The 46,008-nt window shown below is 47.4% G+C and carries 44 protein-coding genes; 27 read left to right on the forward strand and 17 right to left on the reverse strand.

The window, feature by feature from the left end; genetic code table 11:
• Both NTW12_00580 and NTW12_00585 read left to right on the forward strand, forming a co-directional pair.
• Positions 1-542, forward strand: a 542-nt coding sequence (locus NTW12_00580; GenBank protein MCX5844849.1) for a hypothetical protein, incomplete at its 5' end; no start/stop codon positions are given.
• 465 nt (positions 543-1,007) lie between these two features.
• Positions 1,008-2,723: a glycosyltransferase family 39 protein gene (locus NTW12_00585; GenBank protein MCX5844850.1), complete on the forward strand. Its 1,716-nt coding sequence runs from the start codon at positions 1,008-1,010 to the stop codon at positions 2,721-2,723.
• Between the two features lie 361 nt (positions 2,724-3,084).
• Here the strand turns inward: NTW12_00585 and NTW12_00590 are convergent, their stop codons facing one another.
• From NTW12_00590 to NTW12_00600, 3 genes are all read right to left on the reverse strand, one after another.
• A complete protein-coding gene (locus NTW12_00590) occupies positions 3,085-4,068 on the reverse strand; it encodes an ornithine cyclodeaminase family protein (GenBank protein ID MCX5844851.1) in 984 nt (327 codons plus the stop codon).
• Positions 4,069-4,221: 153 nt separating this feature from the next.
• Positions 4,222-5,592: a sigma-54 dependent transcriptional regulator gene (locus NTW12_00595; GenBank protein MCX5844852.1), complete on the reverse strand. Its 1,371-nt coding sequence runs from the start codon at positions 5,590-5,592 to the stop codon at positions 4,222-4,224.
• A 28-nt stretch (positions 5,593-5,620) separates the two neighbouring features.
• Positions 5,621-6,703, reverse strand: a complete 1,083-nt coding sequence (locus NTW12_00600) for an ATP-binding protein (protein MCX5844853.1) — start codon at positions 6,701-6,703, stop codon at positions 5,621-5,623.
• 713 nt (positions 6,704-7,416) lie between these two features.
• On the opposite strand from NTW12_00600, the gene NTW12_00605 reads away from it, so the two are divergent.
• The 10 genes from NTW12_00605 (at position 7,417) to NTW12_00650 (ending at position 15,117) form a co-directional block, all read left to right on the forward strand.
• The gene (locus NTW12_00605; GenBank protein ID MCX5844854.1) at positions 7,417-7,665 is read left to right on the forward strand and encodes a hypothetical protein; all 249 of its coding nucleotides are present in this window, start codon (positions 7,417-7,419) and stop codon (positions 7,663-7,665) included.
• 444 nt (positions 7,666-8,109) lie between these two features.
• Positions 8,110-9,309, forward strand: a complete 1,200-nt coding sequence (locus tag NTW12_00610) for an acyl-CoA dehydrogenase family protein (GenBank protein ID MCX5844855.1) — start codon at positions 8,110-8,112, stop codon at positions 9,307-9,309.
• Between the two features lie 2 nt (positions 9,310-9,311).
• Complete coding sequence (locus tag NTW12_00615; GenBank protein ID MCX5844856.1) at positions 9,312-10,304, forward strand: ketoacyl-ACP synthase III; 993 nt, start codon at positions 9,312-9,314, stop codon at positions 10,302-10,304.
• Entirely contained in the window at positions 10,301-10,897 is a 597-nt protein-coding gene (gene fabA / locus NTW12_00620; protein ID MCX5844857.1) for a bifunctional 3-hydroxydecanoyl-ACP dehydratase/trans-2-decenoyl-ACP isomerase, read from the forward strand. Before NTW12_00615 ends, fabA begins: the two co-directional genes overlap by 4 nt.
• Positions 10,894-11,622, forward strand: a complete 729-nt coding sequence (locus tag NTW12_00625) for a 3-oxoacyl-ACP reductase FabG (GenBank protein ID MCX5844858.1) — start codon at positions 10,894-10,896, stop codon at positions 11,620-11,622. The genes fabA and NTW12_00625 overlap by 4 nt, the downstream gene beginning before the upstream one ends.
• Positions 11,612-12,088 carry a beta-hydroxyacyl-ACP dehydratase gene (locus NTW12_00630; GenBank protein ID MCX5844859.1) on the forward strand — a complete coding sequence of 159 codons (477 nt, stop codon included), beginning with the start codon at positions 11,612-11,614 and terminating at the stop codon, positions 12,086-12,088. The genes NTW12_00625 and NTW12_00630 overlap by 11 nt, the downstream gene beginning before the upstream one ends.
• A 32-nt stretch (positions 12,089-12,120) precedes the next feature.
• Positions 12,121-13,413 carry a beta-ketoacyl-[acyl-carrier-protein] synthase family protein gene (locus tag NTW12_00635; protein ID MCX5844860.1) on the forward strand — a complete coding sequence of 431 codons (1,293 nt, stop codon included), beginning with the start codon at positions 12,121-12,123 and terminating at the stop codon, positions 13,411-13,413.
• A 3-nt stretch (positions 13,414-13,416) separates the two neighbouring features.
• Positions 13,417-13,665 carry a phosphopantetheine-binding protein gene (locus NTW12_00640; GenBank protein ID MCX5844861.1) on the forward strand — a complete coding sequence of 83 codons (249 nt, stop codon included), beginning with the start codon at positions 13,417-13,419 and terminating at the stop codon, positions 13,663-13,665.
• Between the two features lie 8 nt (positions 13,666-13,673).
• Positions 13,674-14,477, forward strand: coding sequence for a lysophospholipid acyltransferase family protein (locus NTW12_00645; GenBank protein ID MCX5844862.1), 804 nt, complete (start codon positions 13,674-13,676; stop codon positions 14,475-14,477).
• Positions 14,446-15,117, forward strand: coding sequence for a 4'-phosphopantetheinyl transferase superfamily protein (locus tag NTW12_00650; protein ID MCX5844863.1), 672 nt, complete (start codon positions 14,446-14,448; stop codon positions 15,115-15,117). Before NTW12_00645 ends, NTW12_00650 begins: the two co-directional genes overlap by 32 nt.
• On the opposite strand, the gene mobB is transcribed toward NTW12_00650, so the two are convergent.
• Together mobB and NTW12_00660 are read right to left on the reverse strand one after the other, a co-directional pair.
• The gene (gene mobB, locus NTW12_00655) at positions 15,077-15,583 is read right to left on the reverse strand and encodes a molybdopterin-guanine dinucleotide biosynthesis protein B (protein ID MCX5844864.1); all 507 of its coding nucleotides are present in this window, start codon (positions 15,581-15,583) and stop codon (positions 15,077-15,079) included. The genes NTW12_00650 and mobB overlap by 41 nt on opposite strands.
• 5 nt (positions 15,584-15,588) lie before the next feature.
• Positions 15,589-16,089: a GNAT family N-acetyltransferase gene (locus NTW12_00660; protein MCX5844865.1), complete on the reverse strand. Its 501-nt coding sequence runs from the start codon at positions 16,087-16,089 to the stop codon at positions 15,589-15,591.
• 907 nt (positions 16,090-16,996) lie between these two features.
• Here NTW12_00660 and NTW12_00665 point away from each other — a divergent pair.
• The 3 genes from NTW12_00665 (at position 16,997) to NTW12_00675 (ending at position 18,887) form a co-directional block, all read left to right on the forward strand.
• On the forward strand, positions 16,997-17,227 hold the full coding sequence (locus NTW12_00665; protein MCX5844866.1) for a DUF433 domain-containing protein: 231 nt from the start codon (positions 16,997-16,999) through the stop codon (positions 17,225-17,227).
• On the forward strand, positions 17,220-17,591 hold the full coding sequence (locus NTW12_00670; protein MCX5844867.1) for a DUF5615 family PIN-like protein: 372 nt from the start codon (positions 17,220-17,222) through the stop codon (positions 17,589-17,591). The genes NTW12_00665 and NTW12_00670 overlap by 8 nt, the downstream gene beginning before the upstream one ends.
• A 771-nt stretch (positions 17,592-18,362) precedes the next feature.
• Positions 18,363-18,887 carry a ferritin family protein gene (locus NTW12_00675; protein MCX5844868.1) on the forward strand — a complete coding sequence of 175 codons (525 nt, stop codon included), beginning with the start codon at positions 18,363-18,365 and terminating at the stop codon, positions 18,885-18,887.
• A 384-nt stretch (positions 18,888-19,271) separates the two neighbouring features.
• On the opposite strand, the gene NTW12_00680 is transcribed toward NTW12_00675, so the two are convergent.
• Both NTW12_00680 and NTW12_00685 read right to left on the reverse strand, forming a co-directional pair.
• Positions 19,272-20,027 (reverse strand): DUF364 domain-containing protein, encoded by a 756-nt coding sequence (locus tag NTW12_00680; protein ID MCX5844869.1) that lies wholly within the window; start codon positions 20,025-20,027, stop codon positions 19,272-19,274.
• Between the two features lie 149 nt (positions 20,028-20,176).
• Positions 20,177-25,585 (reverse strand): AAA family ATPase, encoded by a 5,409-nt coding sequence (locus NTW12_00685; protein MCX5844870.1) that lies wholly within the window; start codon positions 25,583-25,585, stop codon positions 20,177-20,179.
• Positions 25,586-25,919: 334 nt separating this feature from the next.
• Here NTW12_00685 and NTW12_00690 point away from each other — a divergent pair, with 334 nt between their 5' ends.
• Genes NTW12_00690 through NTW12_00700 form a run of 3 tightly spaced genes read left to right on the forward strand, consistent with a single transcriptional unit; the run spans position 25,920 to position 29,254 of the window.
• Positions 25,920-26,588, forward strand: coding sequence for a succinate dehydrogenase cytochrome b subunit (locus tag NTW12_00690; protein ID MCX5844871.1), 669 nt, complete (start codon positions 25,920-25,922; stop codon positions 26,586-26,588).
• 12 nt (positions 26,589-26,600) lie between these two features.
• Complete coding sequence (locus tag NTW12_00695; protein MCX5844872.1) at positions 26,601-28,514, forward strand: fumarate reductase/succinate dehydrogenase flavoprotein subunit; 1,914 nt, start codon at positions 26,601-26,603, stop codon at positions 28,512-28,514.
• Complete coding sequence (locus tag NTW12_00700; protein MCX5844873.1) at positions 28,514-29,254, forward strand: succinate dehydrogenase/fumarate reductase iron-sulfur subunit; 741 nt, start codon at positions 28,514-28,516, stop codon at positions 29,252-29,254. Before NTW12_00695 ends, NTW12_00700 begins: the two co-directional genes overlap by 1 nt.
• A gap of 171 nt (positions 29,255-29,425) precedes the next feature.
• Here the strand turns inward: NTW12_00700 and NTW12_00705 are convergent, their stop codons facing one another.
• From NTW12_00705 to NTW12_00720, 4 genes are all read right to left on the reverse strand, one after another.
• A complete protein-coding gene (locus NTW12_00705; GenBank protein MCX5844874.1) occupies positions 29,426-29,632 on the reverse strand; it encodes a hypothetical protein in 207 nt (68 codons plus the stop codon).
• A 258-nt stretch (positions 29,633-29,890) separates the two neighbouring features.
• On the reverse strand, positions 29,891-30,985 hold the full coding sequence (locus NTW12_00710; protein ID MCX5844875.1) for a pyridoxal-phosphate dependent enzyme: 1,095 nt from the start codon (positions 30,983-30,985) through the stop codon (positions 29,891-29,893).
• On the reverse strand, positions 30,982-31,833 hold the full coding sequence (locus NTW12_00715; GenBank protein ID MCX5844876.1) for an NAD-dependent deacetylase: 852 nt from the start codon (positions 31,831-31,833) through the stop codon (positions 30,982-30,984). The genes NTW12_00710 and NTW12_00715 overlap by 4 nt, the downstream gene beginning before the upstream one ends.
• 229 nt (positions 31,834-32,062) lie before the next feature.
• Complete coding sequence (locus NTW12_00720; protein ID MCX5844877.1) at positions 32,063-33,700, reverse strand: GspE/PulE family protein; 1,638 nt, start codon at positions 33,698-33,700, stop codon at positions 32,063-32,065.
• Between the two features lie 286 nt (positions 33,701-33,986).
• On the opposite strand from NTW12_00720, the gene NTW12_00725 reads away from it, so the two are divergent.
• The 4 genes from NTW12_00725 (at position 33,987) to NTW12_00740 (ending at position 36,956) form a co-directional block, all read left to right on the forward strand.
• A complete protein-coding gene (locus tag NTW12_00725) occupies positions 33,987-34,304 on the forward strand; it encodes a 4Fe-4S binding protein (protein ID MCX5844878.1) in 318 nt (105 codons plus the stop codon).
• Positions 34,301-35,446, forward strand: coding sequence for a 2-oxoacid:acceptor oxidoreductase subunit alpha (locus tag NTW12_00730; GenBank protein ID MCX5844879.1), 1,146 nt, complete (start codon positions 34,301-34,303; stop codon positions 35,444-35,446). The genes NTW12_00725 and NTW12_00730 overlap by 4 nt, the downstream gene beginning before the upstream one ends.
• Before the next feature lie 10 nt (positions 35,447-35,456).
• The gene (locus tag NTW12_00735) at positions 35,457-36,296 is read left to right on the forward strand and encodes a 2-oxoacid:ferredoxin oxidoreductase subunit beta (GenBank protein ID MCX5844880.1); all 840 of its coding nucleotides are present in this window, start codon (positions 35,457-35,459) and stop codon (positions 36,294-36,296) included.
• A 69-nt stretch (positions 36,297-36,365) separates the two neighbouring features.
• A complete protein-coding gene (locus NTW12_00740; GenBank protein MCX5844881.1) occupies positions 36,366-36,956 on the forward strand; it encodes a 2-oxoacid:acceptor oxidoreductase family protein in 591 nt (196 codons plus the stop codon).
• A 109-nt stretch (positions 36,957-37,065) separates the two neighbouring features.
• Here the strand turns inward: NTW12_00740 and NTW12_00745 are convergent, their stop codons facing one another.
• The 4 genes from NTW12_00745 to NTW12_00760 all read right to left on the reverse strand — a co-directional run bounded on the left by NTW12_00745 (position 37,066) and on the right by NTW12_00760 (position 38,729).
• Entirely contained in the window at positions 37,066-37,299 is a 234-nt protein-coding gene (locus tag NTW12_00745; GenBank protein ID MCX5844882.1) for a hypothetical protein, read from the reverse strand.
• A gap of 189 nt (positions 37,300-37,488) precedes the next feature.
• Complete coding sequence (locus NTW12_00750; GenBank protein MCX5844883.1) at positions 37,489-37,992, reverse strand: nitroreductase family protein; 504 nt, start codon at positions 37,990-37,992, stop codon at positions 37,489-37,491.
• A gap of 41 nt (positions 37,993-38,033) precedes the next feature.
• On the reverse strand, positions 38,034-38,420 hold the full coding sequence (locus NTW12_00755) for a DUF2845 domain-containing protein (protein MCX5844884.1): 387 nt from the start codon (positions 38,418-38,420) through the stop codon (positions 38,034-38,036).
• A gap of 144 nt (positions 38,421-38,564) precedes the next feature.
• Positions 38,565-38,729 carry a zinc ribbon domain-containing protein gene (locus NTW12_00760; protein MCX5844885.1) on the reverse strand — a complete coding sequence of 55 codons (165 nt, stop codon included), beginning with the start codon at positions 38,727-38,729 and terminating at the stop codon, positions 38,565-38,567.
• 153 nt (positions 38,730-38,882) lie between these two features.
• Between NTW12_00760 and NTW12_00765 the strand changes: the two genes are divergently transcribed.
• Complete coding sequence (locus NTW12_00765) at positions 38,883-39,338, forward strand: NAD(P)H-dependent oxidoreductase (protein ID MCX5844886.1); 456 nt, start codon at positions 38,883-38,885, stop codon at positions 39,336-39,338.
• A gap of 9 nt (positions 39,339-39,347) precedes the next feature.
• Here NTW12_00765 and NTW12_00770 read toward each other — a convergent pair whose 3' ends face one another.
• Positions 39,348-40,379, reverse strand: coding sequence for a zinc-dependent dehydrogenase (locus NTW12_00770; GenBank protein ID MCX5844887.1), 1,032 nt, complete (start codon positions 40,377-40,379; stop codon positions 39,348-39,350).
• Positions 40,380-40,554: 175 nt separating this feature from the next.
• A complete protein-coding gene (locus NTW12_00775; GenBank protein ID MCX5844888.1) occupies positions 40,555-41,265 on the reverse strand; it encodes a 3-hydroxy-5-phosphonooxypentane-2,4-dione thiolase LsrF in 711 nt (236 codons plus the stop codon).
• Between the two features lie 269 nt (positions 41,266-41,534).
• Here NTW12_00775 and NTW12_00780 point away from each other — a divergent pair, with 269 nt between their 5' ends.
• The 4 genes from NTW12_00780 to NTW12_00795 form a co-directional block, all read left to right on the forward strand.
• Positions 41,535-42,584 (forward strand): tetratricopeptide repeat protein, encoded by a 1,050-nt coding sequence (locus NTW12_00780; GenBank protein MCX5844889.1) that lies wholly within the window; start codon positions 41,535-41,537, stop codon positions 42,582-42,584.
• Between the two features lie 24 nt (positions 42,585-42,608).
• Positions 42,609-43,763 (forward strand): metallophosphoesterase, encoded by a 1,155-nt coding sequence (locus NTW12_00785; protein ID MCX5844890.1) that lies wholly within the window; start codon positions 42,609-42,611, stop codon positions 43,761-43,763.
• The gene (locus tag NTW12_00790) at positions 43,760-43,939 is read left to right on the forward strand and encodes a hypothetical protein (protein ID MCX5844891.1); all 180 of its coding nucleotides are present in this window, start codon (positions 43,760-43,762) and stop codon (positions 43,937-43,939) included. Before NTW12_00785 ends, NTW12_00790 begins: the two co-directional genes overlap by 4 nt.
• A 416-nt stretch (positions 43,940-44,355) precedes the next feature.
• The coding region (locus NTW12_00795) for a PAS domain S-box protein (protein MCX5844892.1) at positions 44,356-46,008 on the forward strand (1,653 nt) is incomplete at its 3' end.

Genomic DNA, 46,008 nt, shown 5'->3' on the forward strand with positions numbered 1-46,008 from the left:
GCCTGTCCGCCACCTGGCATTTGGATAACCGCTGGCTTTTCTCAGTGAATTCAAATGTCATTGAAACATCCCGGAGCATCGACTCCTTTGCGGTATTGGCAGGAATCGGATATCAGCTTGAAGCCCCCCGCTCGCCGGATCAGACTTCCGCATCATCCCCCGGAACCGAAAGCAATGTCAAGAATGAGGTCACGGTTTTTGGAGGCGTGACGATTGTCAACAGCTGTGATTCGGAAAATACAACATCCTGGATGCTGGAGTACCGGCGCAGTCTCGGACGCTATTTCGACTGGACCATCGGATGGCTCAGTGAGGGTCATCCAGGGCCCTTAGACCGGGATGGGTTGATCACCCAACTGTGGCTCGTCCGGTCTTTTTTCGAGGATCGGCTGACCCTCGGGGTCGGTGCCGGACCCTACGTCGCCCTTGACAAACTCCGGAAACAAGAATCTGGAGGCGATGACGAACTGACCGTTGCCGGTCTCGTCACCATGTCGGTGGCCTATCAATTTCGGCCTATCAATTTCGGTCGCCGTGGATAATCCGGATTTCCTGGAACAGGATCGTCACGAACTATGATCGAGACACCGATGTGTTGCTGGGCGGCATCGGGTTTCGCTTCTAAGCGCAGGTGGATCACAAGTTGAATCATCACATGCATGTGACCAACGAGCATCCTCGCGCGTCAAGAAGATTTCGTCTGACGGATCGACAGATTCACAGAAGCATCGGCACTTCATGTTCAGCATCCCGAAGATTCCAAAATAGGTTTTGAAAAGACACATTTCTATTGGCAACATGTCAGTTATGTAGCACAAAAACATAGCCTATTTGATGACCCCAACAATAATAACATTTCCTTGACATACAAGACCCCTCTAGTTATTCTCAGCCTCCACAAAAGCAAGTTCTCAATCTGAATCAATATTGATTCGTTGCAATGATTCTGTTAAGGAATTACTGTTTGATAGGAACCCATATTTCTCGAATCCATGCATGAGATTAAAATGGAAAAGGCTTTATTGAAATTGGCAAACAGCCGGGTTTTGTTTCTTATAATAATGCCTATAGTTCTGTACGTTGTGTTTTCTCCTCTAATGCCCCTGATAGAACCCGATGAAAGCCGTTATTTCGAGATATCAGATAATATGGTGGATTCAGGAGATTATGTAATACCGCGACTCGCCAATGTCATCTATCTGGAGAAGCCTCCCCTGACCTATTGGGCGTCTGCTATCATCTTCAAGTTTTTTGGTGAAACTGACTTCACTGCGAGGATCTATGTCGGCTTGTGTGCGTGGGCTTGTCTACTGCTGACTTACGGAATAGGCTCCTTTCTTCGGGATCGGACAACGGGGCTTTATGCCGCCGGTGTGCTTTGTACTTCTCTGTTTTTTTTCATCTTCGGAAACTTTAACATCCTCGACATTCCCCTAGCTTTATATACATGCTTGGCCACCTGGGCGGGATATCGCCATTTGGTCGGCACTTCCAAAAAAAAATGGCTTTATCTGCTTTATCTGTCCTCTGCTTTGGCTTTTTTGACCAAAGGATTAATTGGGGTGATCTTCCCCCTCGCCATTCTCGGGGTATGGCTGGTTTTTAGTGGACAGTGGAAACGTACCATGGGTCTCATCTCGCCGATCGGAATCGTTCTGTTTCTGGCAATCACTGCCCCTTGGTTCATCCTTGTGCAGCGAGCGCACCAGAATTTTCTGTGGTTTTTTTTCATTCAAGAACATCTTCTGAGATATACGACCACGATGCATGGGCGTGATAATACGTTTTTGTTATATGTGCCGGTTGTAATCCTCGGCATTCTTCCATGGGCTGCTTTTCTCGGCAAAGCCGCTTGGGAGATGCACAAAGGAAAAATTGTATCCTCGACTCTTCAGGGGAGCAAATTTCTTTGGACGTGGGTCATTCTTATTTTTGTTTTTTTTTCGTTGTCCCATTCTAAGCTTATTCCTTACATTGCCCCGATATTCATACCGTTGTCAGTCCTGATCGGCCATAAACTGAGAAATTACGATGATCTGACCCTGCATCCACGAAAACAATTCCAGTCTTTTCTTTTGCAGATTCCCATTCTACTGCAATCTCTCTTGCTCATGACTGTGTTTTTGCTCCCGATTTTCCTTCAGGTCGGCTCCAAGTTCGGTGGTGATTTGTCAATCGTTTATTCGCGGGAATTATCGTGGCTGATTATCTTGCCCATATTCAGCCAGCTGTTGCTTGCATTCCTTCCGGAATTGGTCAAAACGAGATATCAATGCGGATGGTTTGTCACTATTTATTTTCTGTCTGGACTGTTTCTGCTCTCGATGACCCCTTCCGTTTCTTCATTCCTGATCCCTTACAAATCCGCATATCCCGCTTCGCAGGCTATCAAGAGGATACTTCCTGCCGGCCACGAATTATATCAATACAAAATTATCCTTTATGGTATCGCCACATATAATGAGATACGAACGCCTCTAGTAGGCGACTTCGGTGAATTGAGCTACGGCATGAAGTTTCTTCCAAAGGAAGAGCGGGACCATTATTTCCTGACGGAGGAACAATTCAAGGCGCGGTGTGATCAGGAAGGCACGATTTATTGCTTAACAGAATATAGAGAGCATTTTGACGAGTTGACAAGAATGTTTCCAAACCATGAAGTGCTATGGTCAAATGGTGTGTATTACCTGATGAAACTTAAGTGTCAGATTAATGATTGCTGATAACAGTGCCTTTTCCGGCTATGCCTCTATGGTGATCCTGATTACTCATGGAAACTCTGCATGGCCTTATAAAGTCAGATAAAATCATTACACCCGATGAACCTCATATGAATCTCCTGCAAAAACTTTAAGAAGTACCGTGCACCATTTCCATCAGTAATACTCAATTTTTAAACTCTTTGACTCTATTTGTTTGTAGGTGAACGAGAGAGTTATCCTGTAGGTATAATACCTTTGCAAATCAGAAAGTACGCAGGAACCGGATGAACCACAAAATCCCCTTCGACCTTCGCAGGGTCAAATCGGCCAAGTCCTCTTTCCCGCCGCTGTTTCTTAAAAAAAGGGCACGCCTTGTGTGGAATTAAAACAATTCGATCTTCTTAATCCCCGGTCTATCTTTGAGCGCTTTATATACGGTGTATGCACAGGATATATCCTGAATTGCAAGGCCCGTGGAGTCGAAGAGGGTAATTTCCTCGTCCGATACCCTTCCTTTTTCCTTTCCTGCGACAATGTCTCCGAGCCCCGCATAGATATCTTTTTTCGTAAGTTGTTTATTGCGGACGGGCACATTGATCTCTCCACTATGTGACGCCTGCGCCCAATCGTCAATGACCACTTTAGCCTGCTTTACTATCTTCGGGTTGATTTCCTGTTTTCCTTCGGCATCGGCGCCGACGGCATTGATGTGAGTTCCGGGTGAAACCCTATTTACTAACGGCCTGCGGGACGGCGTCGTAGTGATGAGGATATCGACGTTGGTTGTTACTTCATCAATAGCGGGAGAGATGATCGTCTCCAGTTTGTATGTTTTCTCTACCCACTCTTTAAATCTCGGCGCCGTCTCATCTTCCGGGGTGAATTGCCATATTTTGACAGTTTTTAATTTCCTCACTTCCAGAATACATGCCAATTGTGTGCGCGCCTGAACGCCGCAACCGACAAATCCGGCAATTTTAGCGGTTTTCCTGCTCAAGAACTTAGCAGCCAATGCCCCCGCGGCGCCGGTACGGATGCTGGTCAAGTATGTGCCATCCAGTATCGCCAGCGGAAATCCGTTCTTTGGATCGGCAAGGATGATTACCGCCATGACCGTGGGAAGGTTGTACATGGCGTTTTCGGGGTGCACATTTACACTTTTTATACCGGCAATATCAAAACCCTGGCCGTGAATGTACGCCGGCATAGACCGTAAATCTCCCTTTTTGAAAGTGAGATAACTCTTTGCCGGCATATCGGCCTGGCCCAGGCCATACGCCTTGAATGCCTTCTCGATGGTTTTATTGGCTACTGATGGCGTTAATACTTTTTGTACGTCCTTCCTCGTGAATATCAGTGTTTTCATCTACACACCCCCGGCAAATATTCATTAATATTGCACTTTTCCTATTTCCAAAAACAGTATTCAGAATACAGAAGGCAGAAGAAAGAATAAAAAAGCAAGCCCCCTGTTCTGTCTCCTGTATTCTGTATTCTGAATTCTGAATTCTGTTTCCTGCTATTGTTTACGGAGACTATATTTTATCATCTTCAATTGCAGACCTTTCCTGCTGAGACCGAGCCGCTGAGCAGCTTTGGTGACATTACCGCCGCACTCCTCCAAACACTGCGTTATCGTTTGTTTTTCCACCTCTTCCATATAGCTCTTCACGAAACTTTTAAGGGGTTTTTTCTGTCCCGCAGGCTGGGAAAGGGAAAGCGCCTCGGCGGCTGATTTCCATTCCGGTGGAATATCTTCAAAGGTAATCGTATCCCCACCGGCCATGAGAACAATACGTTCCATAAAATTTTCCAACTCCCGGATATTGCCCGGCCAGTCATATTGAATAAGGAGCTCTTTCACCCGGGAATCGATATTTCGAACCGACCTTTCTAGCTTCCTGTTAAACTTCTCGATAAAGTAGTCGGTAAGGGGAAGTACATCTTCTCTTCTTTCCCGGAGGGGAGGCAGGTGTGTGGGAAAAACATTGAGCCGGTAATAAAGATCTTCTCTAAACCTGCCTTCTTTCACATCCTGAAGAAGATTCCTGTTTGTCGCCGCAATTAATCTTACATCCACTTTAATCGTGCGCAGGCCGCCGACCCGCTCGAATTCGTGATCTTGGATTGCCCTGAGGAGCTTCACCTGCATATCCCTTGGAATATCCCCCACCTCGTCTAAAAAGAGGGTCCCCTTATCCGCCAGTTCAAACCTCCCCGGTTTTGTAGACACAGCGCCGGTGAAAGCCCCCCTTTCATAACCGAACAGTTCGCTTTCTATGAGATTCTCCGCAATGGCGGCACAGTTGATCTTAACGAATGGATTATTCCTGCGAGGGCTGTTTCTATGAATGGCACAGGCTATGAGATCTTTGCCGGTACCCGTCTCACCCGTAATCAGTACGCTTGTCGACGTCGGGGCAACTTTTTTGATGGTTTCATATATCTTTAACATGGGTTCACTGGATCCCACAATCCCTTGCCGATCCACATCATCGGGACTGATGAAGAGCTCTTCTTCATTCAACCGCCTTGTTTTTATGGCCTTATGGATTATGTGTTGCAATTCATCTCGTTCAAACGGTTTGGTGATATAATCGAAGGCCCCCTTCTTCAAGGCATCCACGGCGGCAGCAATCGTACCATGAGCGGTTATAATAATAACCGGTGTAGAAGGATAATCACGAATCACTCTCTCCAGAAGACCCATTCCATCGAGTTTCGGCATCTTCATATCAGTCACAATGACTTCTACATCACCGCTCTTGAGGATTTTCAATGCTTCCAGGCCATCCGATGCCGTTGCTACGTCATACCCCTCCTTACTCAGCAAGGCCTTCAAGACCAGCCGCATATTGAGTTCATCATCAACGACAAGTATCTTCTCCATCATAGTTCACCCAAATAATAAGTTTTTCTCACTGCGTACCACCCAGCCTTATATAAAATATGCTCCCCTGCATCGGGATTGACTTAACCCTTACATGACCGCCATGATTTTTAATAATTTTCTGACAAATGGCAAGGCCGAGACCAACACCTCTTTCTTTGGTTGTGAAAAATGGTTTGAAAATATTTTTCATTTCTTCTTTTTTAATTCCTGTTCCCGTATCCCTGATGGAAATGCCCACCGCTTCGCCATCACCACTGCTAATCTTTGACGTTCTGAAAATCAAAGTTCCTCCTGCCGGCATTGCCTCTACAGCGTTAAATGCAATATTCAGCATAACCTGAATCAGTTGTTCTGCATCCACATTTATGAAGGGCAAATCAGGACGCAACTCTTTCTCAATGACAATATTATCTAACCGGGGACTCGCTTGGATGACTGACAGAGCCTTCTCAATAATTTGATTAACGTCCTGCATCTTCAAGTTGAGGGTGTACGGTTTGGCATAATTGAGAAATTGAGATACGACGCTGTTCAACCGGTCTGCTTCTTCTATTATGACGTCTAACAACCTTTGATTCTCACCATTACCTAACTCTGATCTAAGATACTGGGCAGCGCCTTTGATAGAGCCGAGGGGATTCCGTATTTCATGAGCTAAAACGGGCGCCATTTCCTCCAGCAGGAGTGATTTTTCTCTCTCGAGCTTTTCATCAAAGGCATACAGGGAGGTAAATACATCCTTGCCTTCCGGGTATATATAACTGAATATCATCTTCAAGACGAGCTTGAAAGGTTCTATAGCGATAACGATTATAATAGACGCCAATAATATATGGGTAAAGGGGGGACTTACCCCTTTACCGAATAATCCAATAATGAGGACAATAGTGATCGTCGCAAAGAGGGTGATGATCGAAACGACGAGCGCCCTCGCCATGAGTTCGTGCAATTCGGGAAGATGAGGGTGTGTAATAAGAATCAGAATAAAGTACAGGAGAACGGCAATAAAGAGATTGGAAAGAGGAGGGAATGCATATCCATAATAATACAAAATGTCACAGGAACTCAGGAGCGCCGTTGCCGCGCACGCGACAGATAAATAAACCATTCGCGTTCTTTCAACGCCCTGGGGTCTTGTTCTAACGTAGTGAATAAGAGCTATATAACAGACAATAAGTAGTGAGCATGTATATAATAGAAGGAAATTTTCAAGGTATGCCCACCTGTACAGGGGTGAGAAAAAGGTCATGAAAAGTAAAATGCTGAAAACCGTAGTGGTTATAATATCCCTCTTTGTTAGAAAAGTTTGCTGGTGAAGGAGTGAACGGGTAAACTTTATGGAAGAGGGAGGAATGGCAATCAACCCCAGGTATTCAATAATTTTCCAGAAATCATGAGTAAGGGCTCCGTAGAAAAAGGCGCCCCCTTTATAGAGAAAGAGTGACAGACACAAAGAAGCAAAGGATACATGGACGGGAACCTTTTTTTTATTGATAATCAAAACACTTGAAATTATAAGGCTAACTGTTGCTAATGCAAAAGTTTCCATAAAGCCAAAGCCCTATCGTCCAGGAAACACGTCCAATAGCTGTTTATGTTCTAAGGTGTCGCTCCTGCGAAACTTCTCCTTCCGACAGCGGGGATCGAAAAACAGGATTCGCAAATTACCACGGCCCCCCACTTTCTTAGGAGGTATCTGGATTCCTGATTGCGCAAGATTCATAGCTCATCCCTATTATTCTTCTATAATTAGCTGTGTCTATTTTAAAAGGATGATATAAATTTTGATCATGGAAGTCAAGAAAGCAGAAGAACTGCTTCATGATACGATATAAAAAACAAGCCGAGCATGCTTATAACATGCTCGGCCACTTTTTTATCTTTCAAAATTTTACTAATACTACTTATGCGCAGGAGCCGGTGCTGCCGGTGCTGCCGGTGCCGGGGGCGCGCCTGGAGCCGGTGCCGGGGCTGGTGCTGGTGCAGGAGCTGGTGCCGGTGCTGCTGCCTCTTTCTTGGCAGGCTCAGCCGGTTTCTTTTCTGGCGCCGATGGGCAGCCGACCAACGTAAACGTTAGTGTTACAAAGAAAAGAATTGAAAAAATGATTGCGAACAGTTTTCTCATCGATTTCTACCTCCTTTTTAAATTTTTTCTGATGTTGGAAAATCACATCCATCCCTTGATGTGGGCAAGATACTCTATATTTTTTTACCTTGTCAAGATAAATCTTCACTACATGAAGACCTTTTTTTTCACAACTTGATCGATAAACATGTTTTTTACCTTTACAACACGTTATTCTGCGTAGACAAATACGCACCGCAAAGAAAATTACACGGCGCAAGCACTGTAAATCCCTTTCCAAATGACACTAAAAAAAGCCGCACAAATCGTAAATTAATAAATAATAATAAAATGTTATGGTGCAATAGAGTGTATCAATCATCCAACTGGCACAGATACTGCTAATGACACATACGCTTATCGCAAAATAATATAAAAGGATTCTTGAAATGGATTTTACTCTTACAGATAGTCAGCAGATGTACGTGGATACAGTCAGCAGGTTTGTCAAGAATCAGATAATACCGCATGTTATGGAATTAGAAAGGAAACACACCTTTCCCTGGGACATTGTTCAGAAGGCTTGGGAACTTGGCATTTTGAATTTGAGCGTCCCGGAATCCATCAAAGGATACGAAATAGATCCTGTATCGACGGCCCTGATTATCAAGGAACTGTCCTACGGTGATACGGGAATTTCAACATCGGCAATGTGCAATGACCTTGCGAATACGGTTATAGCACAGCATGGCACGGACGAACAGAAGGCTGCTTTTTTAGGCCCCTTTGTTGAGAAGCCTATACTGGCCTCCTTCTGTCTGACGGAACCGGGCGCCGGATCTGATAACTCTGCAATGACGACATTTATCAAAAAGGGAGCTGATGGAACGTACCTTCTCAATGGCAGTAAGTGTTTTATTACCAATGCCTCATATGCCTCGCAGTTTACCGTTTTTTGTAAAGTTGGGAAACCGACGGGAAATTTCATGGCCTGTGTGATAGTTCCCGCGTTACCGGTGTTGCCTTCAAACTCAGATCATCATTTAAATGAAGGCAGAGAGATACCTCTGCCAACCGGCGGGAAGATCATTATCGGTAAGCCGGAAGACAAACTTGGACAGCGCTTATCAAACACAGCTGCCGTCACCTTCGAAGATGTTGTTATTAGTGACAATCAGATCATTGGCGATCGGCGATTGGGATTTAAGTACGTCATAGACGTTCTCGATTATGCGCGGCCGATGGTGGCAGCAATTGGTGTCGGTCTTGCCAAGAGGGCGCTGGACATCACCCTCGAATATACAAAAGCGCGTAAGCAATTCGGACAAAGGATTTGTGATCTGCCGGTTGCAAGAGAAACCTTGGTGAAAATGTGGAAAAAAGTGGAATTATCAGAGATGGCGCTGATGAAGGCGGCTTTCATGGTTCAAGAAAGGGCGGAAGAGAGAGGCATTTATGCTTCTCTTGCAAAGAATGTCGCCGCAGAGGCGGCAATTTTCTGTGCTAACGAAGGCCTTCACCTTCATGGCGGATATGGTTTCATGTCGGAATATGAAATTTCGAAGCTGGCAAGGGATGCTCACATCATTGATATTTATGAGGGTGTCCGGGAGGTTCAGAACATGATCATCGGAAGGGAAATTGTGTGATTATGCTTTATCTTCACGGTCTTGGCCATTTTTACCCCGATAATATCATCACCAATCCATTTCTAGAAGAACTGGATATCGGAACATCTGAAGAATGGATTCTGGAGAGAGTCGGTATTCGTACCCGTCGTACCGTTCTTCCTTTAGACTACATAAGGACTACAAAAAACAGAGACCCGCGCGAAGCTCTAGACGCCGGCCTCTATAACAATACTTCGACCGGTACCGCAGCTGCGCGGATGGCGCTCGACCGGGCCGGACTCAAACCGGAAGATATCGGTCTTGTCATCTCCGGCAGTTCCGCCCCCGATAGTCTTTCTCCCGCAGAGGCAACAACCATCGCTGCGGCACTGGGAATAGAGGCTCCCTGTTTTGATCTCAACTCTGCCTGCACCAGTTTTGGTATGCAGATCCATTTCCTCAGTCAGATGAAGCCGGAAGCTTTGCCGCCCTTTACTCTCGTGGTCAATCCGGAAAATCTTACCCGTAGTATAGACTATTCCGACAGAAATACCGCCGTACTATTCGGTGATGGGAGTTCCGCTGCCGTCGTTTCAGCAACCGTCCCATCAAGAGCGGCCTTTATGGCATGTTCGTGTGAATCAAAACCTTCGTCCTGTGATAAGGTCAGTATTCCTCGCATGGGCTACTTTCAACAGGACGGAAACGCTGTACAGGGATTTGCCATCCGAAAAACGACAGAGGCCATTCGTATACTCCAGGATAATTTTTCTGTAAACGGCAACCGCTTTATTTTTGTAGGTCATCAGGCCAACCTGGGGATGCTGAAAACCGTCTGTGAGCGTACCGGCATCCTTGAGCAGAATCACTGGCATACAGTGGCGGATTTCGGCAACACCGGTTGTTCGGGAGCGCCTGCCGTTTTAAGCCAGAACTGGGACGAACTGAATCCCGGCGATCATGTGGCCATCGCCATTGTCGGGGCGGGATTTACATGGGTGCGTATGATGTTGAAGGTGGAAGAAGCATCATGAAGTATACGGAATTCATGGAATGCCAGCATTTCGGTCTGGAAGACCTCCTTGCTTTTTCTTATGGAAGCCTGGTGGACGATCCGCCTGCACATTTTGAAGCCCGGTTACCGGCGCCGCCTTTTCTCATGGCGGACCGTATCCTGTCATGCAAAAGCAACGGAAGACAGGGTTCCATTCTAGCGGAACAGGACATCAAGCTGGACGCATGGTATTTTCAATGCCATATGCCGGGAGATCCGGTCCAACCGGGGTGTCTCTGCGTAGATGCTGTATGGCAATTATTGGGTTTTTACTGTGTCTGGCGGGGTGCATTAGGTGCAGGCAGGGCTCTGGGTTGCGGTGAGGTTACTTTTAACGGTCAAATCCGTCCCTATAATAAATGTGTCCGTTATGAGATTCACATTAAGCGATATGCCCAGTTGAAGGAATCGGGGGCAAGTTTGGCAATCGCAGATGCCAATATTTATGTGGACAATGAAATGATAGCCCAGATTAAAGATGCGCGCACCGGTGTTTTTCAGGGAATTATCTATCCCGACTACCCGAAACGATCAGCCAATTCTGTCGGTGGAATCATGAGAGGTGGTTCATGAACAGGAAACCCGTTGCAATTGTAACCGGCGGTGGAAAGGGTATTGGTGCGGCATGCTGTCGAGCATTGTCCGTGGAAGGATTCCAGGTAGGCGTTCATTACCGTAGCAGTGAGGAACAAGCAAAGGCTGTTCTTGCTGAAATCGGCGATGGCTTTCTCCTCCAGGCGGATCTTGCCGACACCGACCAGGTAGAAGCCCTGGTCAATACGGTGAAGCAAACAGCGGGACACGTGGATGTTCTTGTCAATAATGCCGGAGTATCGGTAAATGCCGATATCAACAGTATGAAAATTGAGCAATTCGATGCTCAGCGTGCAGTTACACGCGGAACCTGGTACCTGACCAAACGAATCATCCGCCTCTTTATGCTGCGTCAGGGAGGGGGTCGTATCATTAATATATCCAGTGTCGTAGGGCATACCGGCAACGGCGGCCAGATTCCTTACACCATGGAAAAGGCGGCCATTGATGCCTTCACAAAATCCCTGTCGAAAGAATTAGCGGGGCGTAATATCCTCGTCAATTCAGTAGCTCCGGGATTCATTGAGACAGAGATGACGCAGCAGCTTCCCGAAGAGGTACAAAAGAGAATTCTCGATAATATTTCATTGAACCGTATAGGACGTCCCGAGGAAGTAGCCGAAGTGGTGGCTTTTCTCGCAACGCGCGGTTCATATATATCCGGAAGCGTCGTCCATGTGAACGGGGGACTTTATGGCGGCTGATCGGGAAACGATGGTCCGGATTCTCAATAGCGTTCCCCAGCAACATCCCTTTCGCTTTATCGACGAGATACTGGAACTGGATGATGAACATATTGTGGGCTCTTACCGCTTTCGTGAGGACGAGTATTTTTATCGGGGTCATTTCCCTGACCAACCGATCACTCCGGGAGTCATTCTTATTGAAACTATGGCACAAATGGGCGTTGTTGCTTTTGGTCTTTATCTTTACACAAAGCAGATAAATACGTCCATCGATGCATCAAAAGAGTTGACTACACTTTTTACTCTTGCAGAAGGGGTGGAGTTTACCGGGCTTGTGAGGCCTGGTGAGCGGGTGATTACCCGTGGTCAAAAAATATATTTTCGCATGGGAAATTTAAAATCGAAGGTCACCATGGAAAGGGAAAATGGTGAAATGGTGAGTTCTGGTGTATTGGCCGGAAGGGGAGTATCTTTTCGGATTTAACACTTAATGTTTTTTTGGAGGGTTACTGTAAGTTGAAAAAGAGAGTCGTTATAACGGGAATGGGGGTAGTGGCCCCCAACGCTCACGGTTTAGATAATTTTGAAGAGGCCCTGCGTGAAGGCAGATCAGGCATCCGCTTTATTCCTGAACTGCAGGAATTGAATTTTGCATGCCAGATCGGCGGTGTTCCACAGGATTTTGAGAGTATTCGCAAGCGTTACTTTGATCACGAAAAGCTTCTGTCCCTCAACGATAACATCGGATATGCGTCCGTCTCCGCTGTAGATGCATGGAATGACGCCGGTTTTACCGTGCCTGACGCAGATGATAATCGAGTGGACTGGGACACAGGTGTGATTGTCGGTTCCGGTATCGGCGGCATGGATACCATTGCCAAGACCGTGGTTCCTATGGTCAATGAAGGCAAGGTCCGCCGTATGGGAAGCCGAATCGTCGAGCAGGTTATGAACAGCGGCACCAGCGCCCGTATCGCCGGTCTGATGGCACTGGGAAACCAGGTGACTTCAAATTCGTCCGCCTGCAGCACAGGGAACGAAGCCGTTATTGAAGCATTGTGGAGAATACGCAATGGACTGGCCAAGCGCGTGCTGGCCGGTGGATCTGAAGGGGCATCACCCTACATCTGGGCCGGATTCGATGCCATGCGTGTCATCTGCCGGAAATACAACGATCGCCCGGAAGCGGCGTCACGGCCTTTAAGCGCTTCGGCGAGCGGTTTTGTGCCCGGTTCCGGAGCCGCAGTTCTGGTCATTGAAGATCTGGAATCCGCCCTGGAGCGCGGTGCAAGGATTTACGCGGAAGTTCTCGGAGGCGCCGTGAATTGCGGAGGGCACCGCATGGGTGGCTCTATAACCGCACCGAATCCTGAAGGGGTCAAGCGTTGTATTGAATCTGCCGTATCTGACGCCGGTATCACACCAGGGGAGGTCGATGCAATCAACGGCCACTTAACGGCAACCTTTGCCGATCCCGGTGAAGTGAAAAACTGGTCGGCAGCCCTCAAACGCGGACCCGATACGTTTCCCTACATCAATTCAACAAAATCATTGATCGGCCATTGTTTAGGGGCGGCAGGAGCCATCGAAAGTGTTGCCGTCGTATTGCAATTATATAAGGGGTTCCTCCATCCGTCCGCAAACTGCGAGGATATCCACCCCGATATCGCCGAATTTGAAGATAAAGTGCCCCACAAGTGCATTGACTATCCTGAGTTACGAATCATCGCCAAGGCCGGTTTCGGTTTCGGTGATGTAAACAGCTGTTTGATATTTAAAAAATGGGAAAATAATAAAAGGAGTTATTAGAAGATGGATGAACAAACGATTTTTAGCAAAATGATTGACATTTTAAGACTTTATACAAAGGACGCGAGCTTGTTAGACAAGGCGACACTGGATACCCACATCCTGAATGACCTCAAGGTCAACTCCGCGCGGTTGGTGGATGTTATTATAAAGTGTGAAGACACCTTCGGCGTTACCGTTGAAGACGATGAGGCCGACAAGATCGGGACAATCGGAGATGCCGTTGGCATCATAAAAACTAAATTAGGATAAGATGAGGTATGAAGAAAATGCTTCAGGGCCCTCTGCTCATTCAATATATTCTGGGACGGGTTGCTGTTTTTGTACTCGCCCCGCTCTATTTTGCAGCTATCCGGTTGATGGGATACCGGGTGAGGAATTTACGGAAGATCAGACAGGAATGCTCTCGTCATTTCAGAAATCACGATGGGCCATGGATCATATGCTCGAATCATCTTACCATGGTTGACTCCCCGATTATTATATATGCGACGGTCTCTTTATCCCGTCAGCTGCTTCATTATCGGGAGATTCCCTGGAATTTGCCGGAAAGAAATAATTTTCAGCGGAATATCATCCTGGCAATTCTCTGTTATCTGTCCAAGTGCATCGCCATCAATCGCGGCGGCAATCGTGAAGAGATGAAAAAAACCCTCGACACATGCAACTCTCTTTTAGAAGGGAAGCAGCATTTAATGGTTTTCCCGGAGGGAGGGCGCTCCCGGACCGGTAGAGTGAATACCGAGAGTTTTTCTTATGGTGTTGGCCGCTTTGTTAAAGATTTCGAAAACTGCAAGATTATGTGTATCTATCTCCGCGGGGATGGCCAACATACGTATGGGTTTGTTCCCAGGTTCGGTGAACGTTTTACTGTAAATATTGAAGTATTCCAGCCCCAATTAACAAAAGAAAACGGCCTCAGGGCTCAACGCGATTATGCGGAGCAGATCATCAAACACATGGCACACATGGAGGAAGACTATTTTACTACGAGTCGGCAACGATATAGTGGATTTGAGAGATCCACACAACGTGGGGAAAAGCCGGAATGCGCGATTCATTAACCGCGTTTTCACCCCCGATGAACAAAAGCTAATATTTGATGCCGCCAGTCAGGACGCCATACTATGGGCGCTGTGGGCCGGAAAGGAAACGGCATATAAGGTTATCAGCAAATGTTATCCTTCTGTGACTTCAGTGCCCCGGTTATATAAAGTAAGCCTGCATTCTGTGGAGACACTCACCACATCAGGTGATATTCCTTCTGGAAACAACACCATAACCGGCTTTGTCGACACACCTTGCGGCAATGTTTACATAAAGATTTTCATAACCTCCGACTATGTCCATTGCATCGGAACCACGTCACCATTGGAAGAAATGGATTCACTCGTTTGGCATGTAAACCGTATCAGTCCCGATTCAGAAGCCATGCCGGATTATGAATCAACTTTTGGACGTAACGCTCTTAAACGAGGTCTCTTGGCATACTGTGAACGAGATCAGGAAGACATTGACATCAAGCGTGAGAAAGGTTGTAATGGTCTGGGGCCTCCCTTTGTGTGTTTAAACGGCAAGCCGGTGGAGATTGATATCAGTCTCAGCCATGACGGCTTATTTGCTGCTTACGCTTTTGTTGATAGCGATGCCCGCAAAATGCACGTCAACCCTGAGAATTGCGTTTTAAAAACCGACCTTCAATAAGATTAACGATACTTCCTGCATCATTGATGTCCAGGCAGGGAACGCCTCTTTCAAGCGGCCTGTCGCTCGCAACGGCAATGAGATTATCTTCCCTGGTACATAAAGGTTCGTGCTTCAGTCCTGATCGAACGACCTCAATTTTTGGATGCGGATTTTTTTTAAAACCTTCAGAAAGGATAATATCAACATCCCGAATATAGTGATCCGTCAATTCCGATAATTCATAGTCTCTGTTTACATCTTCAATAACAGCGACCCGGTGGGGTGAGGCTATGACGGTAACCTGTGCACCCGCTTTTTTATGGCGCCAGCTATCTTTCCCCTCATGATCGATGTCAAAACCGTGATTGTTATGTTTGATCGTACCTACTCGATAGCCCCTTCGCCGTAACTCTATTATCAATTTTTCAATCAGGGTCGTTTTCCCCGTATTCGAGCGCCCCACAATAGACACAATCGGTATCACACTTTTCACCTTTTCCTATCGAACCACCGCCGGTCTGCAAGAACCACCGATGTTTCAATCTGACGTTCAGGAATTGACCAGTATTGTTGAAGTAAACGATCCTTTTCTTCCGGAGAAACCAGCCGGAAGCCATGTTTTTCATAGAAATGAACGGCCCATACCGCTGCCGCCCAGGTGCCGATTAAGACCGGGCGTTTCGTCCTCTCCCTGAGTGCAGACAGTAATTTCCCCCCGATGCCCTGGTTTCGTATCACCGTGCGAACATAGGCGTGCCGTATCAATGTTATATCCTGAACATCCTGCATGCCCGTTACACCAAGAAGCTCCCCATTTTCTTCATAGCCCCAGAATACGACTCCCTCATCGATCTCATGCCGGAGTTCCTCCCCGGACATATAGGGTTCTTGCCATCGGTCCGCCGGAATGATCCCCCGGTATGCCTGTGCGGCATCGTTAATGATATCATAAATCGTTTCAATTTCACCTTCGTTGCAGGGACGGATCAAGGGGTCGATCATTATTCAGCATCCTTTTCATTTCCTCCATTGGAGGAATAGGACATTCTATTTAACTCTCCTGTCTCTTTATTTCAAATAAAAATTTCATGAATTGCGGTTTGCGCTGTATGTCGTGGCGTCACTCTTTTGGCATTAAGCCCTGATGCCACATGCTGACCAGGAAACAGGATAATTATTTCCTTTCGTACAACTCCCCCTTAAAAAAATTTAACTGATTATTTCAAAACAACCTTAAAAAATAAATCTGTATTACGTCACCAGATTTTTCCCTGTCATTTCGACTGGAAGGGAGAAATCTTACCCCACCTTCCTAAAGAAACTTCCCTCCCCTGGTGGGAGTGATTGAGGGAGGGCGGTAATTAATCCGCTCATTCTGCAAATAGCGGAGCCACAGCCATCCCCTGTCATCCCGGACTTGATCCGGGATCCATTCCTTTGATCCTCGAAAAATGACTTGACTGATTTCATGTTTAGTTATATTTTCTCTTAAATTTCAAATGGATATTGAGGACAACATTTTAACACCCCTTTAACTCATCAACCAAGAGGTATACATGGACTGATTTCCCGCAACCCCTTTTCTCAAAAGAGAGTGGGGTTTTTTGTTTATAGGGAAAGAACAGGGGGCTCGGCTGCTTTTCCTTGTGGAAACAACTTATAGGAAAAGTTTGGTAAGTGGATTAAAAGATACTACTATCGGCACATGCTTGATAATGCAGTCAATTTATATTGACGTAATAGACTGTTTCCCCTATACTTTTCTTATTAACGAAGTAACTTTGAGTAAATAAATATTATGACCGTGGGAAACTGATCTATAAAGCACGACAGGAAATGCTATTTTTGATGCAGTTAAAAAATCATCTTTCTCAGGGGAAAACAGGAGATAAACATTATGAAATGCATGGATAGAATCGAGCTTAATCCAAGGGTCTGCAACGGTCGACCTGTTATAAGAGGAACAAGAATCCCGATTTCCGTTATTATTGAGCAGATCGCGGAGGGCGCTTCATGGGACGAGTTGCTTGTTAACTACCCTGAATTGAAACGTGAAGATATACAGGCAGCCTTATTTTATGCAAGGGAAACCATCGAGCATACCGATATCAGAATAGCCTATGCCTGAAAATATCAAGCTTTATCTGGACCAGATGCTGCAAGCGCACATTGCCCGTGTCTTGCGTGATGAAGGCTTTGATGTTCTACGAGTCTCGGAAACCGGTCAATCTCGTGCTGACGACGAACAAGTACTGAAGAAAGCAATCGACGATAATAGAATACTCATTACGCTGGATGAACACTTCGGTGATTGGGCAATCCTCCCGCTGAGCAGGCATCCTGGTGTAATTCGTCTGAAGGTTAATCCGACTACCTCCGATAACATATTACGTATTCTCCTGCCCTTTTTGCGTCGCCTTTTCCCCGATAAGATTGAGAACCATCTTGTCATACTTTCATCAAGCCGGGAAAAGTGGATTTCCACAGAATGACGACTAAAGGTCAAATCATACTACTATCTACAACTCTTCCTAAATTACCTGAAGAAACTACCCTCCCTGGGTGGGTGGGAGGGGGTTGAGGGAGGGGGTAATTAATCCGCTCATTCTGCAAATAGCGGAGCCACAGCCATCCCCTGTCATCCCGGACTTGATCCGGGATCCATTCCTTTGATCCTCGAAAAATGACTTGACGGATTTCATGTTTAGTTATATTTTCGCTTAAATTTCAAATGGATATTGAGGACAATATTGTAAACCCCCTTTAACTTATCAACCAAGAGGGATACATGGACTGATTTCCCGCAACCCCGTTTCTCAAAGGAGATCGGGTTTTTGTGTTTATAGGGAAAGAAATGGTGGAAGAAAAGTAGCCTGTCCCCTTTCCCTCCTTTCACCTCCCTTTTCAGCTTTTCAGCCCCCGCTCTTTCGAATACAAGTCGATGGTTATGTCCACCCGACTAGCTCATTAATTACAGATTCAAACATATGAAGCTGAACTGTTTATTTTTCCGTTTAAGAAAAAAGCGAATGTCTTCCTGTACTACACAAATCGGCAACCGAGACGAAAATGCAGGACTTCAATCCGTAATAAACACAATTCACGCCTGACGACAAACATCGACACCACACCTAACATTTTGTGGCCAAAATCCTCTTGACACACAAGATCCTTCTTCATATACTCCCACTGTGAAAAAGCAATGCCTTATTAAAAAATAAAAAAGAGAATTCTTATCAAACAAAGATTGAGGAGGTCAAGCCATGGCTAAAAAACAAGATTTAGACGTGTTTGATTTCGCCATCAAGGCGGAAAAGGATGGCATGGACTTTTACATGAAGGCAGCCAAGAAATTCTCCAGCAGCAACGAGCAACTCAAGAAGCTGTTTGTCGCTCTGGCCAAAGAGGAAGCTGCCCACATGAAGATCTTCATGGATTTCAAGATCAAGGCGGAAAGCAAGGGCATCGATCAATTCCTGAAAAGCCCGGAAATCGACGCCTATCTTGAAGTGATCGTCCAGGAAGGGCTGTTCCCCAAGGGTGAAACGGTCGACAAGCGCCTGGAAAAGGTGGAAACGGTGGGGCAGGCGGCGGCAATCGCCATGGCGGCGGAAAAGAACGCCATCCTGCTGTATACGGAATTAGCCAAATCATCCAGGGACAAGGAGCAGAAGAAGTTCTTCGAAAAGATCGTCAAGGAAGAGAAATTGCACTTGGTCATGGTAAGCGGCCTGCGGGCTGATCATGATCCCCTGTACGCCGCCCTGAGATTTGGACGGTTCATCTGAATCAGACAAATTCGATGGGCAACTCGCGAAATTCTTTCTGAAACTCCTCCGTCAGATCCCGGATGATCATGGAAACGATCAACCGGGTAATGTCGGTGAAGGTGAATCAATTGAAATTAGGGGATACTTCCCTATTTATTATTATTCCAGCGTCAATAAAACAAATATTTCTGTTGATAATCATCAATACTTTCAACTATTTCAGAGCGTTTGTTTGTAGGTGTTACCAAGTTTCAGCACAATTCTAATTTTGCTTGATAATGTTTACGCATTACCGGGTGAAAGGTACTACACGAATGAATTGGGCGTGAATCTCGCTTTCAAATCAATAGTACACCCGTCCCCAATTACGCCCAATTACCCTCCTGACATCCTCGATGAACTTTAAAGAAGTAGGTTTACGAACCGCAGGTAGGGGCGCATGGCGCGGGTGCCGCCGCCTTCGGAGATGATCTGCATGACCTTATTCTCATCCCGGACGATGGCCCCTCCTAAGTGATTGACCGGTGTATCCTGAAAGATTTCCGGGCACAGGGGCGTTGAGGGGCCGAGAACGGCGACATGCCGGGGATTTCCCAGGCCGTTCAGGACTTTCTCAAGCGTGTCATTGAGGAGAGTGGTTGCCGTAATGATTGCTATGGTACACTCCTTTAGTATCCTGTCACTCTCTTTCTTATCAAGAACTGCCATGCGGGTGGGGTCCCGTTCAATAACGGAAAGTTGTGCTCCCGTCGCTTCGATCTTCGGAACCATCGGAGTGAAGAGACCGACCATGGCCACCCGGTCATCGGGCGTCAGTTTCATGATCGAGAGTGAATCTCTTTCATCCTCAATACATGCTGTATGAAGAATGGCATTCGCGGTGGCAAGCCCCAGGGCTTTTTCCAGGGGATTCCGATCTTCTATAAGGTTATTCAGAAGTGAGGGCTCCTTTGCACCGGCTAACTTCCCTGCCTCAGGAAACACTGAACAGTCTGGCGGTAACTCATGCAGTAACAGGGCCGCAAGCCCCATGCGCTGAACATCCAACCGCACCGCCACATAGCTCAGGCCGAACCGAACGTCTTCGACGATAAGGTTTTCACCCTTATGGGAAACAATGCCATGAAGACGTTGTGCTATTTCACCTGGTGGGAGCATTCCCCCTCCCTCAATCCCTCCCACCAGGGGAGGGAAGTCCAAAGAGTTTCTCAAACAGGCAGGACGCCGGTCCTGCCGTTAAGTAGATTGGGAGGACTATTACAGACAGACGGGACGCCTGTCCTACCATTGAGCAGATTGGTTTCCCGTCACGTCGAAAAGTGGGTATATCGCTTGAAGGATGCAAACTCCTTTTGTTCGACTTTTTTTACTTCCTTTTTATCCTCAGGAATTTTTTCATCACGGCCCTTACGTTTTTTACCCTTTGTCTGTTTGCGTGCTCCGGGGGCTGTCGCAGGAGCGTTACTCCAGGTATCTATCAGACCGGCCAGCTCTCCCAGATTGGTTAACTCTTCAACCCAGACCTCGGTAAATCGTGACCTCAGGGCGGGGGAAAGCAGATTTCTTGATTGATGCACAGAAGGCGGATTTATCGCCAGGAATATCCTGAAATTAGGATGGGCATAGCAGATATTTTCCTCTCCATCAATTACATAGCCAAAGTCGAGGAGGCTGTTTACGTATTCGGATAAGGGAGACAGATTCGCTTCATCGATCAATAGCCAGCTCCCCTCCTCCATTGCCGAAAACAGAAGCCCCTTCCTGTAACGCCATTTCCCCTTCTTATCTTGCGTATAACCGCCCAGGAGTTCTTCCATGCCTGTATCGGAGGAGAGGTTGACATAATAGAGGTTGGTCTCCTTTTGCCTGGCTAAATATCTGATAAGGGTAGTCTTTCCGGAGGCGGGATTTCCTACCACAAGAACCGGCTCACTGTGTATGAGGGCTTTCAGGATCAGATAGAGGGTCGTCCTCTGTGTTGGGGTGGGTATAATGTCCGCGTCATGTCGGGGAATAAATTCATCCCCTTTTGAGGATATTACGGTCCCAAGCAGGGATTTCAGGTCTTCAGAAGAAGACATGAGCACCGCTTCCAGATCCAGGCCCTTCGCTCTGAAACCAAAATGAGTATCCAATAAGCTTACCACCGCTTCTCTTTCGGATTCATCCCTCAGCCTGCCTATATAGATGCTGAAGAACTCCAGGAAGAACTTTTTCAGGAACTCATCATCTGCCGGCCCTGTTGCGAGGATCGGTTCTAATCTCTTGCCCAGCCTGATGATATCTCTGAGGGTAAAGGTAAACGGGTCTTTTTCCGCCCTGCCGATAATGCGGCTATCCGCCTGATTCTGTAAGGTGGTGTGGAATCTCGCGATCGGAAGGGCCAAAGAAGAAGAAATTTCGAATAAGGAACTTAATATCTGGGACAGTTCTTCCTCGGAGAGCTCTTTTTGATAGAGGATTTTAAACCGTGATAAAAAAACCTCCGAGAGTTTCTGTCTCTGGCTGTAACTTTCAGGGTTTCCGGTGGCAAAGAGCCTGAAGTCCGGATGGGGATACAATTCCTTTTGCTCCCCGTTTGCCGAATATGATATCTTTCCCGTAATCAGATAGTCATTCAATATCTCAACAACTTCGGAAGACGCCAGGTTTATTTCTTCGAGAGCCAGCCACAAACCCTCTCGCGCCGCATTCAAAAGAATCCCATCCTGCCAGACGAATCTTCCTTCGCTATCCGGTTTAATACCACCGATTATCTCAAACTTGGAGGTATACGGATTGATGGAATACGAGAGGTGCTCGTAGCCCAATACCTTGGCCAGCCATTTAATTAAGAAACTCTTCCCTGTTGAGGTAGGGCCCAGGAGCAGGATAGCGTGTTTCAATAAATAGCCGATACTTAACGTCTCTATAATATGATAGCCGGAGGCCGTCATCACGCAGGCAGGGATCTCAGTGCTCTGTGATGTCCTGTCCAAAAGAAGATTCCCCACGGTTAACAACTTTTCATCAACCTGAACCTGGCTGGAATGTGTACCGGAGAGGGTATTTGCCATCGGTTCGCCCAGCATCGCATTGAAAGAGGATAAAACCTTGCTGAATTCTTTTTCATTGCTCGATATTAAATCCGAAAAGATTTTTATTGAAGCCCGTGCGGCGACCTGACGGACTGACCAGATCTTATCCTTTAATCTCCTTTCCAGTTTGCTTAAATCAGCATCATTCCCCTGTTGGAAAAGCGTATGATGGATCTGCACTAAAGCCAGGGCTGCTGCCTGGTGGACAAACCAGTTTTCATCCTTTAACCGTTCTTCCAATGCCTTAAAGGTTATCTTCCTCCGGTTGTAACTGTGGGGCCATATCCGGCCCAGGGCCTGGGCTGCGGCCTGGCATACGGACCTGTCCACATCCGCGTCCCATAACCTCTCTTCCAGTTTTTTTAAGTTTACACTTTTTCCCCTTTTGATAAGGACAGGGTATATCTGGCCCAACGTCTGGCATGCGGCCTGGCGGACGGACCAGCTTATGTCTTCAAGTTTTTCTTCTATATCTTTTAAGTCCATCTTCCCCTGGTAATAGCGGTGAAACCAGATCCGGCCCAGTGCCTGAGATGCGGCCTGGCGGACAGACCAGTCATCATCGTCCAACCGTTCTTCCAGTACACTTAAGCTTACCTCTTTCCCCCGTTTGATAAGGGGGGGATAGGTTTGACCCAGGGCAAGGGCTGCGGTCTGACGGACGAGTATGTTTTTATCCTTCAATTTATCTTCCAATCTGCTTACATCCACTTCAATCCCCTGCTTGATGAGTGCAGGATAGATCTGGCCCAGGGATTCGGCTTCGGCCTGACGGACAAACCAGTTTTTATTCCACAATCCCTCTTCCAGTTTGCTCAGGTTTACATCTATTCCCTGTTTGACCAGCGCCGGATAGATCTTACCTAAGGCCCGCGCTGCGGCCTGGCGGAGGGCCCAGTTTGTGTCATCCAGTCTATGCTCTAATTCCGCTAGCGATACTTTCCCCTTGCGATAATTTTGATACCATATCCGGCTTAAGGCCTGAGCCGCGGCCCGGCATACCGTGGGATCTTCATCATTCAATCCTTTCTCCAAAGCACCCAGGTCTGCGTCTTTTCCCTGTTTGATAAGTGCGCGGTAGACCCGTCCCAGGGCTAAGGCTGCGGGCTGCCTGACAGCCCAGCTTTTATCCTCTAATTTTTTCTCCAATTCCTCTAAGGTTATTTCTTTTATGAGTTCATCGTGGATGACCCGGAAACACGCCTCCAATCCGGGAATACACACAAACGCAATATCAGAGGAACTGACAAGCTCCTTCAATAATGAGAGGGCTTTCTCAAGCTCCGGATGTGAGTTGTGCTTCATCACAATATCCAGTAAAGGAGCCAGATCATGAGGGATTGATGCCACGGGGACCGCTGCATGGGAAGACGCGGGGAGGAAGTCTTGAGGCACATCCTGAGGGGTAAAGTCAGGGAATATCCTCTGGATATCCGTAAGTTTTTCCAGGATAAGCTCCCTTACCCTGTACGGTTGCTCCTGGGGGTCGATAAAGGCATATTTCAGGCTCCTCCCGAACCCCTCTTTTTCAGGATAACCCCTGCTTAATAAAAACCCCAACAACTCCGAAGCCCTCTTCAAGTGTCTCACATTGAAGGTAGGGATATTCTGCTTTTGATGAAGGTAGATACCCGCCAGGAGTTCAGACAAATCCTGAGGAAGAGCAAGTGTCGGCAATTCCCCGCCGCTTCTGCCTTCATGGTGCGGCGTCAAAAAACTTTGCCAAAATACGTCCTGATGAACCAGTCTTTCCTCCAATATGCCGGAAAGTACGGAGGGCAGTTCTTCTACTTTGTCTATTTGTATACCGCTCTTATAACGTTTTATAACCTCGGTTACTTCTTCGCCTAATCCCACTCCCAGTACCTCAATCTTTTGATCTAAAGCTTCTTTCTGAAGCTGAAAAAAAGTCTTTCCTGTTGTATTCACGTTTCCCTCTCCATCAGTCACCATAATGATCCATCGTGATGAATCCTCCGGCTGATCTTTTAATATATTCGTAGCTAACTGAAGGGTATCCGCATCAGCGGTTGAACCTCCCGGTATGTACATGGACACCTCTTCGAATAACAATCTCCGGTCAGGGGGAGTCAGCTTCCTGCCAAACTCTTTGTGCATGACCGGGCTATCGGAAAATCCGATTACCGCATAATCGATGCCGATATGATCCAACGCCTCCATAAAGACTAAAAGGCCCGCCAGGGCCGATGTTCTCTTGGGTTCTTCCATAGAGGCGGATTCATCCAGAGCCAGGACTATCTTGTGATCTCTCTGGGAGGGAAGCCTTCTCTTCAAGAATACCCGTAAATCCTTCTCCTGGACGGGAATACCCTCGCTCAATTTTCGGGAAAGCTCCATTGCCCTTCGTAAATCCGGCTTCTGGCCTGAGGGGAAATAGCCCTTAAACGTCGGTCTTTTATTTTTTGAGAAGTGATTTTCCAGGACCCCGCTTAATGCCTGGACTAAATTCGAGATGAGCTTATAGACCCTCTCATATTCGCTTATCTTCGCGTCCTGCTCCCGGTTAATGATGCGCTGCTTTTTGATGAGGTCCCGGAGCGTCTCCGCAGGCAGAGGCTCTGATTTCCTCTCCTCGTGAGATTCCCCCCCTTCTACAAGTGTCTCTTTTTCTTCAGAAACGCCCTTTCTGTATCCATCACTTTTTCTCGTAATCTGTTTTTCCGTCTTTGGGGAAAATCTATTCGCCAGCTCCTTTGCGTTCAGTTCCAGGAGCTTCCTGGCCTCTTCCTCCAGCTCACCAGGGCTTAAATCCTCCTGGGCGCATTTTTTCTGTTTTATCTGGATCTGATTATTTTTTATCTCTTCAGCTAATTTTTCTATTGTTATCCTGACTAAATTTTCATACTCGGGGAGAATTGTATCCCTGACCATCAGGGCGGCTTCTTCAGCGAATTTCATTCTCTCTTGTTCCGAGACGCGCCCGGCAGGATAATGATGGAAAATTGCATCAAAATCCTTATACGTCCGCTCCAATGCAACAATTACTTCAGGATTCATTATCTGGGAAGGCAAGCGGCCATATCGCCAGTAATATCGCATGCCCAACAGATATTCTAAATTGAGATACAAGAGAAAGGGATGACACGTGGTATTCGCCTGTTCGGCTATTTCACCCCGCAGGTGCCCTACATACGTTGATGTATTTAAATCCTGGGGGAGCAAATCGTCATAGGTTATATCCAGGTAATGTTTTATCCCCTTGAAGGCGCCGATCAGCCAGTTGTCAACCCGGCTATCCTCAAAGGCATTTAAAAGCAGCCTCGTAGATTCGCTGGAGAAGAAGCGTTTAAACACTGCTTTTCTCAAATTATGGCGGGATATCTGCCTGTGTCCTGCTTCGTGAGCGGAAAATCCTATAATCTCTTCCGGAGAAGAGGTTAAAAGCAATTCGACGGGGAATAGTATTTCGTTTGTCTCTGCATTGTATTTCCACCGATCACCGGGCACGATGTTCAGGTTTACATCATCGCCTAAACCCGTGGAGATAATTGTTATCAGCGTAAGCAGGCGACTGTCGATTACAAGCGCCTCTATCTCGTCTAATCCTCTCTTGCGGACCAACTCCTCTACGCACTTCGCCCGCAAAGCCCCCTGTTTTGTTTCCCTCTTATCCTGCATATCCTCGTTTCCCTCCCCACAACTCCCCCGTTTAAAAAGAGGGATTGAGAGGAATATATCACTTGAACCCTACAAGAATTCTCTCCATGCGGTCTAAGCATAAAAAGGGGGTGCGTGTCAATGGGGAAAACAGGTATACGATGTCGGGGATAATGAACAATACCTTATATTTGGTAGTTGCATACCCTCGATATACAAGAATATTTCTCCCTATACTTCATAGAGCCGGAAGAAATTCCTGTCAAAAATAACTTGACAGACAGGATAACCCCTTCTATATACATCACAAACCGAAAGGTTATTTTATCATATTATCAAGAGAGGAGGTATAAAGATGGGATTTCTAAGTAGTACAGTAGGCAAGAAGATTTTAATGGCAATCACAGGTTTTTTACTCATATTATTCCTGTGCGTTCATCTTCTTGGCAATTCTTTTATTTACTTCAATTTGATCAACGCTTACGGCCAACATCTGCATAGTGTGCCGCCGTTGGTATGGGCAGCCCGTATCGGCATGGTAATTTTGTTTGCTGTTCATATCTTTTTCGGCATTACGCTTACCCTGGAGAACTGGGCTGCGAGGCCACAGGCATACAAGGTGAAAAAGAGCCTCCGTGCGACATTCGCAGGCAAGACAATGATCTGGACAGGGCTCGTGATAGCTGCTTTTCTCATTTATCACATCCTTCATTTTGCCATGAAGGTAACCAATCCGGATATATCACAGTTCGAAGATGACCTTGGGCGCGACGATGTATTCAGGATGATAGTGCTCAGCTTTCAAAATGTTCTTATAGCAGGCGGTTATATCGCCGCATTGATTGCTGTTTTTCTTCATTTGTACCACGGAATACAGAGCTTCGTGCAGACCTTCGGACTGAATAGCGACGCATCGATTCCTGTCGTTGAAAAGACCGGGGGAGGAATCGCATTTATCCTGTTTCTTGGGTATGTGTCAATTCCGGTTGCGGTCGTATTAGGCATATTAAAATATATAGGATAGGGGGGATGAATCGTGATAATTGACGGAAAATGTCCATCGGGTCCACTTCCGGAAAAGTGGGATAAGCATCGCCAGGATATGAAAATGGTGAATCCAAACAATAAACGGAAATATAAAATTCTCGTCGTCGGCACCGGACTTGCCGGCGCCTCCGCTGCTGCTTCCCTTGGAGAGCTCGGGTATAACGTCGAGTCTTTTTGTTATCAGGACAGCCCCCGGCGCGCCCATAGTATCGCAGCCCAGGGTGGAATCAACGCAGCCAAGTGTTACCAGAACGACAATGACAGCATCTATCGCCTCTTCTTAGACACCATCAAGGGCGGCGACTTCAGGGCCCGCGAGGCAAACGTGTATCGTCTCGCCACGGTCAGCAACAATATCATCGATCAGTGCGTAGCCCAGGGCGTTCCTTTTGCGAGGGATTATGCAGGCTACCTCGATAACCGCTCCTTCGGCGGCGCACAGGTCTCCCGTACCTTCTATGCGAGAGGGCAGACGGGCCAGCAGTTGCTCCTCGGCGCTTATTCGGCGCTTATGCGCCAGGTTAAACTCGGGACTGTAAAGATCTTCCCGCGCACCGAAATGCAGGACCTTATCGTTGTTGACGGCGAGGCAAAGGGCATCACGATACGCGATCTCATAACAGGAGAAATCCGCTGCCATGCCGGCGATGCCGTCCTTCTCTGCACCGGCGGCTATATTAGGGTATTCAATCTGTCCACAATGGCCATGGGCGCCAGCGTCACAGCAGCATGGCGTGCACACAAGAAGGGCGCCTTCTTCGCGAACCCCTGTTATACGCAGATTCACCCGACCTGTATCCCCGTAACGGGAACGCACCAGTCGAAGCTTACCCTCATGTCCGAGGCGTTACGCAACGACGGCCGTATCTGGGTCCCCTTGAAAAAGGGCGAGAAGCGTCCGGCTAATGATATACCTGAAGGCGAGAGGGATTATTACCTTGAGCGCAAGTATCCGAGCTACGGCAACCTGGCGCCCCGCGACATTTCCTCCCGCGCCGCCAAAGAGGCGTGCGACGACGGCCGCGGAGTGGGTCCGACAGGCTACGGGGTTAACCTCGATTTTGCCGATTCCATGAAACGCCTTGGAAAACAGGTGATCGTCGAGCGCTATGGCAACCTCTTTGATATGTACCTGAAGATAATGGGTGAAGATGGCTATAAAGTACCGATGCGCATCTATCCGGCGCCCCATTATGCCATGGGCGGTCTGTGGGTGGATTACAACCTCATGAGCAACCTCCCGGGCCTGTTCGTACTCGGCGAGGCAAACTTCTCCGACCATGGCGCAAACCGCCTCGGCGCAAGCGCGCTCATGCAGGGACTGGCGGACGGCTATTTTGTCATACCCTTCACCATATGCGGCTATCTCAATGCGACGAAGCCCGGCAAGGTGAAAGAGGACCATCCCGAATTCAAGAAATCCATAGAGGAAACAGCAGCGACCAACAAGAAGCTTCTCTCCATTAAAGGCAAGAAGACCGTGCACGAGTTACACCGCGAGCTCGGTAATGTCATGTGGGAACAGCTTGGCATGGCCCGGAGCGAGCAAAGCTGCAAGAAGGCTATCGAATTGATACCCAAGATACGGGAAGAATTTTGGAATAACGTAATCGTCCCCGGCAGCGGGAATGAACTGAACCAGCAGCTTGAAGATGCGAACCGCGTTGCCGACTCCATCGAATTCGGAGAACTTCTTGGTTACGACGCCCTGAACCGCGACGAGTCGTGCGGCGCACACTTCCGCGTCGAGCACCAGACTGCGGAAGGCGAAGCAATACGCAATGACAAGGATTACTGCTATGTTGCAGCATGGGAATTCAAAGGTGTTGGCCAGAAGCCCGAATTGCACAAAGAACCACTCTCATTCGAAACGCTGAAGTTGGTGGAAAGGAGTTACAAATAATGAATCTAACACTTTTTGTATGGCGCCAGAAGGGCCCAAAGGATGCAGGAAAGCTTGAACAGCACCTTGCAAAGGACGTCAGCCCCGATATGTCATTCCTCGAGATGCTCGATGAAGTCAACGAACATCTGATCAAAGAGGGCAAGGAGCCGATAGCCTTTGACCATGATTGCCGCGAAGCGATTTGCGGGGTATGTTCACAGGTCATCAACGGTGTCCCTCACGGACCCCAGGAGAAGACCACGGTCTGTCAGCTCCACATGAGGCAGTTCAAGGATGGCGACACCATCTATATAGAACCCTGGAGGGCCAAGGCATTCCCTCTTGTAAAAGACCTGATCGTTGACCGCAGCGCCCTGGATCGCATCATTCAGGCAGGCGGCTATACATCTGCCCATACCGGGGGAGCTGCCGAGGCAAGTGCGATACTCATACCCAAAGGCGATGCCGATGTGGCTATGGACGCAGCAGAATGTATCGGATGCGGAGCCTGCGTCGCAGCGTGTCCCAACGGGTCGGCGATGCTGTTTACCGCCGCGAAGGTCACGCAGCTTGCGATGCTTCCCCAGGGTCGGGCAGAGGCCGCGCGACGTGTATGTCTGATGACGGAACAAATGATCAAGGAAGGTTTCGGCAACTGCACGAACCATTATGAATGCCAGGCCGCATGTCCGAAAGGAATCAAGGTTGCATTCATCGCCAAGCTGAACAGGGAGTTCATCAAGGCCCAAATGCCGTAGTGATAATAATTGCCCGTCCTGCGCTCGCGCGGGACGGGCAACAAATTATGATTCGGGTAGACCGGTTTCTCCCGATACTCCCTGCATAAAAAAGATCGCTTCCGTCACTTCTTATCGTACCGCCGCAATTCGTCACAATTTTATGCTTTCAAGACGAATTTTATTTCAGATTTAAATTTTTTTAGACAGCCTGTAAGTATCTGTGGTTGTGAATAAATGCACAACTTCTTCTTGCTGCGGATCCCAAATTATCTTTATATCATAGCGACTAAATACTTCATTACCGTTAGGCAAATGCATTAACAAAAACCATCCCTGCTTTTCTAACTTTTCTCTGTCTATTTTTTGTCCAACTTTTAAAAGTATATCTTTAACCATATCTCCCTCAAAAGGTTATAAGGTTGGATTTAATATCTTTTAGAATACATAGTATTGGGAAATGATTCCATATCTTTTTTGTATTTTAGTCTGGTTAACAGATGATTTTTTGAATTCGAGGTGTATCTTACTTAATTCTGATATGTTTCAACCGACGGACGGACTCATACGATGAATTGAATAATCTCCCGTATAAAGACTTTGAAACAATGAAAAAACCAAAGATCATGACATTTGCCATTACAATTAAAAATGGCATTACAGTTTTTTATCGAGCGGCTGCACCGGGTCGGTGAAGTAGCGATGGAATGACACAGGCAGGAGGCAGTAGTCTGCCGCGAGCGCCTCAGGCGGGAATGGCAGGGAGTTTTTTGTATTCCAGAAAAGTATGGGTTCGTCGCTGCCGCTGCGCGCATCTGCAACAAAAGCAGCGCATGCCTTCCCCGTATAGGTGCCGTCGAGGATGATTCCATCGCTTTCCCGGAGAAGCAACGCAGTGGCCAAGGCCTCTGCTGTATACAGGCCATATTTTTCGCCGAAGTATTCTTGGTAAATCGTAAGTTCCTCAGGCCCTAGTGTATACAAGGGGAACGATGGGTCCAGTTTCTGAAGGAGCTCGTTGGTTTGGCGAAACAGAATGCGGCACTTATCCATATCTGCCACATAGTCAGGTACAACGCGCACGGCATGTACATGCGTCCTGATCCCGGCGGCCTTTAATCCAAGCAGCAATCCGGCGGCCGTTCCCATGGTCCCCAGGGCAAGGTATATCCGGGAAGGGAGGGGAAGTATACCTGCGTCGATCTGTTCGGCCAGTTCAAAGCCGGCATTGACGTAACCAATCGTTCCTATCGGTGAAGAACCGCCGAGCGGTATGATATAGGGCGCCCTACCGTCAGCCGCCTCGTAGCGCCGTACTGTCTCCTCAAGTGCTTGCAGATGCTCCTGGTAGGTGTCATGGTGAAAGATCTCGGCGCCATTGTAAAGATTCATAAGCAGATTGTCCCGAATTGATTGGGCATTAGGCTGATTATAAAGCAGGAGCACGGCTTTCAACCCTACTTGCTTCCCATAGAGCGCTGTAGCAAGGGCATGATTCGACCCGGCTCCGCCCGATGTAATGACCCTCACTGCACCACGCTTCAGCGCATCCGCCAGCAGAAACTCCAACTTTCTTACCTTATTGCCGCCATAGGTGAGGCTGCTTAGGTCATCGCGCTTGATGTACAGGTTATCTCTGCCTAAACGGCGGCAGAGACCCGAAAGCTTCTCCACCGGCGTCGGGAATTTACCGAAAGTAAGCCGGAGTAATCGAAAAGCAAGGAGTGGATATCGTTTAAACAGGGAGATCATAATTTCCCTTCCATAATCTCAGTAATAGCTTTTACTGCTTCCGCTGCGCCTAACGGTAAGGATATATGCCTTTCATGGGGAACCGCGTAATCACGGGGATTTATTCGTATCAAAGTGGCGTTATGATTTGTCGCCACCTGTTCTGATAAATTACGAACCGTTGCAACGGCGTTCCCTGCGCCGATCTCAACAATCGCAACAGGTAACCTTTGGGCAGAAACTTCCTGGAGCCATCTGCGGAGTCTGTCCCTCTGAATATCTGTTCGCTGTGCATTCCACGACCAGTCACCGAACATCAGGATATTGGGCCGGGCCGTCCCGCCGCAGTTTCTACAGAGGGGAAGAGGTTCCATGGCCTCAAAAACTTCTTCGTCAATGGTAACCGTAAATTCACTCCCCTCCCATATGTCATCGCTGCATTGCTGAACGCACTGAAAATGATGAATGGAGCCATGACACTCTTCGATCCGGCTATCGTCGTATCCGGCCTTCTGAAACTGTCCGTCCACGTTGGATGTAAAGACAAAATATCCCCCCGGTTTCTGTCGCGCAATGTCGAGCAATTGTGCATAACCGGTGTGAGGTAAGGTACTCCGGTAAAGGTTGAGACGGTGTCCGTAAAATGCCCATGCCAGTTTGGGGTTGCGGTAAAACCATTCAGGATTTGCCATCTCCACAAAGGATTTACCTAACTTCGCTAGAGGAGGATAAGCCCTCCAGAATCCTTCATTGCCTCTGAAGTCCGGCAGTCCTGAATCAATACCAATCCCCGCTCCGGCAGAAATCAGAATCGCATAGGCATTATTCAGTATATTTGCAGCATTTTTTAAATTTTTTTTCAGCATCATCTTTCTTATGAAGACAGGTGAGACGCCTGTCCTACTATTGGATTTTCATAGCGTGAGAGCTTTGAAAAACTTCCACTTTGTCATTTCGACTGCAAGGAGAAATCTTATAAGCAATTGATAAATAATAAGATTGCCACGTCGCGTCGCTCCTCGCAATGACATCAGGCGTACATTTTCAAAGGCTTTCCAATCATACAGACGGAGAGTCTGTCTATTATGGTGGGTGTTCTTAACGTATACAAACGCTCAGAACTTCTATAAAATCTGTCTCTCCCCTCAGCACTTTCAGGATACCGCCCTGCAGCAGGGTATGCATCCCCTCGGCCATGGCGCTTTTCCTTATGGCTGCGATAGATTTCCGGGTGATGATCATCTGCTTGATTGAGTCCGTAGCTGTAAGCAGCTCAAAAATACCGGTCCTTCCCCGGTAGCCGGTACCGTTGCATTCCGGACAACCCATAGCCCGATACAGCGTAAAATCATTATTATAGGTGACGTTAATGCCTGAGAAAGGTTTTTCACCATAGTGGCGCACCAACTCATCAAACTCCTCTTTTTCCGGACGGTAAGCTTCCTTGCAGTATGTGCACAGACATCGCACCAGCCGCTGTGCCAGGACACACAGGAGCGAATCGGCAAAGGCGAACGGGTCTATCCCTATATCCAGAAGCCGGACGATCGTCTCCGGAGCGTTATTGGTATGAAGCGTGCTCAACACGAGATGGCCTGTTGTGGAGGCCTCTATACCCATCTTCGCAGTTTCATAGTCCCGCATCTCTCCTACCATAATCACATCCGGGTCGGCCCGCAGGAAGGCCCGCATGGCGCTGCTGAAATCCAGGCCGATTTTATGGTGTACCTGAACCTGGCGTATACCCTGCTGTGTAATTTCTACGGGGTCTTCCGCTGTCCATATCTTCGTGTTGGGTCTGTTGATCAGGTGGAGGGCCGCATGGGCGGTGGTGGTCTTGCCGGAACCCGTTGGACCCACTATCAGGATCAAACCATAGGGCTTTTTTAAGAGGGCTTTGAATCGGTCATGGGTATCCTTTTCCATCTGGAGTTCATCCAGGATCATGATTTTCCCGCGTGTCAGGATCCGAAGAACCACATCTTCCACATACCCATGAGTAGGAAGTGTGGCAACGCGAAGTTCCATCTCCTCCACACCAGGCCGGCTGTACTTGATCTTCCCGTCCTGGGGAAGCCTTCGCTCGGTAATATCCAGGTTCGACATTATTTTGATCCGGGATACAATGGGTGACCGGTAGTCGTAGGGGAGCGTTTTGTAGGGTATACATTCACCATCTATACGGAACCGCACATTGACCACGCGGTCTTTAATATCCGGCTCGATATGGATGTCCGATGCTCGCCGGACATAGGCCTCTTGGATCAGATCATTGACAAGATTGACGATGTTGCTGTCCGACTCGTCGACGGCAAGTTGTTCCTCTTTCGAACCATCGCCATCCCCGGTGGTATCAGTAGTCCTATTGGAAGAAGGGGACTCCCCGGTGTCGTCGATACCATAGAAGTGATCGATGAACCTCAGAATATCTGCCTTTGAGGCCAAACAGTAATCTATTGCCTTTGTTTTTAAAAGGTTTTCGATCATATCCCGTTTCAAAATATTCCCGGGATCATCTACGATTACGGTAATCCTTCCTTCACGATTCTCCAGCGGCATCCAGAGCTCACGACGGAGATATTGGTATTTCAGTGTGTTGAGCAGATTTTTTGGAACTGGATAACTTCCGTCGAAGGTAATTGTGCGATAGCTTTCCGGTGAAGATGGTGTTTTGATGATACCTTGCCGGCCCGAGCCGGGAGGCTTCCCTCGTTCCGTTGGTGCTCGACTGTTCATCTGATTAACCTCACTGCAAAGTTTACTTCATGAGAACTGTTTGGTCTGTTTTCAAAAGTCAAAATGGTGTTTACATAAATGTATATAGATAATTACTAAAATGACAAGTCAATTGTGGTTGGACAAAAACGACCTTGACTGAATACCACTGTCATGCTATTAGCGCGAACATTATTTAAGATTACCTTGGGCTCAAGATTTCTGTTTGTCTTTATTATTGATTCCCGACCTCTATAACGCAGTTTAAATCAAGCCGTACATATCATAGCCACCAATGGAAGGTGCAGTGACCGATATTCAGAAAATAACCGAACCGGAAGTAAGAGATGGAACGGTGACAGCCGAATCCGGGACTCCTGCCAAAGGAAAATCGCAAAACCGCAAAAAACATTATGATCCTGTTATCATCAGCGCTTGGTGCAAGTCGTGCGGCATCTGCAGTGAGTTCTGTCCAAAAAACGTTATCGGCTGCAACGATATGGGTACGCCTGTGGTTGAACGCCCTGATGATTGCACCGGATGCCGCTTTTGCGAATTTCACTGCCCGGATTTTGCAATTGCGATAAAGGAGCGTAAATCCGGCGCCGGGAGTACCAAGCCATGAGCCGAGTGGCGTCTAAAAAGAAAATACGGCTTTTACAGGGTAATGAAGCCATCGTTGAGGGAGCCCTGGCGGCGGGGTGTCGATTCTTTGCCGGTTACCCCATTACCCCTGCTTCAGAAATCAGTGAACGAATGTCCGTCCGTTTGCCGCAGATGGATGGCACGTTTATTCAAATGGAAGACGAGATTGCCAGTATGGGCGCCGTTGTCGGCGCATCATTGGCCGGAGTCAAGAGTATGACGGCAACGAGCGGTCCCGGTTTTTCCCTGATGCAGGAAAACATCGGATTTGCGTGTATGACCGAAGTTCCCTGCGTTGTAGTTAATGTTATGCGCGGCGGTCCCAGTACAGGACTTCCCACGCACCCCGCTCAGGGAGATGTAATGCAGGCTCGCTGGGGAACTCACGGTGATCACCCCATCATTGTTCTGGCTGTTTCAACAGTGCGTGATTCCTTCGAAATTACTGTCCATGCATTTAATTTGTCGGAGAAATATCGTGTTCCCGTTATCATCCTTTCAGATGAAGTAGTTGCTCATACCCGGGAAACCGTCACGTTGCCTTCTCCTGATGAAATTGAAATCATTGACCGAATCAAGCCTGCAATGCCCCCGGAATGGTATATCCCCTATGAGGATAACATAACGGGTGTGCCGCCGATGGCTGTTTTTGGAGAGGGTTATCATTACCATGTGACAGGTCTCGCACATGACGTTCGTGGTTTCCCCACGCAGAGGTCCGATGAGATAGGTGCATTGACAAGGCGCTTATTTCGTAAGATTACCCAAGGATTTCATGATATTCAGAAGGTCAACCTCTTTATGATGGATGATGCAGAATTGGCCATAATTGCTTATGGTTCCGTGGCTCGTTCTTCCCGCCAGGCAGTCATGGAGGCGCGCCAACTGGGCATCCGTGTGGGGCTTTTACAGCTTGTTACCCTGTTTCCATTCCCTCGACATTACGTTGAGGACGTTCTCCGACGGTGCCGAGTGGTACTGGTCCCTGAAATGAACATGGGACAGATCAGCAGGGAAGTAAAGCGGGTTAATCAAACAGATGCACGGGTGGACACATATAACCGTATCGATGGCCAATTGATTACCCCTGAAGAAATTTATGGCCAGCTAATAAAGATGTAACGAGAGACGAATGCCGGAAGAAATAACCAGATTAACGCACAAATATCTTCGCCATGACAAGAAGTTCCCCCACATATGGTGTCCCGGGTGTGGAAATGGCATCGTACTGGGTGCGCTGATTCGGGCCATCGATCGATCAGGTTTGAAGAAGGATGAAATTGTGCTGGTATCGGGTATTGGATGTTCAGGTCGCATGACCGTATATGCGGATTTTGATACCCTTCACACTACCCACGGGCGCGCTCTGACCTTTGCTACCGGTATAAAATTGGCCAATAATGCACTGAAAGTTATTGTCATTATGGGGGATGGTGATGCGACGGCAATCGGAGGCAATCACTTTATCCATGCCGCACGGCGAAATATGGATTTGACGGCAATTATTATAAACAACCATATCTACGGTATGACGGGGGGTCAGCAATCCCCCACAACCCCGCACGGGAGTTTTACAACCACAACACCTTACGGACACATAGAAAATACTTTTTCGATTTCGGAATTAGCGACGACTGCCGGAGCATCGTTCGTCGGTCGCGGAACAACATTTCATGCGCAGCTTCTGGATAAACTGATCGAGAAATCCATCCTCCGAAAAGGTTTCAGTGTTATAGAGGTTCTCTCACATTGTCATGTCCAGTTTGGGAGACGAAATATGATGGGGAGTCCTGTCAAGATGATGAAATGGCTGCGGGATCATGTCGTGCCCGTGAAAAAAGCAAAACAGATGACAGATGAGGCATTGGAAGGTCACTTTACTATTGGTGCCCTTACCGACTCTGCGAAACCATCTTACGTGGAAAAATATCAAACGGTTCGTGAACGGGCTAAGGCATCTTTAAAAAAGTGATTCCCGTAATGCTGGTGAGCACGAATACTATGCCTGTATAAGAATGAAAACATACGAGAGGTTTGAGATATGATGAGTGGGAGAGATTATCGTAACGAGATACGGTTTTGCGGCTCCGGTGGCCAGGGGATAATCATGGCGGCAATTGTCCTTGCTGAGGCGGCAGGGGTTTACGACGGCAGGTACGTCTGCCAGACCCAGAGTTATGGACCGGAAGCCAGAGGAGGAACCTGCAAGGCAGATGTTGTGATAAGCAGTAAAGAAATTGATTATCCGAAATCTTCGCGTCCAGCTCTTCTTCTGGCAATGAATCAGGCATCCTGCGATAAATATTTTCTGGATCTTGAACCAACCGGTTTATTGATCGTGGATACGACCTTTGTAAAAAAAGTACCTACAGGCAGGGTTGCCGCTCTTCCCTTTACACGAATTGCACGACAGAAAATAGGCAACGCGGTGGCATCTAACATGGTGGCGCTGGGAGCTTTTGGTCATTTGTGTCAGACTGTCACTATGAAAAGTATAGAAGATGCGTTGATGGCACGGGTTCCTAGAGGAACAGAGGATTTAAATCTCCAGGCTTTGCGAGCGGGAATGGAAGCCGCGCAGCAACTCGATTTATGTACATTACCGCAGCTTGTCAGGGAATATGAGGAATAGGGGGAAATTGTAAATCGGCATCTTATCTTTTCAGAAAATCAAAAGGGGCTCTTGATTTCTCAGAGCCCCTTTTGAATAATTCCTTATACAGAAATGAAGATGAAGCTGCTTATTTCTTCACGTCTTCCTTCTTCACATCTTCCTTCTTCACGTCTTCCTTTACTTCCTTCTTAGCCTTCTTAGCCTTCTTTACCTTCTTTACCTTTTTCTTCTCGGCCTTCTTCTCAGCCTTCTCTTCAACCTTCTTCTCTTCCTTCGGTGCTGCCGGTGCCTGCGCGAAGCAGAGACCTGTCACAGAAAGTGCAAAGAGAATAGAAATAATAATTGACATCAGTTTCTTCATTCATTTCACCTCCTTTCGTTTTGTTTTCTTTATAATTTAGCAAGATCTGTTCCACAATGAAAAAAATAAAATCGCCTGTAATAATAATAGGTTATCAAAATGCCCCGACAGCATATTCCTTCTCCGTTGAGGAAGTATTCCCCTTCCTTTGGGGAATTATTCCCTAAAGAGGAGATCCGTCGAAGTTCATCATGACCACCTATTGTAGTGAATTCTTGAAGTGTCAAATCGATCTGCCGGAGGTTTATCTTCTGCCGGATGGCCGATGGGAATAACGGCGAGTGGCATTACATGATCAGGAAGTCTGAGGAGTTTTTGCATACCTAAAACACGTTCTGTTCTCGGGTAGATACCGAGCCAGACCGCTCCCAATTCTTTTGCCTGAACGGCAATCAGGATATTTTCTATCGCTGCGGAACAATCCTGTATCCAGAAATCCTTATGTATTTCTAACGTTAAATCTCCACAGACGAGAATTGCTACAGAGGCCATCGTGAGAGGCTGGGAATACGGATGAAATTTTGGAATTGCATCAAGGATTTCCCGATCAGTAATAATAACAAAATGCCACGGCTGTTCGTTACCTGCCGATGGGGCGCTCATGGCAGCTTCCAATATTTCTTTCACTACACTGTCAGGCACCGGTTCTTTTGTGTATCGACGAATGCTTCTTCTTGAAAGAATTGCTTTCATGGCATCCATAGGTTCCACCTCACTTACTTCGAAAAGCTCATCTATTTCCCCTTGCAATCAGACTTGCCCTTGCCGTAACCCCCGGTCTCTTCACTTTTAAGAGTGCCTCCCTCAAAAGTAAGAATGTAAATAAAATCGTTGTCGCCGCAATTATAGTACCACTTTTCAACCGGCTTTGATTTTTCCTTAAATGCAATTCGATTGGCTTCACGACTTGCATCCCTGTCCCTTTCGCCTTTTTTGTAGCGTCTGACCTTTTTAGCGCCTGCTTTTTCCTTTGAGGTTGGCTTACCACACTCCAGTTGTACCTTTGCCTTGGAGTCTCCGACACTGGCAAACCCGTCGCCGCATCGAAAGGCATTACAGTCAATACTGCCTGATACGATGAACAATGCAATGAATACTATGGAAATAATTATTCTTATCATAACGATTGCCTCTCTAAGTCTCTGATTACAGCCATCATGAAAAAAGGCGGCAGACAATTTGAAAACGGGGGATATGGTTCTCGAGACGCATTAATACCCCGCCCTTTGCTCTAAGGTATTTAAGCCATTGCCCGCAATAATGCGTCAGCTTTTCCTGCTGGTCTTGGCCATGAAAAGAGAAATAAGCTGTTTTACCTTCTTGCTTTTGCATTTCGGACAGGTAACGTTGCCCTTTTCATGTTCGCTGAAACTCTGTATCAATGAAAACTCCTTCTTGCAGGCTTTGCAGAGATACTCGTATGTCGGCATGTTGTCTCCTCCTTTACAGGATTATCGATATTGATCTTTTTGATTTATATATTAATTAAATAGGATATATTGTCAAGTATTGTCGCTGATAAAATAAAAAAATTTTGCATGCCTTAGTGTAACAACCTTTAGAAAGGAGATCACATAAATATCATGTCAAGGATATTAATCATCTATCATTCTCAGACGGGAAACACGGAAAAGATGGCCCGGGCTGTTGCGGATGGCGCCCGGATGATTGAAAATACGGAAACAATCCTGAAAAGAGCTCAGGATGCTACTTTGGATGATCTTTTAGGATCGGACGGATTAGCAGTCGGCACACCGGAAAACTTCGGCTACATGTCAGGTATGGTCAAGGATTTTTTTGACAGGACTTTTTATCCTACTCAGGATAAGGTCTTCAGAAAACCCTATGTCGTCTTCATCAGTGCGGGCAATGACGGCACCGGCGCCCTGAGAGCCATCGAGCGGATTGCACAGGGCTATAAGTTTAAAATGGTGTATGATCCTGTAATCTCCAAGGGCAAGTTAACTGAGGACGACCTTGCAAAGTGTCATGAACTGGGGAGTGTTCTTGCAGCCGGGTGTCAGGCGGGGATTTATTAAAAAGTGGTCTTACGATGATCTTTGCGGCTCAATGATCACTTTAAGGGAATCCCCTCCTTCGGAGACAAGCCGGAAACCAAGACCTGACTTATCCAGAGGCAATCTATGTGTAATCATCTTTCCTACAGGCACGCGGCCTGATCTGATGAGTTCTATTGCAACAGTCGCATCCAGGGGGCTGTTGCCGTATGACGGCATCAACTTAATTTCATTGCGCCAGAACTCATTGATAGGGACGGATAGATCCACACCGGGCTCCGTTGTGGCAAAACAAAGGATAGTGCCGCCGCGATCTACGGATTTCAAAGCCTGGGTGAAAGCGGCCGGCGCCCCGGCACAGACAACGACAAGATCGGCAAGCCTTCCCTTATTGATATCGCGAACACGTGCGGGAATATCTTCTTTCGCGTGAATAACAGCATCCGCCCCAAATTCCCTCGCCATTTGCAGCCGGTATTCGCTGATATCCGTCGCTATAATGTTTCCCGCCCCAAGGGTGCGGGCCAGGAGTAGATGCAGAAGTCCTGAGATGCCGCTACCCAGAATGAGTACGGATTGGCCCGGCTGCAAATTTGCCAATCTCTGCCCGCGGACAACGCATGCCAGGGGTTCGATGAAAACGCCGTCTTCATAGGAAAGCTCATCCGGCAGGAGAAATACGCCGCGATCCACGTTGAGCGCAGGAACCCTGATGTATTCAGCAAAACCGCCGGGGTCATAGTTTGTCGTGTGCAATGTTTCACAGGCTGTGTGACACCCCCTGAGGCAGTAGTGACAGGTGTTGCACGGAATATGGTGGGAAACGAAAACCCTATCGGCGATTTTATAATGTTTTACCCCTTCCCCTATCTCGGCAATCTCTCCCGTGATCTCATGGCCCAAAACCAGCGGCGCCTTGCGAATACGATACCATTCCATGACATCAGAGCCACAGATGCCGCTTGCTATTACCTTTACCAGAATCTCACCGGGGCCGATCTTAGGTGCTGGTATCTCTTCCAGCCTCACGTCCCTGTTATTGTAGTACATTGCTACGCGCATCGTTTTACCACCTGATCACTTTACTAATGTTCAGCCATGGCGTCCCTCCCTTGGCAGGATGGCTTGTTTAACCGCATCTTCCCTATTTGCTGGGAGGGATTGTTTAACCACACCTTCCCTCCCCCGGTGGGAGGGATTGAGGGAGGGGGATATCCATGAAACCATGGTCAATTCGTCACTGTTTTTCATGCCTAAGAGTTCTAAACAAATCCCAGGCTTCTTTCGCCGTATAATTTTCATGAATGACGGATCGCAAAGCCCTTATCATGGCCACCGGATGGGGATTCTGCCATACATTTCTTCCCAGATTGATACCGATCGCGCCTTTTTGCAATACGACCTTGTCGAAGTCTTTACACCAGTAGGTTTTGACCACCCGCGCCCCGAGTTCGGCGGCAATGCGACAGCTCAGCGCAAGGTACCTTGCGTCTCGCTTTTCCAATTCTTTGCCGACAGCCGTAACCGCCATCACGGGGATGCCGAAATCCTCGCATTCGTTGACAAGCCCTGATAGGTTTGTCAGGGACTCACGTTCATAGTCGCTTCCCACAAAGATAGAAATGCCCACGGCAGAAGCATTGAGGCGGATAATCTCCTCTATGGACGTTGTAATACTCTCATTTGCCAGGTCTTTGCCGATAACGCTGGTGCCTCCGGATACCCTGAGAATTATTGGTTTACTCTCCGCGGGATTCAATGCCGCGCGTAATACACCCCTGGTTACAAAGAGGGCATCACAATAGGGAAGAAGCGGAGCTATGGTTTCCCCCGGTTTTTCCAAACAGGACGTCGGACCTTGAAAATATCCGTGGTCTATGGGAAGAAAAAAACAATGACCATCCGCCTGAATGAGTTGTGACATACGGTTCTTCATTCCCCAATCCATTTTTTAATTCCTCCTGAAAGTAAAGTAGTATTCCACTTTTCAAAGCAATTTATCTTGACAAATATATTTTAATTATCGAACATTTTCAACACAAAGCTAAAAAATAAAACTTCTTTTGCCGTTAGTGACTTATACCAATTTGATTTCGTTCATTAATATTACAGATAGGCGCGATGCCTGTCCTACCGCTCCGTAGGCTGGTCGTCTCGCCCGACACTCTTTATTGTTTGAAGGCAAATTGGTATTACTTGAAAAAGAGAGGAATAGATATGAAAATAAAACTTATGTTCATTTCCATTGTTTTTATGCTTCTCACCCCGGTTGTATGTTTGTCCGCATCTACGGAGATCCTCTCCGAGGGCATTTATAACATGGGTGATGGGGAAACACCGATTATCGCGGAAGGGAAAGCACTGGAACAAGCGAAGAGGCTTGCTGTTGAACAAGCCGGCACTTATGTAAAGAGTTACTCCAAGGTAAAAAACTTCCAGATTGCGGAAGACGAGGTACAGGTGCTGGCTTCGGGAATAATGGAAGTAACGGTGCTGGATAAAAAAAGGACTGTGGCGGAAGATGCCATAAAATTCTGGGTCAAGATTAAAGCTGTGGTATACCCTGACAGGATGGAGGTCATGGCGGAGAGGATCAGGGATCAGGGTCTTGCTGAAGATTACGGGAAAATGAAGGATGCCTATGAGAAGAGTCAAAAAGAAATCGATGCGCTGAAGAAGCAGCTTGCCGCAGCAAAGGACGAAACAAACAGGCAGCAAATTGTTGCAAAAATTACAGAACAGGAAAAAACCTTTACAACAGGTCAACGATTTGATGAAGGAATGCGTTTCGTTATGACGAACAGACCGGACGAAGCAATAAAATCTTTCTCAAAGACTATCGCTGAGGATCCAAATAATTTCAAGGCATATAGCCAGCGGGCCATACTGTACGCCAAAAAATTGCAGATTGACAAGGCCATCGCTGATTTCAGCAAGGCTATTGAAATCAAACCGGATGATGCCAGGGGATACGCCGGCCGTGGGATAACATACAGCAGAACCGGCCAGCATAAAAAGGCCCTTGCCGATCTGACGAAGGCTCTCGAACTTCAACCGGATGCTCCTGCCTTTGCGCTTGCCAGAGTTTATATATCCCTCGGGCAGTCCTATCGAGCAACCGGGGACAGGTCGAACGCAATCACAAGCTTCAAAAAATCCTGTGAGCTCGGCAATAAAATCGCCTGTAGACAATTAAAATCAATGCAGGGAGATCGCCGCGGCGGCGACAGGCCGCCACGCAACATCGAAAAAGAGAGTACACGGTAAATTGTTTTGTCACTTGAGATAGCTATGACCCTTTTCCTCATTACCTTCTTCCTTGCCTATGGAGGAATGCACCTTTATCTTTTCGCCAAGATACGGGGGGCATTCCATCTCAGTGCAGGCGCCAATTTAGGCATCATCATCTTTGCGGTGATCATGATCCTTGCCCCCATAATCGTGCGGATGGCCGAGCGATACGGCTACGAATCCCTGGCCCGTTTTATGTCGTATACGGCATATATATGGATGGGGGTGTTGTTATTATTCTTTACTTCGTCCCTGCTTCTTGATCTCTACCGCCTCCTGATATACACAGGCGGACGTATCCTCCACAGAAATTTTTCTCATCTGACCCTCTCGCCTTTATACGCATTTGTACTGCCCATGCTTATTGCTCTGGGCATCAACACCTATGGCTATTTTGAGGCAAAGAATATCAGAACTGAGCAGCTGACAATCAAATCTTCCAAAATCCCCGAGGCGGCAGGCAGGATAAGGATCGTGCAGATATCCGATATTCATATCGGACTCATTGTGCGAGATGAGCGCCTGCAGCGGATTGTTGAAGAGATAAAAAAAGCAGAACCCGACATCCTGATATCAACGGGAGACCTCGTGGATGGACAGCTCAATAACCTTGTGGAACCCTTAACGCTTCTGCGGGAGCTGCATCCCCGATACGGCAAATTCGCAATCACCGGCAATCATGAATTCTTTGCGGGTATTGGACAGGCCGTTGCTTTTATGCAGGATGCGGGCTTTGTGGTTCTCAGGGGGGAAGGCCTGAACGTAGCGGGAGTGCTCAATATCGCCGGAGTCGACGATCCTACCGGAGCGCAGTACGGTCTTTCCGGAATGATTTCTGAAAAAACCATGCTGTCGGGACTTCCCGGACAGTATTTCACTCTTCTTCTCAAGCACCAGCCTGTCGTGAATAGTGATGCGACCGGGTCATATGATTTGCAGCTTTCCGGACACACCCATGGGGGGCAGATTTTTCCTTTCAACCTCATTACGAGAAGCGTTTTCCCTTTCCACACCGGGTACTTCAAATTGCCGAATGATTCGCATTTATACGTAAGCAGGGGGGCCGGCACGTGGGGGCCTCCCATCCGTTTTTTATCACCGCCGGAAATTACGGTGATTGATTTAATCTACGACAAAACACGGCAGGAAAAATGAGTGACAAAAAGAAGATATTGTGGAAAGTTTTATGGTTCATGGTTGGTATGGCTGCCATTATAGCCATCCCCATACTGCTCATTGGTCAGTGCTCACAGCCTAAAAAAGCAGAGATCAGGCAATATCAGGGACTAAAAGCGGAAAGACAGGTTCCTGTGTTGCACATGAAAGCCTGAAGCACGTTTACGCCGCCTCCATACCGGATGCCATTCAACCTGTAAGCAGATACTATCTGAACTTATCCCGAGACAGTGTAACCTCTCAGTTTTGACATCGTCTCTTCGTTTTCGACATGTCATCAACGGTTCACTTGTGTTCGTCTCCTTGATTCTTGCCTGGTGGGATCTTGCCCTGGCTTTTTCTGAACGTTCACCAAAATGGCTCTATACCAATGCAGCTTAATGTGGTGTGAAACCCACCCCTGTAAACCGGCTTCGAGGGGCCTACACTCATCTCTCACGCACCTTCGTTGTGCACTTACACCAATCGGTTCGCAAAACCGATAACGACAGAAAATAACGATTGCTAATAGCAGGATTCTTACTTAAAATAGGTTATAAGTTGTCTAACCCTTGTAATAAGGAAAGCACATTTGAAAAATACCACCCGGCCAAAACGACAATCCGAAGATGCCTATCGCGCCGTGGTAGAGTCGACTTCTGATTCCCTGTATTTAGTGGACAAGAATTGCAGATATTTGTTTATCAACAGTCGACACTTGTCACGATTGGGTCTGCCGGCAGCTGATATCATCGGCAGGCCGTATGGAGAATTTCACTCGCCTGAAGAGACAAAAATATTTACCAATACAATAAAAGATGTTGTGACAACCGGCAAATCTGTCCAGTATGAACATCAAAGCCGGAGAGATAACAGGTATTTTCTTCGTACATTTAGCCCTGTTCAGGAGCCTGGTCCTGATGGAAAAATCACAAGTGTGGCTGTAGTTTCAAAAGACATCACTGACCAAAAGCGTGCGGAGGAGGCGCTGATAGAGAGCGAAAGACGTTACCGGCGTATCACGGAGGCCATCACCGATTACATTTATACGGTGCGCGTCGAAGGTGGAAATGCGGTTGAGACCCGGCATGGAGCAGGTTGTCTGGCTGTCACCGGCTACACAGAAGAAGAATTTGCCGCTGATCCTTACCTTTGGTTTCGCATGGTGGCGGTAGAGGATCGCAAGGCAATTGAAGATCATGCCCGGCGAGTGTTGGCTGGAAAAGAAACACCGGCCATCGAGCACCGCATTATCCATAAGAATGGCATAGAGCGGTGGGTAAGAAACACTCTCGTTCGGCGGCGTGATGAGCAGGGCAAGCTCCAGGCATATGACGGGTTGATTCAGGACATCACTGAACGCAAGCAGACGGAGAAGGCGCTTCAAGAGAGCGAAGAACTTTACCGGGTTTTGGCTGAGAAGTCATTTGCCGGTGTTTATGTTGTACAGAACGGCAAATTTCGTTTCATCAACTCCAATGCCGCCTCCTATGCCGGGTATACTCCGGGGGAATTGATAGGAAGAGAATCGATTAAGCTTGTCCATCCTGAAGACAGGGAACAGTTCAAGAAAAATGCCATAGAAATGCTTTATGGAAAACGCACATCCCCCTATGAGTTTAGAATAATAACCAGAGAGGGTCAAATCAAATGGCTCATGGAGATGGTAAGTTCCATTATCTGGGAAGGAAGACGCGCTGTCCTGGGAAATTCCATGGATCTTACAGACCGTAAAAGGACCGAGGAAGAAATACGTTCCATCTCGGTGACGGACCAGCTTACAGGGTTGTACAACAGGAGGGGTTTCTTAACCCTTGCAGAACAGCAATTGAAATTCTCGGACAGGAACCAGAGCGATATGTTGCTCTTTTTTGCCGACCTTGATGGGATGAAGTGGATTAACGATACGCTTGGTCATGAAGAAGGTGACCGGGCGCTCATCGATGTGGCAGGTTTACTTAGGGAAACATTCAGATCCTCCGACATTATCGCGCGCATGGGAGGAGACGAATTTGCGATTCTCGCGATAGACACCACCGGGATATATCCGGAGATTATGATGACGCGGTTACAGAATCAGATTGATACGCATAACAATGAAGGAACCCGACGCTACAAAATCTCGATAAGCATGGGCACAGCATACTATGATCCCGAAAACCCCTGTTCTTTTGATGAACTTATGTCCCGTGCGGATCAATTGATGTATGAGCAGAAGAAAAACAAAAAATCCCGTCCCGCTCAG

Source organism: Deltaproteobacteria bacterium (genome assembly GCA_026388545.1).
In the GTDB taxonomy this organism is placed as follows: domain Bacteria; phylum Desulfobacterota; class Syntrophia; order Syntrophales; family UBA2185; genus JAPLJS01.

Excerpts from the sequence above, each read along its gene's own strand:
- NTW12_00585 (MCX5844850.1), top strand. The coding sequence starts at position 1,008 with ATGGAAAAGGCTTTATTGAAATTGGCAAACAGCCGGGTTTTGTTTCTT.
- NTW12_00590 (MCX5844851.1), bottom strand. The coding sequence starts at position 4,068 with ATGAAAACACTGATATTCACGAGGAAGGACGTACAAAAAGTATTAACG.
- NTW12_00595 (MCX5844852.1), bottom strand. The coding sequence starts at position 5,592 with ATGGAGAAGATACTTGTCGTTGATGATGAACTCAATATGCGGCTGGTC.
- NTW12_00600 (MCX5844853.1), bottom strand. The coding sequence starts at position 6,703 with ATGGTTTATTTATCTGTCGCGTGCGCGGCAACGGCGCTCCTGAGTTCC.
- NTW12_00605 (MCX5844854.1), top strand. The coding sequence starts at position 7,417 with ATGATACGATATAAAAAACAAGCCGAGCATGCTTATAACATGCTCGGC.
- NTW12_00610 (MCX5844855.1), top strand. The coding sequence starts at position 8,110 with ATGGATTTTACTCTTACAGATAGTCAGCAGATGTACGTGGATACAGTC.
- NTW12_00615 (MCX5844856.1), top strand. The coding sequence starts at position 9,312 with ATGCTTTATCTTCACGGTCTTGGCCATTTTTACCCCGATAATATCATC.
- fabA (MCX5844857.1), top strand. The coding sequence starts at position 10,301 with ATGAAGTATACGGAATTCATGGAATGCCAGCATTTCGGTCTGGAAGAC.
- NTW12_00625 (MCX5844858.1), top strand. The coding sequence starts at position 10,894 with ATGAACAGGAAACCCGTTGCAATTGTAACCGGCGGTGGAAAGGGTATT.
- NTW12_00630 (MCX5844859.1), top strand. The coding sequence starts at position 11,612 with ATGGCGGCTGATCGGGAAACGATGGTCCGGATTCTCAATAGCGTTCCC.
- NTW12_00640 (MCX5844861.1), top strand. The coding sequence starts at position 13,417 with ATGGATGAACAAACGATTTTTAGCAAAATGATTGACATTTTAAGACTT.
- NTW12_00645 (MCX5844862.1), top strand. The coding sequence starts at position 13,674 with ATGAAGAAAATGCTTCAGGGCCCTCTGCTCATTCAATATATTCTGGGA.
- NTW12_00665 (MCX5844866.1), top strand. The coding sequence starts at position 16,997 with ATGAAATGCATGGATAGAATCGAGCTTAATCCAAGGGTCTGCAACGGT.
- NTW12_00670 (MCX5844867.1), top strand. The coding sequence starts at position 17,220 with ATGCCTGAAAATATCAAGCTTTATCTGGACCAGATGCTGCAAGCGCAC.
- NTW12_00675 (MCX5844868.1), top strand. The coding sequence starts at position 18,363 with ATGGCTAAAAAACAAGATTTAGACGTGTTTGATTTCGCCATCAAGGCG.
- NTW12_00680 (MCX5844869.1), bottom strand. The coding sequence starts at position 20,027 with ATGCTCCCACCAGGTGAAATAGCACAACGTCTTCATGGCATTGTTTCC.
- NTW12_00685 (MCX5844870.1), bottom strand. The coding sequence starts at position 25,585 with ATGCAGGATAAGAGGGAAACAAAACAGGGGGCTTTGCGGGCGAAGTGC.
- NTW12_00690 (MCX5844871.1), top strand. The coding sequence starts at position 25,920 with ATGGGATTTCTAAGTAGTACAGTAGGCAAGAAGATTTTAATGGCAATC.
- NTW12_00700 (MCX5844873.1), top strand. The coding sequence starts at position 28,514 with ATGAATCTAACACTTTTTGTATGGCGCCAGAAGGGCCCAAAGGATGCA.
- NTW12_00705 (MCX5844874.1), bottom strand. The coding sequence starts at position 29,632 with ATGGTTAAAGATATACTTTTAAAAGTTGGACAAAAAATAGACAGAGAA.
- NTW12_00710 (MCX5844875.1), bottom strand. The coding sequence starts at position 30,985 with ATGATCTCCCTGTTTAAACGATATCCACTCCTTGCTTTTCGATTACTC.
- NTW12_00715 (MCX5844876.1), bottom strand. The coding sequence starts at position 31,833 with ATGATGCTGAAAAAAAATTTAAAAAATGCTGCAAATATACTGAATAAT.
- NTW12_00720 (MCX5844877.1), bottom strand. The coding sequence starts at position 33,700 with ATGAACAGTCGAGCACCAACGGAACGAGGGAAGCCTCCCGGCTCGGGC.
- NTW12_00730 (MCX5844879.1), top strand. The coding sequence starts at position 34,301 with ATGAGCCGAGTGGCGTCTAAAAAGAAAATACGGCTTTTACAGGGTAAT.
- NTW12_00735 (MCX5844880.1), top strand. The coding sequence starts at position 35,457 with ATGCCGGAAGAAATAACCAGATTAACGCACAAATATCTTCGCCATGAC.
- NTW12_00740 (MCX5844881.1), top strand. The coding sequence starts at position 36,366 with ATGATGAGTGGGAGAGATTATCGTAACGAGATACGGTTTTGCGGCTCC.
- NTW12_00745 (MCX5844882.1), bottom strand. The coding sequence starts at position 37,299 with ATGAAGAAACTGATGTCAATTATTATTTCTATTCTCTTTGCACTTTCT.
- NTW12_00750 (MCX5844883.1), bottom strand. The coding sequence starts at position 37,992 with ATGAAAGCAATTCTTTCAAGAAGAAGCATTCGTCGATACACAAAAGAA.
- NTW12_00755 (MCX5844884.1), bottom strand. The coding sequence starts at position 38,420 with ATGATAAGAATAATTATTTCCATAGTATTCATTGCATTGTTCATCGTA.
- NTW12_00760 (MCX5844885.1), bottom strand. The coding sequence starts at position 38,729 with ATGCCGACATACGAGTATCTCTGCAAAGCCTGCAAGAAGGAGTTTTCA.
- NTW12_00765 (MCX5844886.1), top strand. The coding sequence starts at position 38,883 with ATGTCAAGGATATTAATCATCTATCATTCTCAGACGGGAAACACGGAA.
- NTW12_00770 (MCX5844887.1), bottom strand. The coding sequence starts at position 40,379 with ATGCGCGTAGCAATGTACTACAATAACAGGGACGTGAGGCTGGAAGAG.
- NTW12_00775 (MCX5844888.1), bottom strand. The coding sequence starts at position 41,265 with ATGGATTGGGGAATGAAGAACCGTATGTCACAACTCATTCAGGCGGAT.
- NTW12_00780 (MCX5844889.1), top strand. The coding sequence starts at position 41,535 with ATGAAAATAAAACTTATGTTCATTTCCATTGTTTTTATGCTTCTCACC.
- NTW12_00785 (MCX5844890.1), top strand. The coding sequence starts at position 42,609 with ATGACCCTTTTCCTCATTACCTTCTTCCTTGCCTATGGAGGAATGCAC.
- NTW12_00790 (MCX5844891.1), top strand. The coding sequence starts at position 43,760 with ATGAGTGACAAAAAGAAGATATTGTGGAAAGTTTTATGGTTCATGGTT.